40 protein-coding genes (1 of these 40 cut by a window edge) are annotated in these 42,324 nt (G+C 36.6%); 13 read left to right on the top strand and 27 right to left on the bottom strand.

Annotated features, from left to right (window positions below; genetic code table 11):
• Positions 1-73 precede the first annotated feature (73 nt).
• Complete coding sequence (locus tag M028_RS0128265) at positions 74-1,669, bottom strand: acetolactate synthase large subunit (protein ID WP_026576828.1); 1,596 nt, start codon at positions 1,667-1,669, stop codon at positions 74-76.
• Between the two features lie 165 nt (positions 1,670-1,834).
• On the opposite strand from M028_RS0128265, the gene M028_RS0128260 reads away from it, so the two are divergent.
• Positions 1,835-2,683: a DUF2935 domain-containing protein gene (locus tag M028_RS0128260; protein WP_051591307.1), complete on the top strand. Its 849-nt coding sequence runs from the start codon at positions 1,835-1,837 to the stop codon at positions 2,681-2,683.
• Between the two features lie 51 nt (positions 2,684-2,734).
• Here the strand turns inward: M028_RS0128260 and M028_RS0128255 are convergent, their stop codons facing one another.
• The 3 genes from M028_RS0128255 to M028_RS0128245 form a co-directional block, all read right to left on the bottom strand.
• Positions 2,735-3,955 (bottom strand): amidohydrolase family protein, encoded by a 1,221-nt coding sequence (locus M028_RS0128255; RefSeq protein ID WP_026576826.1) that lies wholly within the window; start codon positions 3,953-3,955, stop codon positions 2,735-2,737.
• 22 nt (positions 3,956-3,977) lie between these two features.
• Positions 3,978-5,216: an amidohydrolase family protein gene (locus M028_RS0128250; RefSeq protein WP_026576825.1), complete on the bottom strand. Its 1,239-nt coding sequence runs from the start codon at positions 5,214-5,216 to the stop codon at positions 3,978-3,980.
• Between the two features lie 82 nt (positions 5,217-5,298).
• Entirely contained in the window at positions 5,299-6,876 is a 1,578-nt protein-coding gene (locus M028_RS0128245) for a glutathione ABC transporter substrate-binding protein (protein WP_035424997.1), read from the bottom strand.
• A gap of 287 nt (positions 6,877-7,163) precedes the next feature.
• Here M028_RS0128245 and M028_RS0128240 point away from each other — a divergent pair, with 287 nt between their 5' ends.
• From M028_RS0128240 to M028_RS0128210, 7 genes are all read left to right on the top strand, one after another.
• Positions 7,164-8,066 carry an ABC transporter permease gene (locus tag M028_RS0128240; RefSeq protein WP_026576823.1) on the top strand — a complete coding sequence of 301 codons (903 nt, stop codon included), beginning with the start codon at positions 7,164-7,166 and terminating at the stop codon, positions 8,064-8,066.
• Positions 8,067-8,096: 30 nt separating this feature from the next.
• Positions 8,097-9,017, top strand: coding sequence for a nickel ABC transporter permease (gene nikB / locus M028_RS0128235; RefSeq protein WP_026576822.1), 921 nt, complete (start codon positions 8,097-8,099; stop codon positions 9,015-9,017).
• 16 nt (positions 9,018-9,033) lie between these two features.
• Positions 9,034-10,050: an ABC transporter ATP-binding protein gene (locus M028_RS0128230; RefSeq protein ID WP_026576821.1), complete on the top strand. Its 1,017-nt coding sequence runs from the start codon at positions 9,034-9,036 to the stop codon at positions 10,048-10,050.
• 2 nt (positions 10,051-10,052) lie between these two features.
• Entirely contained in the window at positions 10,053-11,048 is a 996-nt protein-coding gene (locus tag M028_RS0128225; RefSeq protein WP_026576820.1) for an ABC transporter ATP-binding protein, read from the top strand.
• 108 nt (positions 11,049-11,156) lie between these two features.
• On the top strand, positions 11,157-11,909 hold the full coding sequence (locus tag M028_RS0128220; protein WP_026576819.1) for a sensor histidine kinase: 753 nt from the start codon (positions 11,157-11,159) through the stop codon (positions 11,907-11,909).
• Positions 11,910-11,928: 19 nt separating this feature from the next.
• Positions 11,929-12,615, top strand: a complete 687-nt coding sequence (locus tag M028_RS0128215; protein WP_026576818.1) for a response regulator transcription factor — start codon at positions 11,929-11,931, stop codon at positions 12,613-12,615.
• Positions 12,616-12,618: 3 nt separating this feature from the next.
• On the top strand, positions 12,619-13,932 hold the full coding sequence (locus tag M028_RS0128210; RefSeq protein WP_026576817.1) for a membrane protein: 1,314 nt from the start codon (positions 12,619-12,621) through the stop codon (positions 13,930-13,932).
• A gap of 79 nt (positions 13,933-14,011) precedes the next feature.
• On the opposite strand, the gene M028_RS0128205 is transcribed toward M028_RS0128210, so the two are convergent.
• The 3 genes from M028_RS0128205 to M028_RS0128195 all read right to left on the bottom strand — a co-directional run bounded on the left by M028_RS0128205 (position 14,012) and on the right by M028_RS0128195 (position 18,460).
• Entirely contained in the window at positions 14,012-15,235 is a 1,224-nt protein-coding gene (locus M028_RS0128205) for an amidohydrolase (protein ID WP_026576816.1), read from the bottom strand.
• 72 nt (positions 15,236-15,307) lie between these two features.
• Positions 15,308-16,873 carry a glutathione ABC transporter substrate-binding protein gene (locus tag M028_RS0128200; protein WP_026576815.1) on the bottom strand — a complete coding sequence of 522 codons (1,566 nt, stop codon included), beginning with the start codon at positions 16,871-16,873 and terminating at the stop codon, positions 15,308-15,310.
• A gap of 117 nt (positions 16,874-16,990) precedes the next feature.
• Positions 16,991-18,460 (bottom strand): amidohydrolase family protein, encoded by a 1,470-nt coding sequence (locus M028_RS0128195; protein WP_026576814.1) that lies wholly within the window; start codon positions 18,458-18,460, stop codon positions 16,991-16,993.
• A 191-nt stretch (positions 18,461-18,651) separates the two neighbouring features.
• On the opposite strand from M028_RS0128195, the gene M028_RS0128190 reads away from it, so the two are divergent.
• Positions 18,652-19,371, top strand: a complete 720-nt coding sequence (locus tag M028_RS0128190; RefSeq protein WP_026576813.1) for a response regulator transcription factor — start codon at positions 18,652-18,654, stop codon at positions 19,369-19,371.
• A gap of 76 nt (positions 19,372-19,447) precedes the next feature.
• Here the strand turns inward: M028_RS0128190 and M028_RS31285 are convergent, their stop codons facing one another.
• The 8 genes from M028_RS31285 to M028_RS0128150 form a co-directional block, all read right to left on the bottom strand.
• On the bottom strand, positions 19,448-19,858 hold the full coding sequence (locus M028_RS31285; RefSeq protein WP_051591300.1) for a nucleoside deaminase: 411 nt from the start codon (positions 19,856-19,858) through the stop codon (positions 19,448-19,450).
• A gap of 114 nt (positions 19,859-19,972) precedes the next feature.
• Positions 19,973-20,671: a response regulator transcription factor gene (locus M028_RS0128180; RefSeq protein ID WP_026576812.1), complete on the bottom strand. Its 699-nt coding sequence runs from the start codon at positions 20,669-20,671 to the stop codon at positions 19,973-19,975.
• Between the two features lie 4 nt (positions 20,672-20,675).
• Positions 20,676-22,133, bottom strand: a complete 1,458-nt coding sequence (locus tag M028_RS0128175) for a sensor histidine kinase (RefSeq protein WP_026576811.1) — start codon at positions 22,131-22,133, stop codon at positions 20,676-20,678.
• 356 nt (positions 22,134-22,489) lie between these two features.
• Entirely contained in the window at positions 22,490-23,464 is a 975-nt protein-coding gene (locus M028_RS0128170; protein WP_026576810.1) for a DUF4822 domain-containing protein, read from the bottom strand.
• Between the two features lie 242 nt (positions 23,465-23,706).
• Positions 23,707-24,873 carry an ankyrin repeat domain-containing protein gene (locus M028_RS0128165; RefSeq protein ID WP_026576809.1) on the bottom strand — a complete coding sequence of 389 codons (1,167 nt, stop codon included), beginning with the start codon at positions 24,871-24,873 and terminating at the stop codon, positions 23,707-23,709.
• A 387-nt stretch (positions 24,874-25,260) separates the two neighbouring features.
• Positions 25,261-25,677 carry a disulfide oxidoreductase gene (locus M028_RS0128160; protein ID WP_026576808.1) on the bottom strand — a complete coding sequence of 139 codons (417 nt, stop codon included), beginning with the start codon at positions 25,675-25,677 and terminating at the stop codon, positions 25,261-25,263.
• Between the two features lie 4 nt (positions 25,678-25,681).
• Positions 25,682-26,392 carry a DsbA family protein gene (locus tag M028_RS0128155; protein WP_026576807.1) on the bottom strand — a complete coding sequence of 237 codons (711 nt, stop codon included), beginning with the start codon at positions 26,390-26,392 and terminating at the stop codon, positions 25,682-25,684.
• A gap of 120 nt (positions 26,393-26,512) precedes the next feature.
• Positions 26,513-27,280, bottom strand: a complete 768-nt coding sequence (locus M028_RS0128150; protein ID WP_026576806.1) for a DODA-type extradiol aromatic ring-opening family dioxygenase — start codon at positions 27,278-27,280, stop codon at positions 26,513-26,515.
• Positions 27,281-27,404: 124 nt separating this feature from the next.
• Between M028_RS0128150 and M028_RS0128145 the strand changes: the two genes are divergently transcribed.
• Both M028_RS0128145 and M028_RS0128140 read left to right on the top strand, forming a co-directional pair.
• On the top strand, positions 27,405-27,728 hold the full coding sequence (locus M028_RS0128145; RefSeq protein WP_026576805.1) for a winged helix-turn-helix transcriptional regulator: 324 nt from the start codon (positions 27,405-27,407) through the stop codon (positions 27,726-27,728).
• A 101-nt stretch (positions 27,729-27,829) separates the two neighbouring features.
• Positions 27,830-28,891, top strand: coding sequence for a lactonase family protein (locus M028_RS0128140; RefSeq protein ID WP_026576804.1), 1,062 nt, complete (start codon positions 27,830-27,832; stop codon positions 28,889-28,891).
• 66 nt (positions 28,892-28,957) lie between these two features.
• On the opposite strand, the gene M028_RS32495 is transcribed toward M028_RS0128140, so the two are convergent.
• The gene (locus tag M028_RS32495; protein ID WP_081810923.1) at positions 28,958-29,077 is read right to left on the bottom strand and encodes an anti-repressor SinI family protein; all 120 of its coding nucleotides are present in this window, start codon (positions 29,075-29,077) and stop codon (positions 28,958-28,960) included.
• Positions 29,078-29,368: 291 nt separating this feature from the next.
• Here M028_RS32495 and M028_RS0128130 point away from each other — a divergent pair, with 291 nt between their 5' ends.
• Together M028_RS0128130 and M028_RS0128125 are read left to right on the top strand one after the other, a co-directional pair.
• Complete coding sequence (locus M028_RS0128130; protein WP_026576803.1) at positions 29,369-30,073, top strand: DUF421 domain-containing protein; 705 nt, start codon at positions 29,369-29,371, stop codon at positions 30,071-30,073.
• 193 nt (positions 30,074-30,266) lie between these two features.
• Complete coding sequence (locus M028_RS0128125; protein WP_231510916.1) at positions 30,267-31,130, top strand: hypothetical protein; 864 nt, start codon at positions 30,267-30,269, stop codon at positions 31,128-31,130.
• A 121-nt stretch (positions 31,131-31,251) separates the two neighbouring features.
• Here M028_RS0128125 and M028_RS31280 read toward each other — a convergent pair whose 3' ends face one another.
• The 11 genes from M028_RS31280 to M028_RS0128070 all read right to left on the bottom strand — a co-directional run.
• Complete coding sequence (locus M028_RS31280) at positions 31,252-32,373, bottom strand: acyltransferase family protein (RefSeq protein WP_051591299.1); 1,122 nt, start codon at positions 32,371-32,373, stop codon at positions 31,252-31,254.
• A 35-nt stretch (positions 32,374-32,408) separates the two neighbouring features.
• On the bottom strand, positions 32,409-33,053 hold the full coding sequence (locus M028_RS0128115; RefSeq protein WP_051591298.1) for a YdcF family protein: 645 nt from the start codon (positions 33,051-33,053) through the stop codon (positions 32,409-32,411).
• A gap of 15 nt (positions 33,054-33,068) precedes the next feature.
• Positions 33,069-34,298 (bottom strand): glycosyltransferase family 4 protein, encoded by a 1,230-nt coding sequence (locus tag M028_RS0128110; protein ID WP_035424991.1) that lies wholly within the window; start codon positions 34,296-34,298, stop codon positions 33,069-33,071.
• A gap of 39 nt (positions 34,299-34,337) precedes the next feature.
• Positions 34,338-36,155 (bottom strand): polysaccharide biosynthesis protein, encoded by a 1,818-nt coding sequence (locus M028_RS0128105; protein WP_026576799.1) that lies wholly within the window; start codon positions 36,153-36,155, stop codon positions 34,338-34,340.
• Between the two features lie 93 nt (positions 36,156-36,248).
• Positions 36,249-37,427, bottom strand: coding sequence for an aminotransferase class I/II-fold pyridoxal phosphate-dependent enzyme (locus M028_RS31275; RefSeq protein ID WP_035424987.1), 1,179 nt, complete (start codon positions 37,425-37,427; stop codon positions 36,249-36,251).
• A gap of 50 nt (positions 37,428-37,477) precedes the next feature.
• A complete protein-coding gene (locus M028_RS31270) occupies positions 37,478-38,566 on the bottom strand; it encodes a GNAT family N-acetyltransferase (RefSeq protein WP_051591297.1) in 1,089 nt (362 codons plus the stop codon).
• 78 nt (positions 38,567-38,644) lie between these two features.
• Entirely contained in the window at positions 38,645-39,409 is a 765-nt protein-coding gene (locus M028_RS0128090) for a GNAT family N-acetyltransferase (RefSeq protein ID WP_026576798.1), read from the bottom strand.
• 8 nt (positions 39,410-39,417) lie between these two features.
• Positions 39,418-40,038 carry a sugar transferase gene (locus M028_RS0128085; RefSeq protein WP_026576797.1) on the bottom strand — a complete coding sequence of 207 codons (621 nt, stop codon included), beginning with the start codon at positions 40,036-40,038 and terminating at the stop codon, positions 39,418-39,420.
• Positions 40,039-40,108: 70 nt separating this feature from the next.
• The gene (locus M028_RS0128080; protein ID WP_026576796.1) at positions 40,109-41,164 is read right to left on the bottom strand and encodes an acyltransferase family protein; all 1,056 of its coding nucleotides are present in this window, start codon (positions 41,162-41,164) and stop codon (positions 40,109-40,111) included.
• A gap of 46 nt (positions 41,165-41,210) precedes the next feature.
• Complete coding sequence (locus M028_RS0128075; protein ID WP_026576795.1) at positions 41,211-41,981, bottom strand: glycosyltransferase family 2 protein; 771 nt, start codon at positions 41,979-41,981, stop codon at positions 41,211-41,213.
• A 43-nt stretch (positions 41,982-42,024) separates the two neighbouring features.
• Positions 42,025-42,324, bottom strand: partial view of a sugar transferase gene (locus tag M028_RS0128070; protein WP_051591296.1) — the end only. Its footprint extends 1,098 nt past the window's final position; only the last 300 of its 1,398 coding nucleotides appear in the window; the start codon falls outside the window, past its right edge — the gene reads right to left on this strand; its stop codon occupies positions 42,025-42,027.

The following is a 42,324-nucleotide window of genomic DNA, read 5'->3' as shown; positions in this document are numbered from 1 at the left end:
CCTCTGTTTGTCGCCTATCGCCTCCATTGGCGACAATTTGAACCCAGTTGCTCCTCTGTTTGTCGTCTAACGCTTAAACCTTTTCCTGCAAAATCGTATCTATTAAAAAAATCTCTTGCGAATTACCCATTGCCGCTGCCAGTATTTCTTCAAACTCGGTAATTTGAGTTGCTCTCATGCCTTTTGCCCCGAAGCTTTCCGCCAATTGTACGAAATCAGGGTTTGAAAAGGTTACCCCATAATTTTCACCAAACGCTTTGTTCATGGTCTCTACTTCAAGCTTTAACATTGAATCATTTAATAAAATAATGATAAAAGTCAGCCCTAAACGCTTGGCCGTTTCAAGCTCGGCGAAATTCATTAGTGCTCCCCCATCCCCCGTTAACACAATCACCGTTTTTTCCGGTGCCGCCAGCTTTGCGCCAATCGCACCGGGAATGGCTATTCCCATCGAAGCCAAGCCATTGGAAATCACGAGTTGGTTTGAACGTTTCGGTTGAAAGGCTCGTGCTACTGCGACTTTATGTGCTCCTACATCCGAAATAACTACTGTTTGTTCAGAAGATAATTTTTCGATTACATGTAGAATGTTTTCAAGTGTTAAATTTGCGGGGGTAGGCACCTGTTCACTAATAGAGTAAGCGTCTTCTATTCGCTTCTTTAGATCTCCAGCTGGCTGCCAAGGTTTAGACAGAATCTCCTGTTCTAAGATCAAACGAAGCGTCTCCTTTAAATTGCCTACTAATTCTCCCACAACCGGATAGCCCTCCTCCACCTCGGCAGGTAAAGGATCGATATGGAGAACCGGTACTTTTTTCTTATTCCATTCCGACGGTAGTTTTTCATTAAAGTCAAAACCAATTACCACAAGTAAATCGGATTCCTCCATCCTCCGGAGGACATAATCCTTTTCATTGAAACCAAATGAATAATAATTTTGTGGATGCTCTTTTGATAAAACCCCTTTTGCCATAAAACTATTGGCAGTCGGGCAACCTAACCGCTCAATAAATGATTGCACTTCCTTTACAGCATTTTGCCGAATGACACCATTCCCCAAAATAATAAATGGCTTTTTACTCTGATTTAGTAATCGGACGGCTTCCGTTAAAGCGTCTTCTGCAGGCACACTTATTGGCAATGGTGTAATGGATAAAGGTTTGGTTGTAGTATTGGCTTTTGCGATATTCTCCGGTAACTCAATTGCGACTGCCCCCGGTTTTTCGCTAGTAGCAACCCGAAAAGATTTTCTGATAATTTCCGGGATTGTATTGGCATCCTTTAATTGCACCGACCACTTTGCTGCCGGTTCAAAAACTTTAACGATATCAACGTACTGATGTGCATTTTTATGCTGGACATTAAGATCTTTTTGACCAGTTATCGCTAAGACAGGGGAGTGATCTAGATTAGCACTTGCAATACCGGTTAATAGATTTGTCGCTCCTGGTCCGAGTGTTGCCATACATACACCAGGCTTTCCACAAAGACGTGCGTATACATCTGCCATAAAAGCAGCACCTTGCTCATGCCGTACTGGTATGTATTTTATTTTTTCCGATTTGGATAAAGATTCGGCTAGATCGATAACCTCACTCCCAATAATTCCAAATATATATTCTACACCTTCATTTTCGAGACAATTTACCAATAAATCAGAGGCCTTCATTCTTTCCCTCCATACCTATGTCATCTTAATTCTATTCTTTACCTAAATATATTTTTCAATTAAACATAACAAGAAATCCATGCTAATAAACATAGAGTATATGTGTGTTTAAAAAAGGGGGGATTTATATTGGTAAATCAAGGATTTATAGATCAAAACAATCAAATGTTAATTGCCCCGGAAACATTTGCCGCACAACCAGAATCATTAACGGAACAACTATTCATCGAACGCTCCTTAGAAGAAAATAAATTTTGGCTGCGCATTATGAAAGAGCATTCTTATTTTTTAGGCGAAGGTTTTAGCCGCCATGACAAACATCTGATTCAACAAACAGACCGCTTTTATCATTATTTTCAGGAACAGGAAAAAAGGGCCTACAATACTCCCAATAACGTTACCGCTGTTCGTAAATTAAATGAAGACTCGATTAACCTAGTTTTAGGTTTACGGAATTTTAAAAGAAATCTCCTGATCTTAATCATCAATTGTAAGGTAATGGGATTTAACTTTCCGCTTCTGGTCGACCATATTGCCAGGGAAGCTGAATATTTTATGCGGACGTTAAAAAAATTCAATGAAGGAATTCTAGATCCCATTCAAGATGCGATTATTAAGGAAAATGTGTTTTGGTTACGGATTATGATGGAGCATTCCCGGTTTATAGCTTCACTATTAGATCAATCAGAACGAAATTTAGTAAGAGCGGCATTGAAATTTGGGGATGATTTTGAAGTTCTTCTCAATCAGGCAAGAGATGTTGAATCAATGCTCTATAAGAAACAACCAACCTACCCGATTATCGGAAAGTTGAATAAAGACAGCGAAAACGCTGCACAAGAAATTCGCAATTTTAAGCAGGCAGGATTAGATTTTATTAAAAATTGTCAAATCAGAAATGTCATTGATCCATTATTGGCCGACCATGTCGTGAGAGAAGCGGACCATTTCCTTCATATGGTGCGTGTATTAGAGGAAAGATTAAAAGTGAAGCAGCAGGAGCAGCAACAATAATAACAAAAGAAGAGACAAGAAAGGGCTGTCTCTTCTTTTCATTCTTGTAGATTAAATTTCTCCGGACACTACTTTCCCCTTAAAAATAACAGCCTCACGCTTTGGTCTCCTGGCAACTGTTTCTGCTGAACAAGAGGCATTTACTAAAATTAGATTTGCCTCGTCTCCTTCAAGCGGCCAAGCAACCTCCCCTTCTTTTGTTAATGGTGTCGGTCCACCTGTTGCCCATTTTAACGAAGAGGCCAGTGATCTTTCATCGCTTTTCCGATATAATTCACAGAAGTTTGTTACCTTTTCTAATACATCACCCGTTCCAAATGGCCCCCATGAGTCATAAAATCCATCACATCCTAAAAATACATTTACTCCCTTTTGATCTAGAATTTCAATTGGAGGCAATGTTCTTGTTATTGGGATCGTTGACATAATGGACATTCCTAATTTACTTAATTTATCTGCAATCTCCTCTTGTTGAGGGATTGGTACATCACCTAAACTAAATGCATGGCTAACTGCCACACGATTATGCCATTTTGATTCCTCTACCAACTCAGTTAATTTGTCAACAGTATAATATCCAACATGTCCCCCATCATGTAAATGAATATCTACATCGGCATCAAATTCAGTTGCTAAGTTCATTACTTCAAATAAAGATTTTTCAATATTATGGTCAATACCCGCCGGGTCAAGTCCACCGACAAGCTGAGCCCCAGATCTCATAGCTTCTTTCATAAGCGGAATGACATTTTCACGTAACATACCGTGCTGTGGGAAAGCAACAATTTCATAGGTCAATTTATCCGAGTACTCTTCAAGCGCTGCTTTTACCCCCTCCAAGTTTTTCAAACCGATATATGGATCAATATTCACATGCGTACGGATATGTGTTGCCCCATTTGATAAAAGCAATTCAATCATTTTGCTTGCCCGCTGTTTTGTTGTTGGTGCTAATTTTTCAAGCTCCAGTGCTTCCAAACGCAAGCGGTCAGCTAAATTTTTTGACGGTTTACATGCCTTCCAATCAAGAGAAAGATAGGTTTTATCTAAATGATTATGCATTTCTTTAAATGTCGGAATTGCTAGAAGTCCTTTTCCATCCACTACTTTTTCATCTGCTGGTATTTTAAAGCCATGGTTCCGCTTTTCTACGATCTTTCCATTCTCTATTTTTAAATGAAAAAGCTCTGTCTTTGTTTCGTCAGCTCCCTTTTCATCTTTAACAAAGCCTGTTTCGAGCCTAACATTGGTTAACCAATATGGTAATGCCATTCTTCATTCCTCCTCCAGTCCATTAAGCTAATACAGATTTTGATTTTTCTAGTTTACTTTCCACCTTTTTCCCTTTAAAAAATAAAGATTCAACTTCCGCTCTTCGTGCAACGGCCTCAGCCGAACAGGATGCCTTTACCAACATCATCGTTGCATCATCCCCCATTTTTGGCCAAACCCGTTCGCCTTTTTCGTTTAATGGAGTAACTCCTCCTGTTGCATATTTTAAGGAAGATGATAATAAATACTCTTCAATCATTCGGAATCTTTCTGCGAGGATACTAATTTTCTGAATGGTATTCCCTGTTCCAAATGGGGACCAGTGATCGGTGATGCTGTCATGTCCAACAGAAACCATGACACCTAATTTATCTAGAAGTGGAATCGGAATCGTCGGGCGATTCACAGGAACAGTAGTAGTTACATCTATTTCCTGTTCCTTCAACATTGCAGCCATTTCTTCAAGTGCATTTCCCTGTAAATCACCTAAGGCGATACCGTGGCTGATGGTCACCTTTCCTTTCATTCCTGCCTCCTTCGTATAATGGGCCATTCTTTCAAAGGTAAACGCGCCTAAACTATTAGGATCATGTAAATGAATATCCACCCCTGCATCTGCTTCTACAGCAATATCAAAAATGGTTTCAAATGATTTTTCAATATTTCTGTCTACGGTTGCTGGATCAACTCCGCCAACCAGTGTGGCACCATTTCGCATGGCATCACGAACTAGTTGAACAGAATTACTCTTTAACAATCCATGCTGTGGAAAGGCAACAATTTCATAGGTTAAAACATCTTTATATTTTTCAAGGGCATTGACAGTTGCCTCTAAGTTTTTCAACCCTATGACAGGGTCTACATTACAATGTGTTCTGATATGTGTGTGACCATTTTGGAGGAGCAGTTCAATCATTTTCTCCGCCCGTTCCCCGGCAGTTGGCAATAATTTCGGCAGCAGTTCCTTCTCTTCTTCTAATCTCGTAAAAATCCCTTTCGTTAATGGGGTACAAGCCTTCCAAGGACCGCCATAATAAGTTTTATCGATGTGAATATGCATATCTCTTAATGAGGGTAATAGAAGATTTTCTTTAGCATCAACCTGATTTTCCTCAGGGAGAGGCGCTGTATAGCTGATTTCAGCTATTTTTCCGTCTTCAATTTTCAAGTGACAAATTTCCGTTTCTGTTCCAGCAATTCGTCCTTCTTCAAAAATAAATCCTTTTTCGAGACGAACATTCTTTAACCAATAAGCTTTCATTTCCATTCCTCCTATTTTTATATCTTCTCTTAAAAATACTAATAGAGGCACTTATCAATAAGGTAAGTGCCTCAGATGATGATTACTTCACGGTCACATCATTAATCATTAAATAGCTTGCTGGATTCATCCAGAAACCATTGATATTTTTGCTATAAGCGGCAATGTGCTCATAGTTGCGGATTGGTACATAGACTGCGTCATTTAATTCTATTTTCATAACTTTCTCGTAAAGAGCCTTCCGTTTTGTTTCATTCATTTCTTGGCGCGCTGCTACGATAAGCTTGTCTGCTTCAGGATTGCTATAATAAAAAGTATTTCCGGCAGGGCCTTGTGATGAAGAATGGAATAGATTGTACTGATTATAGTCTCCATCGCCGGTAGCATTTCCCCAGCCGCCAATCGCCATATCAAACGTACCTTTTTCTATTACGTCAATATAAGCACCATATTCCATAACCTGAATTTTTACATTAACCCCAATTCCTTTTAACTGGGATTGAATGACCTCGGCCATATTAATCCGCTCTTTCCGGTCACTTGTTAGCAAGGTTAACTTTAACCCTTTTTCATATCCAGCTTCCTTCAATAATTTTTTCGCTTCATTAATATCATAATCATATGGCTTTATATTCTTACTATACCCGAACACTTTTGGACTCATTGCGGAGTTGGCAAGGGTCCCTACATTGTTGTAAACCCCTTTAATGATCGCTTCTCTCTCAATCGCATGACTGATTGCCCTACGAACCTTGACATTGTCAAGCGGTTTTTTCTTTACATTAAAACCAAGATATTCGACTGCAAGTCCATCTGTACGATACAAGCCCATTGTATTAGACGCTTCGATTCGTTCAATCTCCGTAACAGGAACTTGGTCATTAATTTGTGCCTCACCTGTCTCAATCATTGCTAACCGTGTTGAATCTTCAGGAACAACCTTAAAGACTACACGATCAATCTTTGGTTTTGTACCCCAGTATTTATCATTTTTCTTAAGAGATATTTCCTGACCGGATTTCCAATCTTCAAAGACAAATGGACCTGTCCCCACTGGGTGTTCTGACAGCTTTTCCGGATTTTCCTTTATCGCTTTCGGACTGATAATACTACCTTCACTACTTGCAAGAATGGACAATAATGGTGCATATGGATACTTAAGCACTAACTGAACGGTATAATCATCTACAATCTTTACTTCTTTAATCATTTCGAATTTTGCACGGGAAGGTGATCCAACCTTTGGATCCAGCAATCGATCAAAAGTTGCCTTTACTGCCTCCGCATTAAATGGTGTACCATCATGAAAGTTTACGCCTTTTCTCAGTTTGAACTCCCACGTCTTATCATTTATAACTTTCCAAGATTCCGCCAGTAATGGCTGAATGTTCATGTCCTTATCGGGTACAACCAATGTTTCATACACCTTTTGATAGATAACATTATTCGATGGGATATCGGTAATAAACTGCGGATCCAGCTTTGTCGCATCGGAAAGACGAACAATCGTTAAAGTCCCTCCTTCTTTTGCTGCTTCGGACTTATCTCCGGCCTTACTCTCAGTGTTTGATTTTGTTGAACATGCCTGTGTAAACAATAGGACTAATCCTATTAAAACGAGTAACATACCGCTTTTAAAAATAGATTTTTTCTTCTCCATTTCCTTCTCCCCTTTTTGTAAGAATCTGAATGTTTCATGCAAGTAACTTTTCTACCAATCCTTCTTAGCGCTTAACTGAATTATAGAAGAATAATAAATTGAATATTTACAGAATTTTTACTTGTTTTTAAAATATTTTGACAACTGTTTTAAAAAATATTTTACATTCGTTAAAACTTTGATAATTTGAACATAATTCTTTTACAAAAAAGAAGGAGGCATAGGGAGGAGGCAATCAGTGTTAAAACACATGATTAATATAAAAATGAATTTCAGGGGGGAATTTTATGTCAGTTGAAGTGAAAACCGGACAAACCGTTAACTTGAAACAAACCGTTGCCTATCAGAAATCATCCAAATGGAGGGACTCACTTTCCTTGTTAATGGATAATAAAGCGGCTATGGTCGGAGCATTCATTATTATCTTCTATATTTTGGTAGCTTTGTTTGCTCCATTACTTGCACCGTTTGATCCATATAAAGTTGATTTACCACATAAGCTTCTACCTCCTTCCGAGCATCACTGGATGGGAACAGATGATAAAGGCAGAGATATATTAAGCAGAATTATTTATGGCTCTCGTTTATCAATGGGTGTGGGTTTTGCTGCTGTTCTTTTCGGTGCATTCTTTGGAATTATTCTTGGACTTATTGCAGGGTATTATGGCAAGTGGGTGGATACGATTATTATGCGCATCATGGACGTAATGCTAGCATTCCCTGGAATCTTACTCGCTCTTGCCATCATTAGTGCCCTCGGACCTAGTTTAATCAATGTTACAATCGCAGTTGGAGTTTTCTCTGTACCTCTATTTGCAAGAATCGTTCGTGGTTCGACACTTGAAGTTAAACGCTTAGAGTATATTGATGCGATCCGTTCCTTAGGAGCAAATGATTTTACCATTATCACCAAACACATTTTCCCGAATATTTTGTCGCCCATTATTGTTCAAGGAACTTTAAGGCTTGCAACAGCTATTCTTTCAGCTGCAGGTCTATCTTTCTTAGGACTTGGCGCTCAGCCTCCTTCACCCGAATGGGGAACAATGCTCAGTAATGGCCGAGATTTCATTTTTTCTGCACCATTTATGGCTCTTTTCCCCGGCCTCGCTATTTCAATTCTAGTAATGGGCTTTAATATTTTTGGAGATGGATTACGAGACGCATTTGATCCACGGATGAAAAAATAAAAAATCCTTTAAGAGGGGACTGACAAATACATGTTAATGTTTATAATCCGCCGATTATTTCAGACCATACCTGTCATGATCGGAGTAACCCTTGTTGTCTTTTTAATCATGCAGATGGTTCCAGGAGATCCTGCCGTATTACTCGCAGGAGAGGGTGCTTCCAAAGCAACGATTGCGGGGATTCGTGAATCACTAGGTTTAAATAGGCCTTTATATATTCAATATTTTGATTACTTGATTAATATTTTCCATGGAGACTTTGGTGTTTCATTAAAAAACAGCCGTCCAGTGCTGGATGAAATTTTAGTAAGACTCCCTATTACAATGGAACTTGCTTTTTATAGTATCGTCATTACGATCGTTTTAGGAATGATTTCCGGAATTATTTCTGCTATTAAACAATATACGCTGACAGATGTCAGTGTAATGATTGTTGCTTTACTTGGAATATCATTACCCAGCTTCTGGTTAGGGTTAATGCTCATGTATTTCTTTTCTGTTAAGCTGCAAATCTTGCCCGTTGCCGGCTGGGAAAGCTGGCAAAATATTATCCTCCCAGCTGTTACTCTAGGAGCAGGCGGAGCTGCTATCGTAGCAAGGATGACAAGATCCAGTATGCTTGAGGTTATCCGTCAAGATTATGTCAGAACTGCTCGTGCCAAAGGCTTACGGGAACGAGTCATTATTTATAAACATGCATTAAGAAATGCACTCATTCCCGTCATCACCGTTGTTGGTCTGCAGTTTGGTTCATTACTGGGAGGGACAGTCCTAGTAGAATCCATTTTTGCCATAAACGGCCTGGGAAGAATGATTGTGGATGCGATCAGAATGAGAGATTTACCAATGGTTCAGGGCGGAGTCCTAGTTGCCTCTCTGATCTTTGTAATTGTCAATTTATTCGTCGATGTTTTCTATCGCTTTTTTAATAAACGGATTGAACTAAATTAATAGGTGGTGAATCGATTTGAAAGGAAAAAAGGATGTAATTTTAGAAGTTAAAGGGCTTAAAACTCATTTCCATACAAAACGAGGAATAAGTAAAGCTGTGAATGGAATTGATTTTACCCTTCATAAAGGAGAGACATTAGGAATAGTCGGTGAATCTGGATGCGGAAAAAGTATGACCTCCCTTTCACTATTAAGGCTTATTCCCTCTCCTCCAGGAAAAATTGCCGGTGGCTCTATCCTTTTTAAAGGAAAAGATTTAGTAAGTATTTCAGAATCGGAAATGCGTAAGATTCGCGGCAACGAAATTTCGATGATTTTCCAGGAACCAATGACATCCCTTAATCCGGTCATTTGTGTTGGGGAACAAATAGCTGAAGCCATCAGGGTTCATCAAAAAATGGGGAAAAAAGAGGCCTGGAATAAGGCTGTTGAGATGCTTAAATTGGTTGGTATCCCCTCTCCCGAAAAACGCGCAAAACAAGAGCCGTTTCAACTAAGCGGAGGCATGCGTCAGCGGGTCATGATCGCGATGGCGCTTGCCTGTACACCAGAAGTTTTAATCGCGGATGAGCCGACAACTGCATTGGATGTAACCATTCAAGCGCAAATTTTGGAACTAATAAAGGAACTTCAAACAAAACTCGGTATGGGTGTTATTATGATTACACACGATTTGGGTGTTGTCGCGGAAACATGTGATACAGTTGCCGTCATGTATGCAGGGAATATTGTCGAACATGCGCCAACGGAAAAGATTTTTTCTAGTCCACAACATCCATATACACAGGGATTACTGGACTCCCTGCCAAAAATTCATGAGGATCGGGATGAATTGAAAACCATTGAGGGTACGGTACCAAGTCCATACAATATGCCGGAAGGCTGCCGTTTTGCATCACGTTGTCCATTCAGGCAGCCCCTTTGTGAAACAAAACTTCCAGATTTGATTGAACTGGAAGACAATGTGAAAGTTCGTTGCTGGAAATTTACAGATCAATGGATCGATCAGCCCCAAGAAGAGGAGGTTATGTAATAATGGCGGCAACTGCGGACAAAAAACTTCTTTTACAAGTGGAGCATTTAAAGCAATATTTTCCGGTTAAAACAGACTCCATGTTCAAACCAAAATCTTATGTAAAGGCTGTTGATGATATCTCCTTTCATTTATTTGAAGGGGAAACTTTGAGTATTGTCGGTGAGTCTGGGTGCGGCAAATCGACTACAGGCAGGGCGATCCTCCGGTTGGATGAACCAACAGGGGGAAAAGTTTACTTTGAAGACCGTAACGTCCTGGAGTTAAATAAAAGCCAAATGCGAAAATTACGCGGCGATCTGCAGGTTATTTTCCAAGATCCGTTCGCATCCCTTAACCCGCGCCAAACCATCAAGCAAATACTGAATGAAGCAATGGCGATTCAACAAGTAGTGCCTAAAGAAAAAAGAATGGAACGAATGCTTGAATTGCTTAATTATGTCGGACTGCCTCCTGAAGCACTTGATCGTTATCCGCATGAATTCAGTGGTGGACAGCGCCAGCGGATTGGCATAGCAAGAGCCCTTGCGGTAAACCCTAAATTAATCATATGTGATGAAGCGGTTTCAGCACTAGATGTTTCCATCCAAGCGCAAATTCTAAATTTGTTAAAAAAATTGCAAAAGGAATTCCACCTAACCTTTTTGTTTATTTCACACGATTTAAGTGTAGTAAGACATATTTCCGACCGGGTAATGGTTATGTATTTAGGAAAAATCGTAGAAATTGCGGAGAAAAAAAACTTATTCGATTCACCGCTGCACCCCTACACAAATGCATTATTATCAGCTATTCCTGTTCCAAATCCGGTGATCAAAAAGGAAAGGATTTTGCTAAAGGGAGATGTTCCGTCACCTATTAACCCTCCAACAGGGTGCCGTTTCCATACACGCTGTCCGTTTGCTACAAGTAAATGTAAGACAGAGGAACCAGCCCTTAGGGAAATGAAAAAAAATCATTACGTCAGCTGTCATTTCGCAGAGGAATTTCAAAATTAAACAGACTCACCTTATTTGCAAGAAGGTTTTAATTTTATAAAATAATAGTAAAATTAAAAAAGAGAGTTCCCGCTCTCTTTTTGTATTCTCTAAAGGAGAATGTTGTAAATGCTAACCCTAGATACTTTCTCCATCTATATTATGTTGTGTATATTAGCACCATTATTAGGTGCCTTCACATTACTCTTTTTAATTATTTTTGAAAAACGAATTGATCTTCTGGAAAAACAAACGAGAGAAATTGCTCTAGAACGGGAGCTGCAAACTGCTCTCTATAATCAATTAAATCAAGAAATACAGCCGCATTTCTTTTTTAATACATTGAATTCCATTTTAAGTCTAGCAAGGCTTGATCGTAAGACTGAATTAATCAACTCGATTGAAACCCTTTCAAAATTGCTAAAATACAAATACAAAAAAAACGAATCCATTATCACCATTGAAGAAGAATTAATCTATACAGGATATTATCTAGAAATTCAAAAAGTTCGTTTCAGAGACAGATTAAAATTTCATATTTCCATTGAACCGAATGTAAAACAGGCAGTCATGATTCCTTTTATGATTCAGACCTTTGTAGAAAATGCATTTAAACACTCCTTCGAGAAAATTCCTGGTGAAGCTATTTTAAAAATCGATATTGTTCAAAAGGAACAGAATGTTCTCGTATCAGTATGGAACAACTCCACTAACCTTGCTCAACAATTTCAGAAAAATGAAGGTGGATTGGGATTAGGGAATATTGAAAAAAGGCTAAATTTGTTATTTCCTAACGAACATACTGCAATTCAGTTATCAAATACTGGCGACGGTACAACTGTTACTGCCTTATTCCCTTTTAAGACCCTGGAGGAAACGTAAGAAAACGGAGGAAAATCCCATGAATGTTTTACTCGTAGACGATGAACCATTGGAATTAGAGCAATTAGAATATTTAATTAGTAATAAGTTTCCCTCATGGAATCTATTCAAAGCACAAGATGCATCTCAAGCCATCCAAATTATGCATTCAAATAATATAACCCTTGCATTTCTGGATATTCACCTGCCAGGGAAAAATGGGTTGGAGTTAGCAGAAGAATTATCCAAAACTTATATGCTCGATATCATCATCGTAACAGCTTTCCAAGATTTCGAATATGCCCGGACATCTATTAGACTCGGTGTCGTTGATTATATTACAAAACCTGTAATTGAGGATGAGCTTTATAAAATTCTTATAAAATACGAGCGAATTGGCAGTTATTCCGATCCTATTTATCAAGCTGTTCAAATTATTCAAAGCGAATTTAATGAGAAACTGACATTAAATTATTTAGCTTCAAAAATCCATATAAATCCTGCCTATTTAAGCCGCAAGTTTCAAGAAGAAGTTGGAATGGGATTTTCAGAATATTTGAATGAAGTTCGTTTGAAAGCGGCACAAAAAATGTTAATTGACTGTCCTGATTTGAGTATTAATGGGATATCAGAGAAATGTGGATTTAATAGTCAGCATTATTTTAGCCAAATGTTTCGTAAAATGACGGGGAAATCACCACGTGATTATCGTTTAAAGGAGATTTAAGGATTGAATAAAGAAAAATATCATATATATATTGCAGGTACAGTCAAACTTGGTGTTGGCTATGGGATTGTAAGTCTGCTCGCTCGTTGGGTAACAGGGAATACGATTTTATCTTCACCAGAATCATTGATGAAATACGGGCTTTCCGGAGTAATCGTTTATTCGTCAATGGGGGCTTTTGCACTTATTTTTTTCGGATTTCTTGCTCCAAAAATTTGTGCCGATTACAGAGAACATCAAACGATTGGCGATGTATTACAATCGAAACTATCTCCAACCGGCTTTTGGATTATGATGGCAGTATTATTTATCACAAGCCTCTATTCAATTTTTATCCAGGCATTGGGGGCAGGTATCCTCCTACATCTTCTCTTTCCCATTCCAATTTTCATCGGGCTGCTTATCTTTTTATTTATTTGTTTTTTATTTAGCGGTGTAGGCGGAATGCCGTGGCTCCATCGGCTTTCCGGTGTGACAATAACCCTTGTGTTCGGCGCTGTCATTGTTATTCCCGTCTATTTTTTCATCCAAGAGGGTGTCTACCCTGTCTACGATGGGATTAAGCTATATCATCCCTATTTGTTATATTTTAAAAATTATGATGCCATTTGGTTTTTTCTTTCCGCTATCCTTATTGGGATAGGCCAAGCTTTAATCGATAGTGCTACATGGCAGAGGTTATTTATCATACAGAAAGAAAAAGTTAGAATAACCTTCACTCTAACAGGATTTTTATGGGCAACGATTCCCCTTTCACTATCCACTCTGATTTTTATTGCCATTTTCGGAAGAGGTTTCAATAATATTTATACAATCCTGTTGGAGTTAGTTAATAAAATTCAATCAAACCTATTAATTGTTTTGTTTATACTATTTTGTTTTTGTGTCATTTTGTCCGTCCTAAGTTCAGGATTGCATTCAGTTACAGTATTGGTGGTTCGAAACATGATTGGAAATGTTCGTGAGCAAACCGAAAATACAAAATGGAAGTGGACCTATGTTTTTTCCGGTTCAATTTGTCTTATTTTGTTAATAGTCGTAAGCATCTTGCCGCCAAAACCAATTGAATTGTTATTTTTCTTTGGTAATATTTATGCATCCGTCATTATACCGATGCTTTATATTATTCTAAGTAAAAAGGCGCTTCCTGCACTTATTCCTTTCGCAGCATTGGTTGGGACCATTGCAGGCCTTCTATTCATGCCCTCTGCTGGCAGTTTTCAATCGATATGGATTAGTTTTTTTGTCCCATTGTGTATTTGTTTAATCCATTTTATCTCTACTTTACTTTTCCATAAAACGAAACAACTTTCGTAGTTATAAAAGAGAGTACTAATATTTTCAGTACTCTCTTTTATGTCTTTTCAGATTTTTATAATTCAATGGCGTGAGTTTATTATTTTAATGAACCGCTGACAAGATTTCCATTAAAAAATACTGCGGATCTTTTTGATCGTCTTGCTATTGCTTCAGCCGAACAGCTGGCATCGATTAGAACCATATTGGCCGCATCTCCTGCCTTTGGCCAAACTTGGTTACCTTCTTTGTTTAGTGGAGTTATACCGCCGGTTATATATTTCAACGCTTGAGAGAGTGATACCTCATCTGTCCATCTGAAATACTCCAATAGGCGTCCAGCTCTTTCAAGAACATCCCCGTTTCCTGTTGGCCACCATGAATCATAAATATTGTCGTTTCCTACTGCTACTTCCACTCCCCACTCTGTTAACAATTTAACTGGAGGAATCGCCCTGCCGATTGGAACACTTGTTACAATCGAAATACCGGCATCTTTCAAAATTTGCGCAACTTCATACGCCTCTCCTGTCGATACATCCCCAAGTCCAAATGCATGACTAATCGCTACTCTTCCTTCCCAGCCAGCATCTTTTGTTAAATAGGCAAGCCGTTTCATCGTAAAAGTTCCTAAGTGACCGGGATCATGTAAGTGGAGATCGATATCTGCATTTCCCTCCACTGCAATGTCCATTAACTGAACTAATGATTCTTCTATATTGTTATCCACCGTTGCTGGATCCACCGAGCCAACAATCCCTGCACCATTTCGTACTGCATCTCTAATTAGCTGAATTGTACCGGGACGGAGCAAGCCATGTTGAGCAAAGGCAACGATTTCGGAACTAACTTTATTCGAATAGTTTTCTAATGCTACTTTAACTTCTTCTAAATTTTGCAGCTTCACTTCAGGATAAATATCTATATGAGTTCTTACATGTGTGGAGCCAGCAGCCAGTAATACTTCAAGTAAAGCTTCTGCGCGTTCTTTTGTACTAGATGGTATAGTTGCAAGAATCTCTTTTTCGATTTCACAGCGTTCGATCACACCTTTTGCCGGAATGCATGCTCTCCAGGTTTCACCCATATAGGTTTTATCTAAATGAACATGCTTTTCAATAAACGATGGGAGCAGCAACAATCCCTGAGCATCCTTCGTTGGTAATTGATTTGAAACTGGTTCTCCAGCCTTAACAATTTCAGAGATTTTACCATCCGTAATGAATAAATTGAAAGTGTCAGTTTCTGTACCGACAACTCTTCCATTCTCTTTTTTAAAGCCAACTTCTAATCTCGCATTCAATAACCAATAACTGCTGTTCATATTCATTCTCCTTTGTTCGTTAAGACAAGACAAAAGGGAATACCTATTTGGAATATCCCTTTTATCCACTGCTTATTTAATCGTTACATCATTTATTTCCAAATAACCAGATGGACTAATCGAAAAGCCTGACACATTCTTAGCAACTGCGGCAACATTTTCAATTACCCTTACCGGAATATAGGGAGCATCTTTCATTTCCAATTCTTGAGCCTCTTTGTATAGTTCGATTCGTTTTTGCTCATTCTTTTCTTTGCGGCCTGCGTCAATCAAGTTATCTACTTGTTTATTACTATAAAAGAAAGTATTACCGGCAGGTCCCTGTGAAGCGGAATGCATTAAATTGTATTGATTATAGTCTGCATCCCCGGTTGCATTTCTCCAGCTTAGAATAAACATTTCCGAATTTCCTTTATTTACTTGTTGAACAAAGGTACCATACTCCATAACCTGAACCTTCACTTTAATCCCAATTCCTTTTAATTGGGATTGAACAACTTCAGCAAGGTTTATTCTTTGTTTATCGTCCATTGTCAGTAAAGTAGTCTCAAATCCATTTGGATAACCCGCTTCAGCAAGTAATTTCTTCGCTTCATTTAGGTTGTAATCATATGCTTTTAAATCGGGACTGTAGCCCAACACCTTTGGACCCATGAGGGAATTTGCTTTCTTTCCTACATTGTTATAGACTCCCTTGATAATGGAATCCATTTCAATGGCATGTGCAATTGCTTTTCGAACCCGAACATCTGTAAAAGGTTTCTTTTTAACATTAAAACCAATATATTCAGTTCCATATCCTTCACTGCGGTAGACTTCGGATGCTTGTGAACCTTCTACCGTGCTCATCATCTCTACAGAAAGCGGTTCAGCAATTTGCGCTTCGCCTGTTTCTATCATGGAGACTCTTGTAGTTTCTTCAGGAACTACCTTAAATACGACTTTATCTATTTTTGGTTGTGTTCCCCAGTAATTCTTGTTTTTTACTAATACAATTTCCTGCCCAGGTGTCCAAGATTTGAAGGCAAAAGGACCAGTTCCATCTGGTTCCTGAATAATTTTCTTTCCATATTTCTCAATCGCTTTTGGGCTGATAATGTCTCCTTCATGGTTAGCCAAAATAGAAAGTAATGGTGAAAATGGCTCTTTTAAGATAAATTGAACCGTATAATCATCTACGACCTTTACTTCTTTCACCATTTTAAATACAACTGCCCTTGGAGATGCTACTTTTGGATCTAGTAACCGATCAAATGTCGCCTTAACAGCCTGTGCATTAAATGGTGAACCATCATGGAATTTAACGCCTTTTCTCAGATAAAACTCCCATGTAGTATCATTCAGTTGTTTCCACTTTTCCGCAAGTAATGGCTGAATTTCCGAATTTTTATCTCTTCCAACCAATCCCTCATAAATTTTTTCATGAGTTACACTTGCCGCATTAATCGTTGACATAAACTGATGGTCTAAATTTTCTGCGTCTGATAAACGTGCAATCACTAATGTTTTACCCTCGGTTGAGGCTTTAGTCGTTTCATTTCCTTTTGTGCTTACATTTTTATTTGTTGAACAGCCAGCAATCATAATGGCCAGCAACAAAACGGGAAAAAACTTTCTTAACACTTTTTTTACATTCATTAGACATAGCCCCTTATTTTTTATTTTATTGGCGTTTGTCTAATTATAAAAAATATTCTGACGATTTTATTTCAAATATCTTTACTTAAATTTGTAATATCTTTACTACTTTTTTAATCAGATAGATTCTACAATTTTAAGGGAAGCTGGGAACAATTCAGTTGCGGACAGCTGTTGATAATCTCTTTCTAAATATCCTTTTTTCATCTTGTCAAAATAGCTTTGTCCCTTGTCTTTGATTTCATTTAAATCAAGCCCAGGAATCTTTTGGTCCTTCATGACGACCCGGCCATTGATAATCGATAATTTAACATCCCTTCCTGTCCCGCTTACAAACATAGTTCGAATCGGATCATCTAAAACTCCCATATGAAATTCATCTAAGTCAATGGCAATGATATCTGCTTTCGCTCCAACAGCAATGCGACCAAGATCTTCCCTACCAAGAAACTTAGCAGCACCAAGAGTGGCAGAACGAAAGAAATCTGCATAGGAGGAGTCCTCGACGTCCCTTTCCTGTATTCGTGACAGCATGCTGCCGGTTCTTATATTTTGAAACATATCAGGTGGAAACGTATCAGTTCCAAGTGCCAAATTGATTCCAGCCCGTTTATATTTTGCAAAAGTTTCTAGTGCTGAACCGTGCCTGCCGATGATTAAAGGACAATGAATCACCGTTGTATTCGTCTCTTTTAATAAACGCAAATCGTCCCCCTGGCCAGCCATTGCTTCACTATATCCGGAAATAAAATGTCCATGTGGAATTCCCGTTTGTGAACCTAAGAAACCAAGATTATACAAAAATTGAATAGGCGTGACTCCATGTTCTTTTACAATTGTATGATATTCAAAACTTCCTTGAGCAGCATGAAGTTTTATGGGAATACCTAGTTTTTCACTATAGTATTTGGTTTGTTTTAGGCTCTCTGCTGTTTGGCATTCAATTCGTTCCGGAGCAAGCATCCCTCTTACCAAGCCATCGAAAGCGCCATCAAATTCCTCAACAAACTTTACCGCTTTTTGTAAACCCTCTCTCCCTGCTTGTTCATCCCAGTAAAGCTTAATCTTACCATCTGGCTGAACCACTCGAATCCCGGATTGATAACTTGGCCCGATATATAATCTAAGTCCCAAGTTTCCTGCATGCTGAGCAGCTGCCGCAATTTCTTCATACGTTTCAGCCCATCTCTTATAAAATACAGATGTAATCGGCATGGCGGTCGTAATTCCATGTAGAATCAGCTGTGAATAGGCATATAAGGATTTAAAAGCCTCTTCTTCTTTTGTCATCACTTCATGATGACCCTTTTCGATATACCGTTCCGACCATAGCAGGTTTTTCTGTCTGTTCGCCCCCGCCTCTAAATGTAAGATATCGTGGTCAATATCCCCAAGTGCGTTTAAATCGATAAAACCAGGGCTGATTACTGCATTACCAGTGTCAATCATTTCATCTACTTCTCCAGGAAAGTTTTTCCCAACATAGATGATGGTATCATCTTCATAAACAACCTCAGCATTTTTAAGGAGGACATGATCATATCCATCATATCCGATTACATATTTTCCTTTTAGTCTGGTTTTCATTCAAATGCTCCTTTCTGTATGGTAAATTCATAATCTTGCTTGTCATATTTAAATTATAAGGAAAAGGAGATTTTTATATTTTCAGAATTCATACTATCTTTTAAAGTATTTTTACTAGATCCCCGCATCGTATTTACTTCAAATATTGATTTTGATTAAAATTTAGTGAAATAATGAGGGGGTCTGAAGAAATGAATGTTTTAATCGTCGATGATGAGCCATTAGAATTGGAACAAATGGAATATATGCTTCAATCAGAATGTCCCAAATGGAAGATTTACAAGGCGGCGGATGCAAACCAGGCGCATGAGATTAATCGAAATTTTTCTATCCAACTGGCTTTTTTAGATATAAACCTTCCAGGAAAATCAGGATTGGAATTCGGAGAAGAATTGCGGAAAATCAATCAGGAAGTAGACATCATTATGGTGACAGCCTGTCAGAATTTCAACTATGCCCAACAATCCATTCGAATCGGAGTAGTTGATTATTTAACCAAGCCTATTATTGAAAGTGAATTATTAAGTGTCCTAGCAAAATATAAAGACAAACAGCAAGAAAAGGGTTATTCCAGTCTTATAGACAGTTCATTAAAGATGATTCATGAAAAATTCAATGAAAAGATCTCATTGTTAACTGTTGCGAATCAGGTGCATGTTAATCCGACCTACTTGAGCCGGAAATTTCATAAAGAAGTCGGGCTCTCCTTTTCTGAATATCTAATCCAACATCGGATTCAAACAGCCAAACATTTTTTGATAACGAACATAAATTGGACGATATCGGATATTGCCGACAAGGCCGGATTCAGCAGCCAGCACTATTTCAGTACGTTATTTCGCAGAATAGTAGGAATATCTCCTACAGAATTCCGTGAAAAAGAAAATAAATCACTTTCTTCCTCCCAATAATACTATAGGGATATAAGAAAGTGATTTGCTGCTTTTTCCTCTACATTTAGATCAAAAGCTTACATATCAAAAACAATTAATCAGTGGACAGCTGGATTAATTTATTTACCCTTTTTTCGTTGGAAAGACCAACTTGTTCATAGATCTTTTTGGCTTGCCCAGCAAGAGGATTTCCTTCCATCGGATTCGCAAAATAAATCATTTTCATATTTGCGAGGTAAATAGCGCTTAAACACATTGGACATGGTTCCCCACTTGCATACAATTCACAATCAGATAAATCTTCTGTACCTAATGAACGTGAAGCTTTACTGATCGCCTGCAGTTCTGCATGTGTTGTTGGATCGTGTGTAGCTAGTACATCATTAACGCCTTCAGCAATAATGGTTCCATCTTTTACAATAACCGCCCCAAACGGTTTTCCCCCTTTAGCCCCATTCTTTTTTGCTAGATCGATAGCATATTCCATCCATTTTTTATTAGACATTTAAAATTACTCCTTTAATTTAGTTGTTTTCTAATTTCAGTATTGCGACTTACCCACTTGTAAAATTAGTTATCCACAAGTCATGCTGCCCTTAATATTGAAGTTAGCAGTAGTTTAAACTGAAATCATATATCCCGCACCCCAAACCGTTTCAATAAATTTAGGATTCGAGGGATCCTTTTCAATTTTACCGCGGATTTTCCTGATATGAACCGTGATAGTGGTTATATCTCCAGATGAATCCAACCCCCAAATGCTTTCGAAGAGATCTTCTTTACTAAATACCCTGTTTGGGTGCTGTGCTAAGAAAAGTAATAAATCAAATTCTTTTGCAGTTAAAGATATCTTTTGATTATTCACTAAGACTTTTCGAGCCATTTCATCAATAACAAGCCCCCGGATTCTTATTTCCCTTTTGGTTATATCCATATTTCCTATTAAACGCTCATAGCGTGCCAAATGGGCCTTCACCCTGGCTACGAGCTCACTCGGGCTAAACGGTTTAATAATATAATCATCTGCCCCAAGTCCCAAGCCTCTTATTTTATCAATATCTTCCTTCTTGGCAGAGACAATTAGAATGGGGATATTCTTTACAGCTCTTACTTGTTTACAAATTTCAAAGCCATCCACCTCAGGAAGCATGATATCAATGATTAATAAATCATACTCTTTATTTAATGCACGTTTTAACCCTTCCTTACCTGAGGTTTGTAATTCAACATCAAATCCATTAATTTCAAGGTAATCTTGTTGTAATTCACCAATATCAAGATCATCTTCAATGATTAAAATTTTCTTCAATTTTTTCACCACTCTAAATTGACTTCTTCAACGTAAAAAGGATACTCGTACCGACCCCTAGTTGACTTTCCACCCAAATATCTCCGCCATGCTCTGTAATAATCTGTTTTGCAATCGCAAGCCCAAGACCGCTCCCGCCGGTTGATTTATTTCTTGAGGTATCCACGCGATAAAAACGGTCAAAAATATAAGGAAGAGACTCCTGCTCGATTCCAGAGCCATTATCGCGAATTTCAATTTCAACCAAATCTTCTTTTTCATTAATAAAAATGCTGATCATTTTTTCTTCGTTTTTCATATGCTTAACGGAGTTATCAATTATATTTGTCATAACCCGTCTTAACTTATCCCGATCGGCAATTACCATTATTTTATTTTTAATCCTATTATCAACACTAAGTTTAATAGCCTTTCCCTCTAAATCAAAACTTGCTTCTTCAACATAATTTATAATAAAGCGGAAAAGTTCAATGTCCTCGAAGGCAAAGGGCAGTTTTTTTAAATCCAGTTTAGAAAAAAGAAATAAATCGTCAATTAATTGATCCATATCTGTAGCTTTTCGTTTAATGGTAGAAAGGTATTTCTCCATTTTCCCCTGTGAATCTGCAACACCATCCTGTATTCCTTCAATATAGCCTTTAATCGCCGTTATAGGGGTTTTTAAATCATGTGAAATATTAGAAATTAGTTCCTTTCGGTTTTCTTCATACTGAAGCTGGAGTTCAATGGATTCTTTTAGTTTTATTCTCATTTTTTCAAATTCCTTACTGAGCTGTCCAATTTCATCTTGCCGAAAATTTTCAATTTTATAATTCAAATTTCCTTCGCCCATTTCTTCGGCTGCTCTTTTCAAGGAAAATAACGGCTTAATAATATTTCTTGATACAAAATAACTTAGTAGACCATTTACAAGAATTAATGAAAGAAATAATATCCCGAATATTAATGGAAATAAGCTTCTCGAAAGCTCAACAAATGGGCTCACTTCCCTCATAATAATAACACTGCCTTTTTCCTGATCCGGAAAATAAAAATCGAACTTTACATATAAAAAAAATTGATGATCTATACTGATGGTGTCTCTTACTTTAATATTTTCCGGTTCAAACGAAGGAAGCTTTTTTTCGTCCTTTATCGAATTTAAAATTTTTGAGGAATGGACAATTTTATCTCCTTTACGGATAATTAATCCAGAGGTAACTGGTTCTAATTTTTGATCATATTGTTTCAGCATGGTTTGATTTAACAATTGATTTGGCTGTTTTTTCGCTAAATATTTAACATCCAGAAATACATTTTCCTCAGGCTTTGTTAGAGGCTTAAGCGCATATTGGCGTGTATACAAATCTTTAATACTTCGAATATCACCTGTAATTGCCACTGGAATCAACGAAGCGCTTATTAAGAAAAGTACTAGCGTCACGATTAGCATCGTTGTATGTGAAATGAGTAATCGCCATCGAATGGACATAAGAGTGCCTCCTGATCCGAGGTACAGTTTTTTTAATGGCTGTTTTCGTAAACCTTGTTGCTACTTACCTAATAGAAGAGTGGTTGATTTCCGCTCCAGGATGCTCGCTTTCCGCGGGGCGGGCGGTGAGCCTCCTCGGCGCTTAAGCGCCTGTGGGGTCTCACCTGTCCCGCTGCTCCCGCAGGAGTCTCGCACCTTCCGCTCCAATCAACTTCTCACATTATCTTTTTAAAAACAACAACCTATTAAAAAACGGCCATTTAAATTTACCGCAAAGGGAACAAGGTTGTCACCTCATTGTAGACAACCTTGTTTTTAATTCAATTATTTCCTAATCATTTGTATATTAGCTGTTTTTAAAAACTAAATTTTGGTTTAAAATCACCTTGATAAGGTTCATGTTCAACGAATATAGTTATATTTTTGCCGTCTTTGTCTTTGCCAGTTCTTTTATACGTAAATTTATTTTTATTAAGCTCTGTAAGTTCAAGAGCGGAACCATACTTATTAGCTCCAATGGAAACATGGGCTCTTATTTTATTTTCGTGTACAACATCGAAATAGCCATAATCACCGCGGCTTTGTTCTGTTTCTTCATTGAAAAACTCATATTTATTCGTCTTATCATCAAATTTTGCCAGACTTATAAAATTTGAATTATATTTTGTAACATCATTGCCATTTTCATCTAATACCTTTGTTCCGTGCCAAAGGGTGCTGCCTAAGATTTTATCTCCATCAACGTTACTAACAATATCTCCTGTAGTAGTGTCCAACTGCTTGTCTGGATCGGTAAAAGACAGCTCTTTTTCTTTATATGGGACATGTTCAACGAATACCTCTACATCGTTGCCATTCGCATCTTTGCCCATTCTTTTATAAGTAAAAACATTTTTATTTAATTTTGTCATGTCAACAACCGCTTGGTAATTCATTGATTCTGAAATTAATATTCTCTTCTTCCCATCATTGGTGATAAAGAAAGTTCCTTTATCGCCACGGCTGTTCCCCGTTTTAGCATCAAAAAATTCATATCTTCCTGATTTCGCATCATATTTCGCAAGACCAATGAAGTTTGCATTCTCTTTTGTTAAGTCATGATGATTTTTGTCGTATACTCTTGTACCTTGCCAATTTGTGCTACTAAGGATGTTGGCCATTTTCTGACCCTTAGATAGTTTATTTTCGGATTGCTTTTCTTCATTTAAATTTTGAACTGTGTTTGTTACGTTCTTTTGTTCATTTGCGTTAGCTTGTGTACTTGCGCTAAACCCTGCTATTGCTATGGACAAACCGAGTAAGGGTATTAATATTTTTGCTTTCTTGATCATTTTTCCATCTCCTAATTCATTTTTTGCATTTCTCAATAAAATAGTATTTCTTTTGTATTCCTGATTTATGATTTCGTCGACGTACATTGATTGTACCTAACAGAACTTAACTCCCCATTTAAAAATCATTACCAAATTCTTAACTTTTTAGTTTGATATCTTAAGCTAATTTAAAAACCGCACAGTTCGTTGTGCGGTTTTTAATATGAGAAGTATTCTAAATTATTTTTTTCTACCCCTGTTCACTTCTGTTCCAGCAATTCAAGAGATTGCTTTTTATGCAAATGATACAATGGATTAGTCGGGTCATTTGCGATTGCATTCTCTATTGCTTCAATTGCTTCATCATGCTTATCAAGTGTTCTTAGACTATTTGCCTTATGAAAAGAAAAATCGTATCTATGCGGCTGTAGAGCAAGCAGCTTATCCATTTCAATGACAGCTTCCGTATGCCTTCCAAGCTCTCTTAAATAATTTGATTTATGGTAGCGGTAAAATGTACCGTCCGGATCTAAATTACATGCTTTATCATATTCATTAAGAGCTTGCTCCGGTTTTTTCATTAATCTGAAACAATTTGCCGTGTAAAAATAAAAGTCTAGATCCTTTGGATCAAGAGTTAGTGCTCTATTGAATTCAGTGAGAGCGGCTTCGTATTCTTTTAATTCTTGCAGGAAATAACCTTTGTAATAGATTAGATCAAGATGATTGCTATCGAATTCAAGTCCTCTATCAATTTCCAAAATTGCATCTTCATATTTATCAATTGACGCTAAAGATTTTGCTTTTTTGATAGAATCATTACTTTCTTCATATTCCATGTTAAGAATGTTTACGACTTTTTGCTGATTAAGCTCTTTAGCATGTTGAAGGGACGACTTACCGTCTCTATCAGCCAAATGAACATCTGCACCCGCATCTGTAAGGGTTTGAATGATATCAGAATATAATCTGCCTCCATTGCCCAAAATAACTGCCTCAAGCAGTGCGGACCATCCTAGATTATTGACATGATTTACCGGAACTCCTGCATCCAAACAAATTTGTACTGATTTCAAATATCCTTTTTCACTCGAAGGCAATAAAGCTGTTCCGCCAAATCGATTCACGCTTTTTAGATCAGCACCTGCATCGATCATCCATCGCAAAATTTTATGAAATCCATTTGCTGCGGAACAAATAAACGGAGATAGTTGGGTAATATCTCGTACGTTAACATCACTTCCGGCCTCAATTAATAGCTTTGCAACATCTTCCTGATTTTTTTGTGTTGCTGCCATTAAAGCAGTTCGGCCATCCGCATCTTTATAATCCACACTTGCACCGTCTTTTAATAGCTGTTCGACAGTAACATATTCTCCCCGTTCACTAGCATGAATAAGGTTTTGGCTTAAGGATTGATTTTTCATTTACATTCTCCTTTACATACAAACCCAATGTTACTTTTACACCATTTTGTGCAACCACTATATCTCGATTATAAAAAATATTATGATAATTTAATTTAAAAATATTTACGTATATTTAAATTATCTTTACTAGAACCCAAATCATAATATTGAGTTTTTGTAAATATTTATCATATGTTTTTAATAAAAAGGCTATGTTAATAAACAATGTTGATTTTTAAACAAAGTTGATTGGAGCGGAAGGCACGAAGACTCCTGTGAGAATACGGGGTAGGGGAGACCCCAGGAGCAAAGCGACGAGGAGGCTCCCCAGACCGCCCACGAACCGCTTGTGCCTTGAGCGGAAATCAACAACCAAGTTTAACACAGCAAATAAAAAAAAAGAGACTAAATTGTCTCTTTTTTGCTTCCTCGAGCAAGAAATATGAGGCTTATCGTAATAATGGTAAATGCAACAAACGCCAACATCGGAATGGTTATGAAACCAAGCCAATTTAGATAATCCTTTGAACAAGGAACACCAGTGGTGCACATTTCAAACTGCTGCAGGTACGGGATCTTTTGCAACACCGTATGATATCCAGAAATAATCATCCCGATGATAGATAACGGTAAAACATATCGATAGATGGTTAAATCATTTCGATAGCCCGCGATTCCAAGAATAACAACTAGTGGGTACATAAGAATTCTTTGATACCAACACAGTGTGCATGGGATAAAATGTTCCACTTCACTAAAGTACAAGCTCCCAAGTGTGGCGATAATTGCAGCAACCCAAGCAAGTAATAAGGATTTATTCATTTACCTATTTCCCCTTTGCTGCTTTATCAACCATGTCCTTCAAATCATCAATTGTTTTCCCTTGGAACATCTTTCCGTCCACAAAGATTGTTGGAGTTCCTGTTACACCAAGTTTTGTAACATAATCCATATCCTTTTGCCAAGCAGCATCTGCCTTATTGGCATCAAAATAAGCAACGACCTTGTTGACCTCATCTTCCTTCGCTACTTCTTTTAGAGTATTTGTTAAGAATTTCTTGTCATAAACATCCATTTTTTCATATTTAGGATCTTCCGGTTGCTTTTTATAAAGCAGGTCATGGAATTTCCAAAACGTATCATTCCCAAGTTCATGGTAGACGGCTTCCGCAAATTTAGCAGCACGTGTGGAGTCTACATTAATGAAGGAATCATTGAAGAAATAAAGTTTTGCCTTACCGGTATCCACTACCTCTTTTTGAATAAGAGGGATGACACCCTCAGCAAAGTTTTTACAGTTTGGGCATTTATAATCGCCAAACTCAATAATCGATACAGGTGCTGAACTTTTCCCAAGGAATGGCTGGCCAGAATAGTCAATTGCGACTTCCTTCTTAGACGCTGGCTTTTCTACCTTTTTATTATGATTTCCTAGAAAAATAAAGCCAAGAATACAAACTGCTATTAAGCCGATCATCCAGAAGGTAAACTTGGATGAACTCCCCTGTTGTTTCGTATTTTTTTTGTTATTTGCCATAAATTTAAACTCCTCATTTATTCTCTTAGATAGATTTAATTGTACTAAACCTGTCCATTAATGTGAATCAAAAGGGTACTCCTTCACAAAATGTTAATATTACAGCAAGAAACAACACTTTTAAAATTTCATACAAAGATAGCTTAGCGTTCCAAATTCATAGTCTCGGTAGATTGGTTGTGCATGCTCCAAACCGTTTCCGCTGCCCATCGCAATGAAAAATGGAACAAAGTGTTCCGGCCTCGGTACAGCAGTCTTGGCATTCGGTGCTTGTTTTTCATATAGGAAAAGACTTGCTGAATCTTGCTTTTCTATTTTTTCTAAAAGCCAGTCGTCAAAGGCAACAGCCCACGGTTCCGGTTCTTTCTGTCCCCAATGAACGATTCGCAAATTGTGGACTGTTACGCCACTTCCAATAACAAGAATCTCTTCTTGCCCTAGCCCTTTTAATGCCTCGCCAATTTTGTGTTGCATTTCCGGGGGGAGGAAGGGATGAACAGAGACTTGAATGACAGGGATATCGGCATTTGGATACATTTTTGATAACATCGTCCAAGAACCATGATCTAAGCCTCTCTTCGTATCCAGATTAGAGGGGATTCCCGCTTGTGCGAATCGATCTTTTAAATATTGTGCGAGCTTTGTGGAACCTTTTGCGGGATACTTAATTTCATAAAGCTCCGGTGGAAATCCATAGAAATCATAGATGGTTTCATACGATTCATCTAAAGAAGAAATGGTTAATGTTTCAGCTTCCCAGTGAGCAGTAAAAATGACAATCGCTTTTGGATGATATTGCTGGCCTAGCTTTTCTAAAAATCTTGTATAATTGTTATCTTCAATCGCTAGCATTGGTGAACCATGCGCTAAAAATAATGATGGAAGCATTTCTTTCACTCCTTTACTTACTTTATGTAACTTACTATAATAACGTAATTTATTAACGTCAAGTAATGAAATTGATTGTTTAAAATCACCATGTATAATAAAGATCATAGAGGTGAATAAGTGTATGAATCCATCAACATTGTGCCCTAAATTTGAGCAGGCTATGAAATTACTCAGCCAGCGTTGGACTGGCTTTATTATTTATCAACTTTTATCTGGCCCACAGAGGTTTTGTACAATCGAGTCCTCCCTTCCCATCAGTGGACGGCTTTTATCAGAACGGTTAAAGGACCTAGAGCATGAAGGGATTGTAAAAAGAGAAGTTTTTCCTGAAACACCGGTACGAATTGAGTATTCTTTAACGGAAAAAGGAATGGCGATGGAGTCCATCATTAGGGAAATAGAGAAGTGGTCGGGGGAATGGGTTAAGACTGGTAAAGAAGCATGAGTTTCATGCTTTTTTTATTTGAATTCCGAGAAGTGAAAATAAATAAACTTTCCTAACTATGGTAAAATAAAACGGAATATTATACCCAAGGAGCGGCGAAAATGAATTCAAAAAGCGAATACACCGGATACATCGGCACCTACACAAAAGGTGAAAGCAAAGGAATTTACACATTTAAACTAGATACTGAAAATGCAAAAATAACCGACATAAAAGCAGTTGCTGAATTAGGCAACCCTACTTACCTTAACATTAGTCAGGATAATCAATATTTATATGCAGTTATAAAAGTAGGTGATGATGGCGGAGTGGCATCATTTTCGATTGACAGTGAATCCGGGGAACTTACTCAAATAAATACCCAATTATCTCCTGGTTCGTCTCCTTGCCATGTTAGCATGGATAGCAAAAATCAATATTTATTTAGTGCAAACTATCATAAAGGAACCGTTGAATCTTATCTGCTTGAAAATGAAACTGGACTTATTCAACCCCCTGTTTCCGTTATACAACATGAAGGAACTGGGCCAGATCCTAGACAAGAAAAGGCACATACACATTTTGCCGGAGTTACTCCTGATGAAAAATATATCGTAGTGGTTGAATTAGGAACCGACTTACTTCTTACATATTTAGTAGACCATGATGGAAAATTAACGGAGGTTAATCGTTTATCCACCCCTGCTGGAAGCGGTCCAAGACATATTACTTTCCATCCAAACGGAAAATTTGCTTATGTAATGACAGAGTTTAGCTCAGAGGTCATTTTCCTTACCTATCATGCTGAAGACGGGCATTTAACAGCTAACCAATTTATTTCTACACTTCCTGACGTTTTTAAGGAAAACAATCAAGGCAGTGCCATCCATATTTCGGCTGACGGCCGCTTTGTTTATGCCGGGAATCGCGGGCATAATAGTATTGCTGTGTTTAGCGTGGATGAGACCACAGGTGAGCTAAGCCTTGTAGAACGAGTCTCCTCTGGAGGAGATTGGCCAAGAGATTTTTCGATTGACCCAACCGGCAGATTTATGGTTGGATCTAACCAGGAATCAGGCAATCTTGTCCTTTATCGACGGGACGTCGAAACAGGAAAACTTACATTAATAGAGAAAGATATTGAAGTCCCTTATCCTGTATGTGTGAAGTTTTTGCATTATTGATAAAAATTGAATGAACCACAGTCCCCAACAAAATTGGACCTGCTCGCGTTTAAGCAGGTCTTATCCCTAAGGGATTTTTAGAAACTTTTTGATCTCTGCAATCGTAATTCCTAAATTACGTGCCTGAATAATCAAGTTTAACCATTCTTTATCTAGTTCTTTTTCGCCAATCTGATGGATTCCCATATTTAAATTTCCCTCCTAAAATATAGGTATTTTAGGTAGCTCAGTGGTCAATATATTTTACTTTACCCCTCAAGCTTTACTCCCACTCTTTTAAAGTTTGTGCCCATTATCTTATAAATCCTTATAGCTTTAAGAAAATATTACCATGAAAATTCACTATATCGAACAAGAAGAGTCCCAAAAATTCCGACAAAATTTTAATTCATGAAAATATCCACCTAATTCGGTTTTTATTTTTTATATAAAAGCCATATTAAATAAAAATAGTTTTATTTATTTGAGGTGTGAATAGTGCATTTTTTCCATGGGCAAGAATCATTAACAATAATGGAATGGTGTTTAAGAGCGATCATTACTTTTTTCTTTATGCTTTTTTCTGCAAAGATTATGGGCGGCCGTGCCATTTCTCAATTAAGATTGTTGGATTTCATTATGGCTTTAATGTTAGGGAATATCATTGCACATCCACTATCAGACCATAGTATTGGGATGAAAGGTTCGATTATCTCTACGATGATTATCATTCTCTTATATATGATTTGTATTTCTATATCCTTAAAATGGCCTCGCTTTCGCAAGTTTATGGATTCTGATCCTATCCCGCTCATTAAGGATGGAGAAATTCTAAATAAGGGATTATTAAAAGCAAGAATTTCAGTAGATTACTTATTGGCTGAATTAAGAAAAGAAAAAGTGGAGGATGTAAAAAAAGTAGCTTTTGCACTTTGGGAAGCAGACGGTCAAATGTCTATTTTTTTGGATCCTCAGTATGAGCCGCTTACACCATCGAACTACCAAATGAAAACTGATCCTTTTGATTTACCAAAAACTCTTATTTCGGAAGGCGAAATAAATTTCCATGTACTGCAGCAAATCAAAAAAGATGAAAAATGGTTATATAATCACCTGAGAAATTCCCATCAAACTGATGTATCAAATGTATTATTAGCAACAATTGATAGAAAAAGTAAATTAAATATCCTTCTATATAAATAAGATTTAAAGATCCATCATTTTAAAAAGAGATGGATTTTTCCATTTAAATTAAAGTATTTATCACTTTTCCTAATGGAGAATTAAGTACATCTGGGGTTTTAAAGAAATAAATGTGTTTTTTTATTATTCCATTATCTTTCGTTAATCATAGAATAAAGTAAGAATCTAATAGATTCTACCAATTCTTAAGGGAGTGATTAGAATAGCTGAAAATCCAAATGTCTATGTTGAGGATTTTACTGGTAATACACCCCAAGCCAAAATTCAAGCAGCGATTGATTTCGCCTTACAAAACTCTAAAAAAACAGTCATTGCATCAGATAAAGATTATTATTTAACCGGAACAATTATCATCAAACAAGGGGTAAAGTTACAAGGAAGTTACGGGACAAGGTTTATTATCGGGGCAAATGTCCGGGGGTTTGAACTACAAAAGGATTCTTCATTGTGTAATGCTAGTATTATGATTGATTATAAAGGTTATAGCAAAGAAGCTATTTACTTGGATGGAAAATACAAATACTACAATACGTGGAATAATTCTGCACTCAAAAATCTTGTCTTGGTGAATTGGACAGGGACAGTTTCAGGTATTGGGATCCGGCTATACTCAGGTGGGAGCGGCCATGAGATTTCATATGTAAACTTCACAGATATCAAAATTGTATCTTTTGAAAAAGGTATATATTTAAAAGCCGTTAAACCTGCCAGTGGATTTGCATATGTTAATGCCAATCGTTTTGATAAAATCTCATTGGAAGATTGTATTGAAAATATTGTTTTAGAAGGCAGTGAAACCATTCCCAATGAATGCAGCGGGAATTCTTTTACAAATTTACAAATTCAACCTTCATCGAATACGAAACTCATCATGTCGATTCAAGGCCAATATAATAAGATAGACGGTATATGTTGGGACTTGCAACTCATTCAAAATACTAATCCTATTTTTATATTTAAGCCAGAAAGTAATTATAATGAATTGGATATGAAATCAATACCAGCGAATCGTATTCTTAATAGCGGGAAAACAAAAAATAGATTTGAAACTTTTTAAAACTATTTCTCTAAGGAAACACGGGGCATTCCGTGACTAACAAACTGTTATCACGGAATGCCCTTCTAGAAGCTAAAACCACTATTAAAAGGATCTTTAATGGTTCTTTTTTTGTTCGAACTTATATATATTTAGATCTGCCTTGTACTGTTTTTAAATCAGAATCTTTTAGATTTCTACTTTTCTTGCTGTTCAATCCTATCCCTATTTTTCCAACAAAGTAATATCCATATGGAATCTTATTCAGGACAAAGGTAACTACGATCGATAAGAGCAGACTGCCGATGAAATAGAATATGGTTTGGAATAATGGATTCATTTCAAGAGAAAGTCGGTTGAAAAATACGTACATTAAAGCTAAGAAAACAGGATGGATTAAATAAATTCCGAACGAATATTGGCTAATCCAAACGAAAATTTTAGGGACCTTAGAAAGTTTCGTAGCAATATAATAAATAAGCAAAATCATACTAGTAGTAAAAAACACCATATCCACCCTTTTGGATGAAATACTAGAGATTAGATGTGAATCATATAAAAATAAACAAATTCCTCCGCATAGTATTGGACTTACAATCACCCACTTGGAATATTTATTTAAAAAATTAATGAATGAAGAAAAGTTTCTACCACAGTAATAGGCAAGAGTAAAATAAAACACCCAGCCAAAAAAGGGAATCCAATAGAATTTATCCCATATGTATGCACCGATTTCAGTTGGATATGGTTTAACAAAATTGAAAAATCCTAAATAAATTAAATTTATTAAAAGTGCACTTCCTATGACCGAGGCTGGATTCCACTTTTTTAAATATTTATCAAAGAAATAATGAAGCAGGTAAAATTGAAAGATAACGAGTATGAAATAACCATGATAATCCCCTAACAAAAGATGCCTCCATAAAAAATTTATAAAGGACCCCATTAAATCACTTCCAGAGCTTATCGATTGTTCGAATGCTTTTAAGAAAGCATAAAATGTGCCAAACAAAACATATGGCACCATAATAAACTTTAACCTTTTCGACCAAAAATTAGATGGAAGTTCTTGCGGATACGAACGCGCTAAGATAAATTCAGAAATAAAAATAAAGGCTGGTGTACCGAAAGTTAATAAAACCCTGACTAAATTGACAGTATTATTTTCGTCAGCATAAGCCCTCGCCAATGAATGAAGAAGTAATATACTTAGACATGAAATACTTCTCATTAAGAAGATTTCATTTATCAATTTTTTAGGCAAATTTCTCTCTCCCTTGTAAGGATATTATTTTTTTCTTATTCATCGAAAAACACTTCTATATATTGATATAATTTCCTTTTTGCATCATTTCCGTAAATTCCAAAGGTATTGCCAATTATTTTTATATATTCACTAATAGTGATTCCAACATTGTGTTTACTCAACCACCATGCCTTTGGGTCATAGGTTGTATTACTGGCAACATAAATTAGTTTCGTATCACTATCCTTATAGACTCTACTGAAATTATATTTCACCCTTCTCATATGGTAGTCAGATGAGACGATCAGTGCAGAATGATATTTATGCATTTTCATAATTTTTTTAACATAGACTGCACTTTCATATGTGCTATCTGCCTTTCTCTCCAATATTACGGATTTCCTTGGCAAAAGTCTTATAGCGCTTTCCCATAAATTGTCTGCCAGTCCATTGGATACAATCATTGTTCTTGCATATCCCGATTGATAAAGTTCATATGCTTTTTCAAGACGTCCTTCTCCTCCACTTAATACGACAATTACGCCCGCTGCTTTTGGTGCTTCATCCACCACAAGAAATCTGCCTGCAAACAATAGGAAAAAAATGAATAAAAAAACGATTATAAAAAAGATTCTTTTTCTTATTTTTTTTCGGTTCTTAATGGACAATGCTCCTTGCCGTCTGATTATTGAAAACATAATGTAATAGCCTCTTTAAACCGTTGCACGTTCAATAAGACTATAAATTTCTTTATACGAATGTCTTCGATCAAATTTTTCTTCTGCCAATCTCCTAGCGTTTGCTCCATATGCTGCGCGCAAACCTTTATTTGTATAAAGCTGTTCAATTAATGCGGCTAATTTAACAGCATCACCAGGATTATAATTAAGACCAATATTTTCGCTTGTTACCATGTCCATAAATTCCTTATTAAGGCTGCTATTTAATATAGGTAATCCGGCCGATAGAAAATCTCCAATTTTGTTGGTAATACTTTGTTGAGCACCTTTACTAATTGCATTTGCTGCAATATCAGATCTCACTAAATATGGTATCATCTCTTCATATGTAAAGTGACCCATAAAATCCACTGGAGCTCCTAATTGATTGGCCAGATTCTCAAATTTCGCTTGTAATGGGCCTGACCCAAATACTTTAAAAACGATATTAGTGAACCCTTTTTCTTTCAGAATTAACACTGCACGAATGACTGCTTCCAGGTCATAACTATAGCTAATAGTTCCGATATAGGTAATCCAAAATTCATTAGGATCTTTGTTAACTGGATTATCTCTATACCTATCAAAAACACCCAGGTCTGTTCCAATAAAAATAGGTAAGTAACTTCTGGCGTCCAGATTAACTTTTTTTACACGCTGCACATAACTTTTAGATACGCCCACAACATAATCTGCTAAACTATAAATTTTATTGGCATAGATGGTAAGTGGGTATATTAAGGCATCCACTAATACCTCTGGAAGCGGAATGGCATTCTTGATTGCCTCTGGCCAAACATCTTGTATATCCATAACAAATGGGATATCAAATTTCTTGGCATATTTCCCAACAATAAAAGCAGCATCCATCATAGGGTATGCGCAATAAATCACATCCGGGTTATGTTTTATATTTTTTAAATAAAACGCCAATTGTTTGGAAAATTGTCTATGGCTTTGAATACGATCAATCCCAATATTTTTTTGGTATCCCAGTTCCTCTAACATAACGATTTTATATTTTAGGCTCTTACTGATCATTTCAATTTTCGCATTATCCCTAAATTTTTTATCACTGTGCTTAAAATTACTTGTAAGTAGGGTAACCCTATGCCCTATAGAACCTAATTTGTCAGCAATATACGTGAATCTATTAAACCCCTTTTCTCCTGGAAGAATTGTAAAGGGAGCTACTAAAAGAATCTCTCTACTATTTGTTAACATCTGAACACTCTCCATCCAATTTCAGGTTTTCTAAAACTGCTAGATAACCACTTGCATAGTTTCTTTCGGTTGATTCGTCATATATAAAAGTACTTCCTTTAGCGCATCTCTATCTAGATGGTTATAAACCTCAATTAATTTTGTTATTTTTGTTACTTCTACATTTACCGACTTACCGACGAAAATTTTGGGATGGATCTGATAATCCTGTACTTCAGTCTCACTGAGAATTTCTTCATATAGTTTTTCTCCAGGTCTTATTCCGGAGTAGGTTATCTCTATATCATTCTCAGAATAACCTGATAATCGAATTAAATTTTTAGCAAGATCTACAATTTTTACTGGTTCTCCCATATCCAGGACAAATATCTCTCCACCTTGTGCATTTGCTCCAGCTTGTAAAACGAGCCTGGACGCCTCAGGAATTGTCATAAAATATCTTGTCATTTCAGGATGTGTTACTGTTATAGGACCGCCTTTTGAAATTTGTTCCTTAAATAATGGAATGACACTTCCCCTGCTTCCTAATACATTTCCAAAACGGACTGCTACAAACCTAGTATTGCTTTTATGATTTAGTTCCTGAACAATCATCTCAGCTATTCTCTTCGTAGCACCCATAACACTCGTTGGGTTTACTGCTTTATCCGTTGAAATCATTACAAATGTTTCCACACCATTTTCTCCTGCCGCCTCTGCAACATTTTTTGTCCCGATCACATTATTCTTAATAGCTTCCTCTGGATTTCTCTCCATTAATGGAACATGTTTATGAGCAGCCGCATGAAATACAACCCTTGGTTTGTATTGATTCATAATCGTAAAAATTTTATCCCGGTCTGCAATATCAGCTATTTCAGTAACAATGTCAAAATGATGATTTAAGGAGGACTTCAGTTCCATCTCAATGGTATAGATACTATTTTCGCCATGACCAAGGAGTATAAGTTTTGACGGTAAAAACTGAGAAATTTGCCGGCAAATTTCTGAACCAATGGATCCACCCGCACCTGTTACCAGTACAACACTGTCAGTAATGTATTTTGAAATCGAGTTTGTATCCAATTCAACAGGCACCCTACCCAATAGATCACCCGGTTCGACATTGCGAATTTCATTAACTGAGACCTTACCTGTTACTAAATCCTCGAACATCGGCATCATTTGTGTATTAATCTTTGTTTTGGTGCACTCCAAATAAATACTGTGTAATTCTTTTTTTGTAAGAGAGGGAATTGCGATAATAATATTTTCAATTCTCAGATTAACGACTATATCTTTAAGCCTGCTTAAACCACCAATTACGGGAAGACCTAAAATTTCAAGATTTTGCTTTTGTTTATCGTCATCAATAAAGGCAACAGGAATTAGATCACAATCGTTACTATTCTTTAATTGTCTTGCTGCCAGCATGCCCGCAGATCCCGCACCAATAATAAGTGTCCGCTTTTTAACTTTTTTATTTTCGGAAAAGTGTTTTTCTTTATAGATGCGCCATGAAAATCGGGAGCCCCCAATTAAAAATAAATGCATCATCCACGTTGTGGTTAAAATCCGAAAATAAATTTGCTGTCCAATTATCCATTGTATAATCGCTGCGGTAATGATGGAAAAGGTTACAGCTTTAAGGACAGTTACCATTTCATCTGCACTTGCATATTCCCAAGCCCTCTTATAAAGCCTATATCTAGAGGCAAATAAATGATGACTTACAAGAAGGGTTGTAGATACAAGTGTTAACGGTACTTTAGGAACAACACAGCCTGAGAACAGTAGGAAACTGCAGATATATACGGATGCAAACACGATTAAGGAATCAACTACTACTAAAGAAAGTAGCCGTTTCTGAAAACTCATGTGTGGCCACTCCTTTCTTTTTATTTAAAGGATTTCTATTGTTCTCAATAAAGAACGACCAGGCATAAAATGGTTAACAAATTTAAAAAAATACTATGTAGCAATATAATGTTGTTCCCTTCTACGACTTACGAAGGATTGAATAATTTGTATGACCCGTGATTGTTCATCTTCGGTCATGTTGGTCCCCGACGGCAAACAGATCCCTGTTTCAAATAAAGATTCTGCGACATTCAAATGTTCTGAATGAGAATAAAATCTATATTCATTAAGTAAGGGTTGTAAATGCATTGGTTTCCATACTTGTCTTGACTCGATATTTTCTTTTTCTAATTCTTGAATTAACTCAAATGGCGTAAACAATGGTTGTTTTGAATCTATATAAAAAGTAGTTAACCAACGATTGTGTCGTGTTCCTTTGTATTCAGGCATCAAAACAATCTCTTTAATATCGCTTAATCCCCTAAGATACCGCTGATAAATAGCCTGTTTTTGTTTTACTCTTTCTTCAATTACAGATAGTTGGGCAATTCCAATTCCTGCTAAGATGTTACTCATCCGATAATTGTACCCTAATTCACTGTGTTGATAATAAGACTTATTGTCTCTTGCCTGTGTAGCAAGAAACCTCCCCCTAGCCAATGCTGCTTTATCATCTGAAACTAACATTCCTCCACCAGAGGTGGTAATAATTTTGTTTCCATTAAAGGAAAACACACCAAATTTACCTATCGTGCCACTTTTTCTCCCTTTATATGTGGAACCAAGTGATTCAGCTGCATCTTCAATAATAGGTACCTGATAAAAATTACAGATTTCTACTATTTCGTCCATTTTAGCATTCTGTCCATAAAGATGAACTACAATTACCGCTTTAGGTAAATTCCCTTCTTTTTCAGCATCCCTGAATGCTCTTTTTAAGGCATCTGGTGACATATTCCATGTATCAAACTCTGAATCAATGAAAACTGGTTCAGCTTGTTGATACAAAATTGGATTTACACTAGCAATAAATGTAAGTGTGGAGCAAAAAACTTTATCCCCAGCTTTTACATCAAGCAATCTTAATGCCAGGTGGAGAGCCGCTGTTCCTGAACTGACTGCCAATGCATCGTTTACCCCAACATATTGACAAATATCCTCCTCAAACCTATCAACATTTGGGCCTAATGGAGCAATCCAATTTTTTTTAAAAGACAGATCAATGTATTTCTGTTCATTTCCGGTCATATGGGGCGATGATAAATAAACTCTCTTATTATTACTTTCCATGAACCCACATCCATTCGCTGAAAATTCTGAAATATAAATATAAAAAATTATTATTTACTAAGCTGCTTTTGAAAAGTCAAATCCGGGTGCCTGTACAGGGGAAAATAATTTTCGGAAACTGGCAGGTCTTTAACTAATTCATAATAAATCTCCTCATTACGGATTCTTTTCCCAATGTAAAAAGGTAAATCTCCATATTTATTAAAGCGCTTTTTAAACCGATATAAGGTATCACTATCCCCGGTGTATCCTCCACCTAAATGTAATGCTTTCTTCCCTTTAGTCTTTGCCCATTCCACTACATAATGAATTAAAGAATTATTTGGTGAAAAATTTAAATATTCTTCGTCAGAACCTAATAAGTGATAATGGATGAAATCACCATAGTGCATAAAAAAACATGACATAATAACTTTATCTTCCATTACGACTTCGATTAATTCCAAATGATCCTTCAAAAGTTCCACACTATTTTCAAAAAAGGATCGTTGAAAATAGTAATAATCATATGCATTTTTCTTATCCATCGTTTTATAATATAAATCTATAAAGTTATCCAATTCACTTGGGTGTCGGTGGACCATTGTAAAATACTCATTGGCTTTTGCTTTTCGTAGCCTATTTCTATTTTTATTATCATAATTTGCCCAGATCTCTTCTAAATCCAATGACAAATCAATGTAAATAGTATGACGGTTTAAGGAAGATTCAATATCTTTATAATCTTGATCATTCCGAATTAATGGATGAAATCGAACAAACTCAGTAATAATATTATTTTGAAAACAATAAGAATGAAATGAATCCTCAAATTCTCCGAATAGCTGCTTTTTATTAGATTCGTCTTTCGTGTTGGTAATTGGACCTCCATAACCATAAGGAGATGTAATATCATACAATTCCCCATATTTTTTTGAAATATCCTTTGTACTGGGCAAGGTTTTAAGCCTTCTCATTAAGAACGGGTAATAGACAAAATCCTGGCCATTATCATATACAAAAAGCCTTGCCTCCCCTTCCCCATTTCTCTCATAAATTTCAAAGTATTCTGGTGTAAAGTATATATCCTGACTTACGGTTTTTCCTAAAAACTCATACCAACTCTCTTTTTGAGATAAATCAAATACTGTATAAACCACTATTTCCCCCCCTAATACCTATATAGAATGTTTAAATTCGATTTATTTTTTTTTAACCGAGCTAGTAAATTACTCTTTTTAAATCTTTAGATCCATCCTGTTACTTTGACAAGCCAATGTGGCCGGGAATTGACTTGAGAGAATTTCACTTTCCATTAGAAGAAGTTTTCGTTTTGAGTCCAACTTATAAAGACAATGTAGTAAATCATCATCATGAATAGATTTAGGGTTTGTTAGCCGATATAATTGATGATTAATTCTACCTATTTGATAAACTCCATTTCTAGTTGTACATGTTAGCATTGAAAAACCAAATGCCTTTTGGTCCACCTCAGCATTCGGATAGTTCTCTATATAACATTCATTAAAACAATTCGACGTCGTTACAAAAGGCTGCTCCCTAACATACCAGTAGGTCGAATTCTTTTTAACAAAGCCAATTTTCTCATACCAATTCATTGCCTTAGTATTATTATCAAAAACATCGAGGGATAGGTTCGATTTCCTATTTTCATCCAACAACTTATACCCGTGTTTTACCAGAAGGGATCTTCCAATGCCCAATCCCTGATATTCATGCAATACATAAATATTATTTAAAAAAAGATGATTCTTTAAAATACGCCATTCCGTATAGCCTGCTAATTGGTCATTAATAAATGCTCCGTAAAGCTTCACTCTTCGAAATTCCTCGGGTATGGTAAGCAATTTTTTTAAGTATGCTTCATAGCCAATTGAACTAAAAATGGTAAGTGGAAAAATATCTTTATTCATTCCAGATTCAATTAGCTTGGGTATTAGATGAACATCTTTATTTTTTAAGGCTTCGATTCGTATTTCCATTGGTTTTTTTATCCACCTTTTAAAGACTTTGCTTTTATCTGTCGTTCTACGTCAAAATCCAACATTTGTTGATCAGGGACATTGGCAATCCCTTCGCGTTTTAATGTTTTGCTAATTGTTTTTAAAATAATTTTTAAATCTAGGAGGAAAGAATGGTTTTCAATATAATTTACATCTAATGCCAGTCTCGTGTTCCAGTCCAGTTCGTTCCTCCCCTCTACTTGTGCATACCCGGTAATTCCAGGCCGAACGGTATGCCTTTTTCTTTCTTCTTGAGAGTAGTAGGGCAAATATCGAACTAATAGCGGCCGGGGTCCAACCAGGCTCATATCGCCTTTTAGCACATTGAGTATTTGTGGCAACTCATCCATACTTAATCGTCTGATTAAAAGCCCTACTTTTGTTAAGCGAATAGAATCCGGTAAATCGTTTCCCGCTTCATCCTTTTCATTTGTCATTGTTCTAAATTTAAATAGTGTAAAAATCTGCTCCTGATACCCGACTCGTTTTTGTTTAAATAGAATTGGTGAACCAAGTTTCAACCTGACCACGATTGCAACCCCCAGAATGATGGGACTAAAGAGGCACAACAGTAGTAAACTCACAAAAATATCAAAAAGTCTTTTCATAGTGCCTATGCACCTTCTTTATAAATAATTTCCTGTTCCCAATAAAGAACGGATAACCAAAATAATTGATTTATTTTGCAATTCCAATAGGTATTTCTACAGAACGGTTTTTTTTCATAAAGACCACTTTTCGTAAGTATTTAGAAATTGGCCTTTCAATAAATTTATAAATAATACAACATGTGACTATCGTTAAAAGAATCACGATTGCCATTGAAATAAAGCTGCCTAAAAAACCGACAAAATGAATCTTAATCAATAAAAAAAGAAAGAGGTGCAATAATGATGCATGAGCAATATAAATAGAATAGGAGGCATCTCCTAAGAATGATAACAATTTCGGGACTTTTCGATCTTTTTTATCTTTTTCAGATATTCCCAGCATAAGAACCATAGAAAATACAGCAAAAAAGGCTGATTCATTTAAATGCATAAAATGATAGATATTATTTACCCAAACTGCTAAAAATCCAAGTAGTCCTATTGAAATCAACAGAGTAGAATGCTTAAAAGTATATTTTAAGGTCAAATATGCAACGAAACACCCGAAAAGAGGTTCCAAACTACTAAAACTAAAAATAAATGATTTCTCTGAATACGGAACAAGTTTTATCCCTATTAAGACAGTTGCCACAATCCATATAAAAATAATCGGTTTAAAGATTTTTGGCTGAAAAAGAAAGGCACTAAATATGAGATAGAAAAACATGACATGACATAGTGACCAAGCTGAATCAACAATAGGTATAGGTGGCAGGATGATTATTGACTTGATTATGAGTTCCCAAGAATAGCCTTCGAATTTGGAAGGTGAAATTAAAGTAAGAGCAATCAAAAATAAGGTAACCAACCAGTATATTGGGTAAATTCTAATCACACGCTTCCAGATAAATTCGGTTGTCTTACCTGGAACACCCGCATGTTTATGATAAAGGTAGTAAATCATAAATCCAGATACAATAAAAAAGAAATCTACCCCCCCAGTTTTTTCCCACTCCCCCATATTGAACCAGTCATATCTAAGCTTTGTATAAAATAAAGTATTCACATGCCCTAAGAGAACAAATAAAATGGCAACCGCTCTTGAAATCTGTACATATGAAAGTTTTCTTCTCCTGTTCTCCATATTTTCCCTCTTTTCTTAAAATAAGCTATAGCCCATAGCAAATGTCCTATGCTTTTGAATGTTTCTTTAATGCATTTAGTGAATAATTAGCAAAATACCATATAGCATAAGGTATATTGATTTTTTCAACCTTCCTGTATGTGTTCCATGTTTTTCGAGCAGATTTTAGTTTGTTACTGGAAAGGGAATTTTCACACTTTCTATATATTGCTAGCTCCTCATTAAGGCCATGTGCATGGATTCCTCTCGATAGTATCGAAAGCCAAAGTCCATAATCTTCGGAGCAATCACGGTTTAATGGCATCTGAACCTTCCCCACTTTTCTTTTATCCAGCATCACGGTTAATGTTCCAATCATTGTATTCTTTAAAAGGCCCTTATACTCAATTTTAGCCGGTACTTGAAACACAATGTCTGTTTTTTCACCCTCTTCAGTCATAATCCTGTAATCAGTATAAGAAAAATCGAACTTATTTTTTTCCATAAACATTAGCTGCCGCTCTAATTTTTGAGGAAGCCAAAGATCATCGCTATCTAGAAAAGCAAGAAAGTTTCCCTTCGCTTCCGAAATGGCTATATTTCGCGCATTGGCGGGTCCGCCATTTTTCTTTAACTCAATTAACTTGATTCTGGAATCAATCTCAATTTCCTCTTTCACAATATCAACCGTGTTATCAAACGAGCAATCATCTACGATAATCATTTCCCAGTTGGTAAAGGTTTGGTCTTTAACGGATTGAATGGTTTCCGTAATAAATCTTGCAGCGTTATAGGTTGGAGTGATTATTGAAACAGCAACTTCTCTTGAGTATTCCATTTTTGTCCCAAGCCCTCCCTGATAATTCAGACTTTTGATGTTTTTAATGATTCATTACCTTGTTTTGTTCAAGCTTTTTTAGTAATTGTTGGTTGCGAATATTATCTTCTTTTACTCCTTGAGCTTGTTTCTGTTGAAGAACAACTCTAATCGTTTGAAAAAGAATTTTTAAATCAAGCGTAAACGAATAATTTCGAATATAAAGTAAATCAAAACGTAATTTATCTTCTACGGGAGTGGTATAGTTGGCTAATATTTGGGCTAGTCCCGTTATTCCTGGCTTCATGGTTAATCGATAAGGGTAATCAGGAAGGGTTTGTTTAAATTGATTGATGAAATATTC

Origin of the sequence: Bacillus sp. UNC438CL73TsuS30 (genome assembly GCF_000482325.1) — a bacterium.
Classification (GTDB): domain Bacteria; phylum Bacillota; class Bacilli; order Bacillales; family Cytobacillaceae; genus Neobacillus.
The sequence above is the reverse complement of the archived record's forward strand: the minus strand, read 5'-3'. Positions and strand labels throughout refer to the sequence as shown.

Coding starts and splice junctions, on each gene's coding strand:
- M028_RS31285 (WP_051591300.1), bottom strand. CDS start 19,858: ATGTCTAATAAAAAATGGATGGAATATGCTATCGATCTAGCAAAAAAG.
- M028_RS0128225 (WP_026576820.1), top strand. CDS start 10,053: ATGGCGGCAACTGCGGACAAAAAACTTCTTTTACAAGTGGAGCATTTA.
- M028_RS0128195 (WP_026576814.1), bottom strand. CDS start 18,460: ATGAAAACCAGACTAAAAGGAAAATATGTAATCGGATATGATGGATAT.
- M028_RS0128090 (WP_026576798.1), bottom strand. CDS start 39,409: ATGGAAATACGAATCGAAGCCTTAAAAAATAAAGATGTTCATCTAATA.
- M028_RS0128140 (WP_026576804.1), top strand. CDS start 27,830: ATGAATTCAAAAAGCGAATACACCGGATACATCGGCACCTACACAAAA.
- M028_RS0128160 (WP_026576808.1), bottom strand. CDS start 25,677: ATGAATAAATCCTTATTACTTGCTTGGGTTGCTGCAATTATCGCCACA.
- M028_RS0128115 (WP_051591298.1), bottom strand. CDS start 33,053: ATGTTTTCAATAATCAGACGGCAAGGAGCATTGTCCATTAAGAACCGA.
- M028_RS0128105 (WP_026576799.1), bottom strand. CDS start 36,155: ATGAGTTTTCAGAAACGGCTACTTTCTTTAGTAGTAGTTGATTCCTTA.
- M028_RS0128205 (WP_026576816.1), bottom strand. CDS start 15,235: ATGAACAGCAGTTATTGGTTATTGAATGCGAGATTAGAAGTTGGCTTT.
- M028_RS0128255 (WP_026576826.1), bottom strand. CDS start 3,955: ATGGCATTACCATATTGGTTAACCAATGTTAGGCTCGAAACAGGCTTT.
- M028_RS0128085 (WP_026576797.1), bottom strand. CDS start 40,038: ATGAAAAGACTTTTTGATATTTTTGTGAGTTTACTACTGTTGTGCCTC.
- M028_RS0128155 (WP_026576807.1), bottom strand. CDS start 26,392: ATGGCAAATAACAAAAAAAATACGAAACAACAGGGGAGTTCATCCAAG.
- M028_RS0128215 (WP_026576818.1), top strand. CDS start 11,929: ATGAATGTTTTACTCGTAGACGATGAACCATTGGAATTAGAGCAATTA.
- M028_RS0128110 (WP_035424991.1), bottom strand. CDS start 34,298: ATGTTAACAAATAGTAGAGAGATTCTTTTAGTAGCTCCCTTTACAATT.
- M028_RS0128150 (WP_026576806.1), bottom strand. CDS start 27,280: ATGCTTCCATCATTATTTTTAGCGCATGGTTCACCAATGCTAGCGATT.
- M028_RS0128170 (WP_026576810.1), bottom strand. CDS start 23,464: ATGATCAAGAAAGCAAAAATATTAATACCCTTACTCGGTTTGTCCATA.
- M028_RS0128200 (WP_026576815.1), bottom strand. CDS start 16,873: ATGAATGTAAAAAAAGTGTTAAGAAAGTTTTTTCCCGTTTTGTTGCTG.
- M028_RS0128190 (WP_026576813.1), top strand. CDS start 18,652: ATGAATGTTTTAATCGTCGATGATGAGCCATTAGAATTGGAACAAATG.
- M028_RS0128245 (WP_035424997.1), bottom strand. CDS start 6,876: ATGGAGAAGAAAAAATCTATTTTTAAAAGCGGTATGTTACTCGTTTTA.
- M028_RS0128075 (WP_026576795.1), bottom strand. CDS start 41,981: ATGGAATACTCAAGAGAAGTTGCTGTTTCAATAATCACTCCAACCTAT.
- M028_RS0128145 (WP_026576805.1), top strand. CDS start 27,405: ATGAATCCATCAACATTGTGCCCTAAATTTGAGCAGGCTATGAAATTA.
- M028_RS0128260 (WP_051591307.1), top strand. CDS start 1,835: ATGTTAATTGCCCCGGAAACATTTGCCGCACAACCAGAATCATTAACG.
- M028_RS0128220 (WP_026576819.1), top strand. CDS start 11,157: ATGCTAACCCTAGATACTTTCTCCATCTATATTATGTTGTGTATATTA.
- nikB (WP_026576822.1), top strand. CDS start 8,097: ATGTTAATGTTTATAATCCGCCGATTATTTCAGACCATACCTGTCATG.
- M028_RS0128080 (WP_026576796.1), bottom strand. CDS start 41,164: ATGGAGAACAGGAGAAGAAAACTTTCATATGTACAGATTTCAAGAGCG.
- M028_RS0128240 (WP_026576823.1), top strand. CDS start 7,164: ATGTCAGTTGAAGTGAAAACCGGACAAACCGTTAACTTGAAACAAACC.
- M028_RS31275 (WP_035424987.1), bottom strand. CDS start 37,427: ATGGAAAGTAATAATAAGAGAGTTTATTTATCATCGCCCCATATGACC.
- M028_RS0128250 (WP_026576825.1), bottom strand. CDS start 5,216: ATGAAAGCTTATTGGTTAAAGAATGTTCGTCTCGAAAAAGGATTTATT.
- M028_RS0128265 (WP_026576828.1), bottom strand. CDS start 1,669: ATGAAGGCCTCTGATTTATTGGTAAATTGTCTCGAAAATGAAGGTGTA.
- M028_RS0128175 (WP_026576811.1), bottom strand. CDS start 22,133: ATGTCCATTCGATGGCGATTACTCATTTCACATACAACGATGCTAATC.
- M028_RS0128165 (WP_026576809.1), bottom strand. CDS start 24,873: ATGAAAAATCAATCCTTAAGCCAAAACCTTATTCATGCTAGTGAACGG.
- M028_RS32495 (WP_081810923.1), bottom strand. CDS start 29,077: ATGGGAATCCATCAGATTGGCGAAAAAGAACTAGATAAAGAATGGTTA.